Genomic DNA, 41899 nt, shown 5'->3' with positions numbered 1-41899 from the left:
ATACATCTGGCCGGCGTCGTCAGAGGATACATAGCTTTCAATGCCATTACTTTTTAAAAAGCTTTTAGCTACCTCAGCCTCTATGCGGGAACTGAAAATTTTAATGGTTTCTTTCATATTAACTACTTTATAATACAAAACTGGCCTTGCTGGCAACCTGGCTGAAATTAGAAACAATAAACCTGGCCGAAAATTAGTATGAATAATTTATATTTGCTAAAATACCTAACCAGTATCCTATATTCTTAATTAATTATAACTAAAAAAAATTATATTTTATATTTTAAAAAAATATCATAATATTATTATAAGTTATTTCAGTTATGCAGGAAGGAAAAAATGCAGGATTTTTCAAGTGATGGATATTTAAGTGATTCTCAAGACAGGACTCTATTAATTATTCAAGGAGATACAGCCAAAATAGACGGCAAACTTAAAATATCACAATCAATAGAAATTGATTGCGAGGTTTTAGGGGAGCTGGAAGTGGATGGCCAGCTGCTGATTTCGGAAAAAGGCTTCGTAAGCGCTGATGTAAAGACAGCGGACGCTGTAATTTTGGGCAGATATGAGGGAAGCATGGAAGCTACCGGAACGGTAGAGATAAAGGAAACCGGTGTTGTAAATGGCAATATCAAAACTGATTCCCTTATCATTAACCGGGGCGGTAAATTTGACGGGAACGTCTGTAGAATTACTGATTCTAAATAGACCTCATATTTATCAATAAACACCACTATGGTAATATTAATTTAAAATATTTTCAGGAATTTTACTTTGGAAAAATTTGAGGGTTTTACCCCGCAGGATTTTATTTTCTTTTTGGAGTGGTCTTCTGATTACCGCAGAGTGGTAAAACAAAAGATGACCATGTTTGGCGGCCTGGTATACAATCAGCTTCCCGAACAGATTAGGCTCTCCTTTAAACGCAATGAAGCCCTTAGCATAAAAGAAGAAGTTCCCCGCTCCTTTTACAGCATGGGAAAGGCCTATGAGGATAGAACCAATTTTCAGCTCTGCGGCCTGGGAATCAGCCTGGACCTGACACATCTTTCTTTTAACGCTATCATCAGGGGCGGCTCTTATATGGACAGCAAACCGGTAGGTAGGCTATATCAGAAAATTTCTAATGAAACAGACCAGTTTTTAGACCTGCTGTCTTCGTATGGGGGCAGCTATGAACTGCATATATTTAAAAGGCTGCCTTCCCGCGGCACCCAGATTAAGCCTGACCATGAAATCTGGGAAGACATATGCAGCTTTAATTTAGGCCTGGTTAACATGGAGATGGCAGAGTACATATTAGCGGTACTGGAACAGGACAAACTTCCGGGTATAAGGCTTACCCTAAATATAGATGCCGGCCATAGCATATTGGAAGATGTAGAAAAACTGACCCTTAAAGCAGTCAGCTCTATCCAGCAGGAATACAGGCTGCTGCAGTATTTGGAAAACTAGGGGGTTAGCTTTTGTAAGGCATTATGGTAATCCTGGCAGTCAGGATCCATTACAGCTGCTATCCTTATTTGTCCCCGGGCTGCCTCTATTTTACCTAATTTAGCCAGGGATAACCCCAATCCGTAGTAGGCAAAATGATTGGCAGCATCTATTTCTAAGGCTTTCCGGAAATGGTCCCTGGCCATTGGATAAAAACCCAGATTGTAACTAGCTATAGCCAAAGCTTCCCTGATGGAAGCTTTTTCCGGTTCAGCTTTCATGGCTTTTTCCAGATATATTATTGCCCTAACCAGGTCTTTTTGCTGGAGGCAGTTTTTCCCTTTTTGGTAATAATAATATGTTTTACTCATAATTCTGGTGGTGTTGACACCTTTATTTAATTCTAATAGTTTAAAACCTAGTAGTAAAGATATGTAAACTCCCTGAATGCACCTAGGGGGTTTGGTAAAAAAGGATAATTTGTTATGTATGATTTAACAGTAATCGGAGCAGGACCGGCAGGAATAACCGCAGCCATATATGCGGCCAGGAAGAACGTCAAACTGCTTGTTCTTTCAGAATACCTGGGAGGCCAGGTTATTTATAATCTTTCTGTGGAAAATTATACTGGTTTCCAGGAAATATCAGGGGCAGAACTGGTACAGAAATTTAACCAGCATCTAAACCATTTTAATTTTGACTTCCTGGAAGAAAAAGCAATGTCTTTGACGGTTAACCGCAAAGGGGTTAAGGTAAAAACCAGCAAGGAGGAATATTCTTCCCGGGCCGTGGTTATAAGCACGGGGGCCAGTCCCAAACAGCTGGGGGCAAAAGGGGAGCAGGAATATAAAAACAGGGGCATAAGCTATTGCGCTACTTGCGACGCTCCTTTGTTCTCAGGCAAAAAGGTAGCGGTAATCGGGGGAGGAAACCATGCTTTGTATGCTGCTATCCAGCTGGAAGGCATATGCTCCCAAGTATATGTATTAACCGGGGAAGAAAAATTGACAGGAAGCCAAAAATTAATAGATAAAATAAAAAAAAGTCCCAAGGTTGATATTGTAACTAAGGCCCAAATATTGGAAATAAAGGGGAAGGAGCTGGTAAACGGATTGGTATATAAACAAGCAGATAAAGTCCAAAATATAGAAGTGGAAGGAGTATTTATCAATATAGGCTACCAGCCCCAAACCGGATTTGTCCAAAATATGGTGGAGCTTAACGCCAAAGGGGAAATAATAGTGGACATCAAAAACAGGACCAGCAGGGAAGGCATCTTTGCTGCTGGCGACTGTACCAATTACCCCTACAAACAAATTATAACCGCTGCTGGGCAGGGAGCCAGCGCAGTACTCAGTGCTTATGAGTACTTGAATAATCTTTAAATATGTATGATGTTATAACCATAGGTTCCAACACCCTGGATGTATTTGCCTACACCGACCGTTCTGAATCCATATGCATAAAAACCCTGGAGGGAGAAGAGTGCTATATTTCTTACCCTTCTGGTTCCAAGCTGCTTATAAATGAGCTGGATTTTGATACAGGGGGAGGAGGCATTAACACCGCCGTAGCTCTGGCCAGGATGGGATTGTCGGTAGGTTATGTAGGTAAGCTGGGAGCCGATGATAATGCCCATAAGATAATAGAGGAGCTTAACCGGGAGGGAGTGGATTTTTTGGGTTCAAGATCTGAGCTGGAGCATGAAAAAACCGGCTACTCCATAATATTGGACAGTATTGAACGCAAAAGAACGGTACTGGCTTATAAAGGGGTTAATGATAACCTGGACTTTGACCAGCTGGATATCGGCTGCCTAAAAGCCAAATGGTTTTACATATGCACTATGATGGGCAAGTCATTTGAAGCCTTAAAGCGCTTGGCCCTTTATGCCCGTGATAACCAAATCAAGGTGGTGTTTAACCCCAGCAGCTACCTGGCCGAAAAAGGCATTGAATACCTGGCACCTGTTATGGATAATACCCATATACTGGTGCTTAACCAGGAAGAAGCAACTTATCTGGTAGGCCAGGGCAAACCACTGGATAAGCTAAAAAAATTAAGAAAAACCGGACCCCGGACAGTAATAATTACTGATGGCCCAAAACCGGCCCATTGCTTGGATGAACACAATATCTATTATGTAATCTACCCCCAGGATATAAGGATAGTGGAAGTAACTGGAGCCGGGGACAGTTTTGCCAGCTCCTTTTTGGCCGGTATTATCCATGGATGCAACGTGGAAAAAAGCCTAAAGATTGCACTGGCTAATTCTCAATCGGTATTAAAGTATAAGGGAGCTAAAAGGAAGCTGTTAAGTTTTAAGGAAGCGGAGCAGGAAATATTAAAAAACCCTCCCCAGGTAGACATAACAGGGCCCCTGCATTAATTTATCCATAGGTTAGAACCCCCTTATTTTTTACCCTTATTAGTAATATAATTAAATCATTATATAAATATAATACTTCAAGAAATAGATGAGCATACTAAAATCTGGCCATAAATATGAAATAGATTACCAAACCCTGTTTAAAAAAAGCTTAACTCCGGCTGCAATAATTGACAGTAAAGGAAATATTATTGAAGGCAATAAAGAATTTGCCAGGCAGTGCGGTTATACACTGTCTGGGGTAAAGGGCAAATCTATAGCCCAATTGAACCTGTTTTCTAAAAGCCAATTGAGGCAGCTGGAAAAATTAATAACCAAAGCCTTAGAAAGCCAGAAGGCAGTGGCTTTAACTCTTAATAGGGGTTCAGGTAAAGAAAACCAGCAGCTGTATTTGAAGGTAAACCCCATTATCCAAAAATTAAGCCAAGATGTGTTACTATTGGCTATAACCGATATTACAGACCGCCGGCAATTAAATCAGTTAAAAAAAAGATATACTGCCCTATTGGACCAAATACCTGTTTATGTTTGGGTATTAGGTCTTCTAGAAACGGGAAATACAAAAATAATAGAAGCCAATCAGGCTGCCTGTGATGCTTACGGGTACACCAAATACCAAATGAAAGGCCTTGATTTCAGCAGGATTCTTTTCCCACATATGCCCCAGTCCTGTGCAGACCTGGTTCGGTGGCTGCCAAGGGGGAAAACCGTCAGTTTGGGCCTGCTCACTACAGCCAGGGATGGGCACCTTATAAATATTGAAGCCAAATGCAGGCTGCATATTTCCGATAACCAGAAACATATAATAATCACCGCAGTAGAGGTAAACCACAAACACCTGGAAGAAAGCAGTTATGGATTTAAGGATATGCTTACCGGGCTCTATAACCGCCAATATTTTGAAGAAGAGCTAAAAAGGCTGAACACATCAAGGCAGCTCCCCCTTACCATAATCATAGCAGACTTAAATGGCTTAAAGCTAACCAATGATGCTTTTGGCCATAAGGCAGGGGACCGGCTATTGCAGCAGGCGGCAGAAGTCCTATTAACCAGCTGCCGCAAAGAGGACATAATTGCCAGGTGGGGCGGAGACGAATTTGCTATACTGCTTCCCCGCTTTAGCCCGGCAGCAGCAGAGCGGCTGATGAATAGGGTCCAGAAGGCATGCAAAAACATGGAAAGCGGAGAGATAAGCTTAAGCATATCTATAGGCGCTGCTACTAAATCAATCCCCAAGGAAAGCATCGCTGCCACATTAAAAAAAGCTGAAAGCAATATGTATGCCCAAAAAGTGATGGAAAGAAAAAGTGTCTATGGCGGCATACTGGATTCTTTACTGGATAAATTGAGGCAGAAGAGTAGGCAATCGGTACAGCATATTAGGTTTTTAGAAAACCTGGCTGCAGAATTCGGGCGGAGCATGGATTTACCGGAACACAAGGTCAAAGACCTAAAAATGCTGGCGGGCATCTATGATATAGGCAAGATAACTGTACCGGTAAGCATATTAAATAAAAGGGATAAACTAAGCAGTTCAGAATGGGAGGTAATAAAAAAACATCCCGAAACAGGATACCGAATTTCCGAACCCACCCCGCAGCTGTTAAATCTAGCTGATGCCATATTGTCCCATCATGAATGGTGGGATGGAAGCGGTTCCCCTCAAAGGTTAAAGGGGGAAGAAATACCCCTTATGGCCAGGGCCATAGCAATAATTGATGCCTATGATGCCATGGTAAAAGGACGGCCCTACCGCAAAGCACTCAGCCATAAACAGGCCTTGGGGCAGTTACGAAAATATTCAGGAATACAGTTTGATCCTAATTTGGTAGAAAAGTTTATAAATATAATATCCAGTAATTAAGGAGGATAGAAATGGACGAGGAAAAATATAAGCAAGCTAAGAAAAGAGTGGAAGAAATAAAGGGGTTCTACGGGCACCTGTTTGCTTATTTGGGGGTTAACCTTACTTTGCTAATAATAAATCTAGTAACCAGCCCCCGTGACTTATGGTTTTACTGGGTAACCCTGTTCTGGGGAATAGGAATATTCTGGCATGCCATGGGAGTGTTTGTTTTTTCCCGATTTCCCGGCCAGGAATGGGAGCAGAAAAAGATTAAGGAACTCATGGAGCTTCAGGATAAGGACCAGTAAGGCTTAAGTACCAGCTGACTGTATCTTTTAAGGAATCAGCCAAGGGCCGGGGATAATAATTCAACTCTTTCCTGGCTTTCTGGTTGGAAATCTGAAAATTGCTGTTTATGGTACACCATGAATATCGGGTAAATTGGGGTTTGGAGCGGGATAAAAAATGATATAAAGTGCTCAGGTAGGAAATAATGCCAGCCAGCCCCTTGCCCAGCCAAAACCGGGGAGGCTTTATTCCGGTAATTGTTTCCAACATCTGGGTCATCTGCTTCATATCTACCCAGTGCCCTGACAACAGGTATACCTGTCCCGGCCTGCCAAGGGCAGCCGCTGAAATGTGGCCCCTGGCCACATCCCTTACGTCGACACAATCATAAGCTCCATTAAGCATAAACCTATAGTTTCCTTTAGCATAATCTAAAAAGAATTGGCCCAAAAAAGAGATCTTGTAATCATAAGGTCCAATAAATGCAGTGGGGCATAGCACCATGGCCTCAAGGCCATTGCCGGAAGCCTTTAAAACTTCCAGGCTGGCAGCTGCTTTAGTCCGGTCATAAGCACCTCTGGGATTATGGGGGTCAAAACAAGTATTTTCATCAATAACTATACCTGCAGTTGTTTCTGCCAGGGCATGGATGGAGCTGGTATAAAGAAGCCTCTTTACCTGGTTAATACGGCAAGCTTCAATAATGTTTTTAGTTCCCTGCAAGTTTACCATAGAAAGGCGTTGGCTGCGGCCAGGCATAATGGATATCTCCGCTGCAGTATGGTATACATTTTCCACATTACGGCAGGCAGATATGACTGAATCCAGGCTGGTTATGTCTCCGTAGAATTTTTCCAGTTCCAGGTTATCCAGGCACTGATGTTTTGATTCTGGCCTCAACAGCACCCTCACTTTTTTCCCAGCAGCCAGGAGTTCCCTTACTAGGACGTTTCCCAAGTGGCCGGTGGCACCGGTTACCAAATCCATATTGATTGGTTTACCTTCCTGTCTAGAAATTATTTAATTCTATAGCGGGCTTCACCGTTAACCAAACTGATACCGCAAGGTCTAGCGGCCTTGCCCCCATAGCATGCCTTAACTTACTGAAAATGATTTTAATGGCTTTTAGCCAATTAGACAAATTTAATATTAATGTAAATAGACTTTTATGCTTGTAAAGGCAGTATAGACAGCATTATAATTTTAGTAATTTTTTAAAGGAAAGGAAGAAAAATGGATTGGTTTGACCTTGCTTCCATAGTGGCAATATTAATAGAGATTGGCCTCCCTATAGCATTAGCAATATGGATCTGGAAAAAATACAGGGTATCCTGGGCCATATTCTTTTTAGGAATTGGCTTATTTTTATTATCCCTGATACGCATACCACTGAATAGCTGGGTATCTCTATGGCTTAATCAAAGATTCACCATGGAAACCTTTATAGTTCTTTCCGGCCTGTTTGCCTCTTTTACGGCGGCCTTATTTGAGGAAGGGGTAAGGGTTATAGGACTGGGTTTAATCATAAAGAATAGGACTTACCATAAAGGCTTGATGTATGGGATTGGCCATGGCGGAGGAGGAGAAGCCATGATCCTGGTGGGGTTTAGCAGCCTGGCTAATTATGTGGTATATAGGTTTTTGCCCCAGCTGGTGCCGGGTATAGAGCAAATGTATGCAGGCATTGCCTGGTATATGCCCCTGGTGGGAGCCTTGGAAAGGATTTTTGCAATAACGGTTCAAATTTTTCTTTCCATTCTAATCGTGCAGGCCTTTATTCAAAAAAGATATTATTATATAGCTGTGGCTTTTGTAGTTCACCTGCTGTTAGATTTTTTGGCAGTTTATGCCAATTATAAGTTTTCTACATTAATAGCTGAAGCAGTAGTATTTGTGTTTGCTTTGGCCAGTATCATATTTATAATAATGATGAGGCCTAAAAAAGCTGAGGATGCTGATACCAGGCCCTGGTAATAGAGAAATAGCCAATAAAAGATAAAAATTAAATGGGTTCGGAAAGATACAAGAATATAAAACAGAGGCTATATCAAATTCTGGAAAAAGCCGAGCCTACAGATAAGCTGGGAATGGCATTTGATATATTTCTGATAGCCATTATAACTTTAAACCTTATCGCTATTGTGCTTAATTCGGTAATCAGCATAGCCAGCAGTTATTATCAGGTTTTTAGGTATTTTGAGATTTTTTCGGTAACAATATTTACCATGGAATACCTGCTAAGGTTATGGGTATCTAATATTAACCCCGCTTTTAAGGGTAAGGTAAGAGGCAGAATAAAATTTATATTTACTCCCCTGGCGGTGATAGACCTGTTAGCAGTCTTGCCTTTCTACCTGCCCTTCGTGATCCATGTAGACCTTAGGTTCTTGAGGATAATGAGGCTTATAAGGCTGTTTAGGATTTTTAAATTCAGCCGTTACTTTGAATCTATCAATATCTTGGGGAAGGTATTTAAAAGGAAAAGAGCGGAGCTAGCCATGGCCATGTTCATTATATTCCTATTATTAATAATAGTCTCCAGCTTGATGTACCAGATAGAGAGCAGGGCCCAGCCGGATAATTTTGGCAGTATACCCCAGGCCATGTGGTGGGGCATCTCGGCAGTAACGCCTATTGATTTTGGATTAAAACCGGTTACAATCTGGGGTAAGCTGCTTAGTGCCACAGTAGCATTTTTAGGGGTAGGGCTTTTTGCAATTCCTGCAGGCATATTAAGCTCAGGTTTGGTAGAGATTGTTAATGAAAAGAAAAAGGGGCCCATAAAGTGCCCCCATTGCGGCCAGCAATTTAAACAGGAAGATTGATGGATTATCAACAAAACATAAAAAATATACCCCGTGTCCCCCTGGGCAGCTATCCTACTTTGCTGCAAGAGTTATCCCGGCTGGGCCCTGGCCCCCAAAACTATAAACTATGGATAAAAAGGGATGATATGCTGGGTGGCAACAAGGTCAGGAAATTGGAGTTTTTTATGGCTGAAGCTATGGCTAATTCTGCCCAGAGGGTGATAACCTTTGGGGCTGAGCAGTCTAATCATAGCCGGGAAACAGCCATAGCCTGCCGGAGCCTGGGGTTGGAGCCGGTAATAATTGTTTCTTCCTCCCAAAAGGGACAAATCCAGGGTAATTCACTGCTTAACCATATATTGGGAGCAAGGATGATATATGTAGATCCAGTAAAACCAGCCCCCTTTACTCCCGGCGGACCCCAGAATATTAAACAGTTGTCGGATGTATTGATAGCCAGCATTCCAGCCGGGCTGTTAGGGGAGAAAACCTATATTATACCTGTCGGGGGCTACACCCCCCTGGGCTCACTGGGTTATGTGCTGGGGTTTCTGGAATTATTTGAACAATGCCAAAATAGGAGCATTCGGCTTGATTATGTGGTTACTGCGGTGGGTACCACCGGTACTTACTGCGGCTTATTGGCAGGGGCTGCATTGATTAACAGGGACATGAAAACTAAAATTAGGGTAATAGGTATAAGTGTTACCGGCAATCAATCCCAGGCATCATCTGAAATAGCGGATAGGGCCAGGCAGACTGCTGCCTTGATAGGCCAGGACATAGACATAGCAAGCAGCGATGTAAATATTATAGATGATTACTGGCAGCCGGGTTACGGCAAGCCTAACCAGGCGGCCTTGAAAGCTATTAAGCTACTGGCCCAAAAGCAGGGGATTTTTTTAGATCCGGTATATACATCCAAGGCTATGGCGGGGCTGCTGGACCTGGCTGAAAAAAAGAAATTTAGGGCTAAAAGCAATATAGTATTTTTACATAGCGGGGGCTTTCCTGCCTTGTTTGCTTATCATGATTATTTTACAAAATGACCACCTTAAAAGTTTTAATTATAATAGCTGCTTTGGCCGCCATAGCTTATGCAGCTTATGCTATTTCTAAATTCCTAACCCAGGCCAGCCACATCTATCATCCTTCTGCTGATATCATAGGTACCCCGGCCAGCGCCGGGCTCAAATATGAAGATATATATTTCTATTCTGAGCCTAAAATAAGGCTTAATGGGTGGTGGATACCAGGACCGGGAGATAAGACTATATTAGTTTTCCATGGGAATGGGGGAAATATATCCCACAGGCTGGAGCTTATTAAAATTTTTAACCAGGTAGGGCTTAATGTATTTATAATTGATTACCGGGGGTATGGCAGAAGCCAGGGCCTGCCCAGTGAAAAAGGCACTTACAGAGACGGCATGGCCGCCTTAAGCTATTTGACTGGGGACCGGGGTTTAGGTCTGGATAAAATCATTATATTCGGCCGGTCATTGGGAGGTCCCATAGCAGCGGAATTGGCTGCTGTATTTACGCCTGGCGGCTTGGTGCTGGATTCCACCTTTACCTCTATGAAAGATATGGGAAAACATCTTTATCCCAGCCTACCGGTTAGAAGGTTTTTACAATTTGACTATAACACCTTAAAATCTGTGGCCAAAGTGAAATGTCCGGTGTTATTGATGCATAGCAAACAGGACGGTTATATACCCTACCATCATGCCCTAAAGCTTTACCAGGCCATAGAATCAGAAAAAGAGCTGGTTACCATAGCCGGAACCCATAGCAATGGGTATCTAATCTCAGCAGAACGTTACCGCAAAAGTATAGAAAAATTTATAGGCCTAATTGAAAATTGTAAAGCTAATAAATTAGGAAAATAGGCCAAAGACGGCCAGGAACAAGCTGGGGTTTAATTAATGGCTTTGTAGAAAGTTAACCGGTATCAGCGCCTTATTTTTCTCCCTGTTCTTCCTGCTTTTTATTTATCTCTTCGGTTAGTCTTACCTTTAGCTTACAATTGGAACAGGTCATAAACCCTTTTTTTATAGCAGCGCCACATTCAGGGCAAAACATTTCATCACTTTTTACTTCTTTAGCCATAGCTTATCACCTTTCAAATTGCTTATAGTAATAATTATAACATTTAAGCTTAAAATATATATATTTTTAACCATTTTATCCTATAATAATAAATCATGCTCAATCAAAAACAAGTGAAAGCTAAAATAAAGGAACTGCTCAGGGGACAGGGCCTGGCAGTATTGGCCACCCATACCAGGGACTATCCCTATACCAGCCTGGTGGCTTTTGCTGCTGCTCCAGATTTAAGCTACCTGGTATTTGCGGTGGGTTCAGATTCCCGGAAATATGAGTATCTTTCTGAGAATAAAATAGTATCCCTGCTTATAGATGACCGGCAAAACTATGCAGATGATTTTTATTTGGCTTCAGCAGTTACCGCTATGGGCGAGGCTGGAACCCTGGATAAAAAGGATAGTTTTAATTACCGGCTGCTGGAAGCCAGGCATCCCCAGTTAAGGGACTTTATGGCCCAGGCTTCTACAGTATTAATAAAGGTAACCGTAGTTACCTATTACCTGGTCACCCATTTCCAGGAAGTTTACCAGCTGAAATTTTAAGTATGCCAGTGGCCAAATGCTTATAGCTTGCAAATAAAAAAAAACAATATTAATATTTAATTAGCAGCTATTAAAAAATCATTTAACCGTAAGCCTGTTTATTGATAGCTGTCTATTTATAGGTATAAGTAAAAAATTATAATCTAAATAAAGGGGTACAAAGTGAGACCAGTAACAATTTTTACCGGACAATGGGCAGACTTGCCCTTTGAAGAAATGTGTAAAACTGCAGCGGAGATGGGATATGAAGGATTGGAGCTGGCTACTTGGGGCAACCATGTAGATCCCCGAAAAGCAGCTGAAGACCAGGATTATGTAAATATGATAAAAGATACCCTGAAAAAATATAATCTGGGTGCCTGGGCTATAAGCGCCCACCTTTGCGGCCAGCTGGTAGGGGATGTATTTGATAAAAGGCATAACGGTTTTGCCCCCGCTTCTGTAGCTGATAATCCAGAAGCTATGAGAAAATGGGCCATAGAAGAAGTTGGTTACGTAATACAGGCAGCAGAAAATCTTGGCATTAAAATCATATCTGGATTTACAGGTTCCCCCATCTGGAATTACTGGTATTCCTTTCCTCAGACCAGCCAGGAGATGGTAGATGAAGGCTATAGGACCATAGTAGAAAGATGGACACCCTTATTTGATAAGATGGACCAAAAAGGAATAGTATTTGCCCTGGAAGTCCATCCTACTGAGATAGCCTATGATTACTACAGCTTTGTTAAGCTTCTGGAAGCCTTTGATTACAGAAAAACATTAGGGATGAACTTTGACCCCAGCCATCTATTGTGGCAGGGTATCACTCCCCACCTCATGATCAGGGAACTTCCGGACAGGGTATACCATGTCCATATCAAGGATGCTTCGGTAACCCTGGATGGTCTTACCGGCATACTGGGTTCCCACATTGAGTTTGGCAAGCCTACCAGGGGCTGGAACTTCCGTTCACCCGGCAGGGGGGATGTGGACTTTGGATCTATCATCAGGGAATTAAATGACATAGGTTATGACGGCCCTCTGTCTGTGGAATGGGAAGACTCAGGCATGGACAGGATAAGGGGAGCTTCAGAAGCTTACCAGTTTGTCAAAGATATAGATATAAATCCTGCTTCTGGCGCATTTGATGATGCTTTGAAAAAATAAGGGTATAAAAACTGGCTGTTACATAAATTATAAAGTTTCTGCCAGGTCTTATCTTATTTTGCCATTTAAGACATTAAGCTTTACAATAGCTTATTATTCTGCTATTGCGTTGTTGGGCATGGCTGCTGAAACTTATTAGGATGTTTTGCAGTCTTAGAAAACAAGCATATGTTTGGATTTAGACAGGCAGATGCCAATCCATTAAAGAAGGTATAAAGCATTGACTATTAAAAGCGGCAACGGTAGTGCTCCTACCATGAAAGAAATAGCTCGTATTGCGGGAGTATCGCAGGCTACCGTTTCCTATGTCATAAACAATACCGAGGGTATTTCTGAAGCAGTTAGGAAGAAAGTCCTGGAAGCCGCGGATGACTTGGGATACATTCCTAATATGGTAGCCCGTAATCTCAAGAAAAGGAAAACCAATATAATAGGCATATTGGTTCCTGACGTTATGAATAATTATTACAATGAGATTATTAAATATGCTGAAAAATTAACCAGGGAACGGGGCTACTTTATTTTTATCGGCTATACCATGCATGATCCCAACATCGAGGATTGGTATACAATTTCCCTTATACAGCAGAAAGTAGCAGGGGTAATAGTGTGCTACGGCCTTACCAACCGGGACTGCTATAAGAAACTTCAAAATTACAATATCCAATTTGTAGCTATAGACGATGAGGTAACTGAGGTCGACCGGGGTGCTCCCAGCATACTGGTAAATAATATAAAGGGGAGCTTTTTAGCCATAAAGCATTTTGTTTCCCTGGGTATTAAAGATATTGCCTATTGCAGTGAACCGCTATACTGCTATTCCCTAAGGGAAAGGTATCAGGGGTTTCTCACCGCCATGATGGGGTTCGGGCTTAATGTCAATCCAGATATGGTTTATATAGCTGATGAGAAAAATGCTTATGAAAAAATTGAATTGGGCTATAGGGCCACCAAACAGATATTATCCAAAGCCAAACCAAAAGGTATTTTTGCTTCCAATGACCAAATAGCCTTTGGAATCATTAAAAGGTTGAATGAAATGGGAATTAGGATACCCCAGGATATAGCAGTTATAGGTTATGATAATATTACTTTCTCCAGTGTATTAAGCCCTAGCTTGACCACCATCAATCAACCCATTAGGACCATGAGTATTCAGGGGGTTAAAACCCTGCTGAAAACCATAAAGCAGGAAACAGATATTGAGAAAAAATTGCTGCTGGAACCCGATCTGGTAATCAGGGATTCTGCTCCTGCCAGTATAGACAATATGTAGGCAAGTCATACTTACCGACCGGTCCAGGTTATCGGTATCCCCTATAATAATATTAGGCTCTATTAGGAAATAGCCCTGGTATCTCTAATATTGGTCTGTCAGGCCAGCAGGGTAAATACTTTGCTGGTTTAATAGCCGGTAATTTTGGTCTTGATAATGAAGTAATTTTTTAGGCCTCACGCTCAAAGCAAGGTATATTTATCATAGGGATAATCATATCTTTGCATTTATCAGATTTAAATTAAACTCCCAAGTTCTATTCTCTACTTGCAAGACATTCATCATATGATTATTAAATGAACCGACCCCCTTATATTCAAATAGATTATTTGAACTATGTGCTTGTTCTTTAAGATTTACCTTTGCAATCATTATTTACACCACCTCGAATTCAAATTTATCTCTTACCACAATCCTTTATCGACATTTTCTGCAATGGGGATTTTAGTACAAACCGAGCTGCCACAATCCAAGCAAAAAGCCCATATCAGCCTTTCTTCGTTATCAATATCACTGTCTCAACATTTGATATTTAGGCTAAATACAGATACCAGAATTGATGTCAAAATTTAGTTTTACAAACTCTCTTAAAGCCTCAAAAACACACACTTTTTAGCCTTTCCCACAAAGGCAGTGTTTTGTTCTCAGCATGGATTTTAGCCATACAGTTGAGCGGTTAATATTGATGTCGTTTCCAATTCAAACCTTCATTCTTAATCAGTTTCAGCAACTTGTCTTCATTTTGTTTTTCATATACTGTCTTATTTCCATGGAATAGCTCACCCATCATTCGTTTAAAATTGAAAGGATATTTTTTGCAAATTCAATTGTCTTACTTTCAATTTTTTGCATCAAATCTTCTACCCGGTCGAAATTAGGCTGTTCAATAATCTGCAATTCAATAATCGAATCAACACCCGGGTTAATTCGTGATAGTTTATAGTCTCCGGTATCTATATGTCTCAGTTTCTCAATATACTCAGCCTGAACCTTTCTGTTGCTGCCTCCCAGCCAGACTTCAAACCTGTTCTGTTCATGTAAATAAACGACAGCAATTTTTAGATTTTTCTTCTTTAATTCTAAAGGGGTAAATGCAAAATAGGTCATATCCATATATCCATAATAAAGTGCGCTTGAAGCATATTCCGAGTACTTCTTTTCCATGTAGTTTTTTAGTCCTGACATGAATGCCATAATGCCCTTATAAGCTTTCTGGATGTTCCCTTTTTTAGCTGTATCCTATATTCCTTTATATAAGTGTTTAGTGATTCCAAGAGTCTAACCCTCATTCCATCGGTACTTCTTATTCTGAAGCAATTTATCCAGGTCACAATTTAAACACAATCCGTTATGGCAGCATATTACTCCCCCGCACTCCGGGCACTGCCATTTTTTTGCTTCCTTTTTTAAAAAACTTTGCAGGCCGTGTTCATTAATTGATTGAAGATTTTCGATCATGCTCATGTGGTATTTGGTACGGTAGCGCTTATCTAATGCTTTTAAGCTCTTGCAGGGAAAATCTTCACATTCAAAGCAAAACCTGATACTTCCTTTTTTTAGTGATTCACATTTATGTCCCATATAGGTACAGTTCTTTTTACGGGGAATGCAGCCGGGACAATATTGCCGATGAAATCCATGTTGGTTTAGGTCCTTTTGCATAAAAATATAAGCAATGCACAAGCTGCAGTTCATACCGCAGGGTGCAATGAGGTTTTCTTTCATAATAAGCCATTCCCCCCGATACTCAAATATGCTTAATATATCCAATGATTAGCAAACCCTATGTCAATAGTGAAGTACAGCCGATAAAAGATTTAATAGTATTGTAATTCCAACTTGCATGCTTTGTCTATATAGAATAACTATTTTCCATAATTTTAGCTGTGGTTTCATGTAAATATTACCCATAACCGGTTTAAGCTATTTCAGCTTGGCAAATTGATGCTAAATCTATTTGGTATTGTAATCTGATTATAATATGCCATAATCCTTATTAAGTGGTTTAAGCGTATAAGCAAAATTATATGAAGCCTTAAAAACCAATGAAAAGCGTAACAGCATCAGTAAAAATTCAAAAAGACAAAACCTGGTTACCCGCTTTATCTATCTTTCATGAAAGTGAGGCAAGCACCTTTTAAAAAATTAAACCACCAATCATTGCTAAACTATTATCTATAAGGAAGAGAGGTATTATGAATATCGGACTATTTTTGTTAATCAAACCCTTTGCCAGTGTGGAAGACCAACTAAAGGCAGCCAAAGAGATGGGCTTTACTTGCGCTGATATTACTGATACTAATGCAGGGGGAAGCATGCTGGGAACAGCAGGCTTTAGCCCCACGGTAAGCCTGGATGACAATCCTTTCGATATAAAAAGGATGTTTGATAAATATGGAATAAAAATATCTACGGTTTGTGCCCATGCTAATCTCCTTGATCCTTCCAAGCCCAGCCGTTATAGTACGGCAGAAATTATGAAAGCCATAAAAATTGCGGCTGCTCTGGGAGTCAAAGATGTAATCACTACCGAAAATGAGCCCCATACCCAATGGGCTGAAAAATTAAGTTTTGAGCAGAGGACTTTCATAATAGCAGAAAAACTCTATGAGCCGGTAAGGATGGCTGAAGATTATGGAGTAAGGATATTGGTGGAAAACCATGGTCCGGTAACCGATACTATTGAGGGCCTGGCCAAGATTTTTGAGCTGCTAGACGATGCTCCCGCCCTGGGCCTTAACCTGGATACCGGCAATACCTGGCTGGGTGGAACTAACCCGGTTGATGTGGCTAAAAAATTTAAGGATAAAATTCACCATATACATTGGAAGGATTTGGGAGAAGATTGGATACCCAGAAGGGGTAAGCAGTTTGGTGCCGGTTTTTCCACTATAGCCATGGGGGATGGAGTAATAGACATAAAAGGGGTTTGCCAGGAACTAAAGGACCAGGATATCGAAAACTCAACCCTGGAAATAGTAGGAGATGAAGTCATGCTTAAGAAAAGTGTGGAATTCCTAAGGTCCTGCGGAATATAGAAAACGCCTGGAAATTGCAGTCAAAAAAATATTACGGGTAAATTAATTGCGGTTAATTTATTCAAATATCACTTTTCTTTACCTGTAGTGTTTTTATTATTATAATTAATTTATATATTTGGTATTATTTAATTAGTTTTAAATCTTTTTGCTAAAAAAGATATATCAAAAAAAGAGGCAAATACAAGTTTTTAAAGCATTTTGTCTTATAGTAATATGACTTAAACGATTAAATTAAATTATTTAAAAGGGGTGCTTTATGGCTGAAGAAAAAAAAGTAGGTTTTGTTTCAATGTCTTCCGAGAAAGGTATGGATGATATTCCAGAGGTAGGTATAGGGGTGATAGGCCACGCTTTTATGGGCAAAGCCCATACCAATGGCTGGAAACAGATGCCTTATATTTTTTGGCCTCCTGATGCCATACCTAAACTGGTAAAGATTTGTGGCCGAAATGAGGAAAGCTTAAAAGAATCTGCCAGAAGATACGGTTATGCTGATTACAGTACTGACTGGAGGGATGTAATTAATGATGACAGAATCCAGATAGTAGAAAACCTAACCCCCAACTATATGCACCCAGAGCCTTGTATTGAAGCGGCTAAAGCAGGCAAGCATGTTATTTGCGAGAAACCTTTGGCTGTAAATGCCCAGGAAGCCAAAAGAATGCTGGATGCGGTTAACCAGTATAAGGTGGAGAACATCTGCTGCTATAATTACAGGATGGTGCCGGCCATACTTCTGGCCAAGAAACTAATAGAAGATGGAAAACTGGGAAAGATCTATCATTTCAGGGCTAAATACCTGCAGGAGTGGATTGCCGATACTGAATTTCCCATGGTTTGGCGCCTGAGCAAGGATGTTTGCGGCAGCGGGGCTTTAGGCGACCTTGGTTCCCATATTATAGACTTGGGCCGTTTCCTTTGCGGTGAGTTTGCTTCCGTAATGGCTTCCAGCAAAACCTTTATTTCCGAAAGAAAAGATGAGGCTACCTGCAAGATGACCAAAGTGGATGTGGATGATGCTATTGCTTCAGTGGTAGAGTTTGAAAACGGAGCTATCGGGACCATAGAAGCTTCCAGGTTCTGCCATGGAAGAAAAAATTATAATGTTATTGAAGTAAATGGTGAAAACGGGAGCATTTGGTGGGATCTGGAGAATATGAACAATCTTTGGGTTTACTGGAAAGACGAGCAGCCGGAGGATACCAGGGGCTTCCACTGCATTAATGTGACTGAATCCTATCATCCTTATTATGATAAATGGTGGCCGCACGGTCATATCATTGGCTGGGAGAACACCTTTGTGCATATTGCCTATAATATGGTTAAGGCCGTAATGGGCAAAGGCGGCATGGATCCCCATGTTGCTAATTTTGAGGATGGTTACAGGAATGCCGTTATTTGCGATGCCATGCTAAAGTCAGCCAAGACTGGCAAGAAAGAGAAAATAAACTATTAAAGGTCCAATACAAATGGGGAGGTATAAATGAAATTTGGAATTAATACCCTGCTCTACACGGGAACAGTTGAAGATGAGCACATAAAAAAACTCGCGCCTACATTCAAGGAAATAGGATTTGACGGGGTGGAGATCGCCCTGGAAAAGAAAGGCGATTTGGATTATGCCAAAACCAGAAAAGTGCTTGAAGATAATGGCCTGGTTTGTTCTTCTATCTGTGGATTGTTTGGGGAAGACAGGGACATAAGAGGCCCTAATAAGGAACATATTGAGAACGGCTTAAGCTATATAAGGGATTGCCTGGAAGCTTGTGCTGAATTAGGTGGGGAAACCTTGGTGGGGCCGGTTTATTCAGCTGTAGGAAGAGCGTCAATGGTGCCGGAAGAAGAAAGGAAAGTCCAGTGGGCGACAGTTGTGGAAAACTTAGGCAAAGCATGCCAGTGGGCAGAAGAATATGGAGTGTATATAGCTATTGAACCCTTGAACCGGTTTGAGACCGACTTTATAAATATCTGCAAAGATGCAGTTAGGATGTGTAAGGATGTTGGCAGCGACCGGTTAAAGATACACCTGGATTCTTTCCATATGTCTGTAGAAGAAAAGAATTCGGCTATGGCAGTATTGGATGCCGGCAAAGATTTGCTGTACATGTTCCATGCCAGTGAAAATGACCGGGGTGCTCCAGGGACAGGGCAGGTCCACTGGAAATCTATTGCTGATGCTTTAAGAAGGATAAGCTATGACAAATGGGTAGTTATAGAATCATTTACCCCGGAGAACAAGGTAATAGCTAAGGCTGCTTCCATTTGGAGGCAGACTGAGGAAAGCGATATTGTGCTGGCTCAAAAAGGTCTTAGATTTTTGAAAGGCTTACTTGGTTAGCATTCACCAAATGTTGAATAATTAGTTTATTGGAGGTATAGGTGACGGATATAAGGAATATAGTAGAAAAGGAACTTGAAAAAAATTCAGGAGTGTTAAAACTAAACCCGGCATGGGTAGCCAGGGATTTTTTGCCTCCTGGGAAGAGGCTTGGTTTAAAGGAAGAAGAGTATGATGTAGGAGAAAGAGGCTTTATCTGTGAAAGGTGGCTGGCTTCAGTTACCCATGCTGATAATGCAGTAGGCCCCGAGGATGAGGGGTTAAGCTATTTAAAGATTGAAGGCCTGGATATCACCCTTAAAGATGCGGTTGACCAGGCAGGTGACCTTATCATGGGAAAGGATTACGCTAAAACCCATAAAGGTTTGGACAGGTTGGCCAAAATTTATGATTTTGGGACCAGGATTCATTATCACATACACCCCATGACTCAACATGCCAGCCTGGTGGGCAGAAATTCCAAGGATGAAGCCTATTATTTTCTAGAAGATGTAGACATGGGACCCCATCCGGAGACTTTCTTTGGGGTGCACCCTTATATTCATGAACAGAAGAAATACGACATCCTGCTTCCTTACCTGGAAGAATGGAAAGATGATCTTATCCTGCAGCATTCCAGGGCTTATCTTAATGTTGCGGGGGAAGGCTTTTTCCTCCCTTCTGGAATACTTCATGCCCCTGGAACTGCATTAACCCTCGAACTGCAGGAGGACTCTGATGTAATGGCCATGCTGCAGGCTTTAAATGCAGGTAAAATTATATCCAAGGACCTTCTTTACAAAGACATTAGCGAAAAGAATAAAAGGGAAAAGGAAGAAAGGGCAGCCCTGGAACTGATTGACTGGCCTGCCAATGGGGACCCCTATTTCTATGAAAACCATCACTTGGCCAATATAGAGGTAGAACAGTCCAAGCAGCCAGGCGGCAGGGAATACTGGATTTATTATGGCACCAGCAAGTTTTCAGGAAAGAAAATGGTGATTGAACCGGGCCAGAGCTTTACCTTTACGGAAAAAGGAGTGTTCAGCATACTGGTATGGAGGGGCGAAGGCACCTTTGATGGCCATAAAGTGGAAGGTGAAAATTTTGAGTATGATGAACTGCTGATATCCGGCGATAGGGCGGTTAAGCCCATTACGGTTAAAAATACGGGAAAAACGGATCTAAAAATTATCAAGTTCTTTGGGCCGGACATCAATACAGATGCGCCCCAGCTCAAGAAATATAAAAGCTAGTTAATTTTCAGGTTCAAGAAAGTAAATATTTAGAAAGGAGCATAGACATGGCAAAAAAAACATCAATAGGGGGATGGGCATATATATGGGGAGGCTATAAAGAAGATCCTGTACCCTTTGAAGAGGTTTTAAAAAGATTAAAGGAACTAAATTTTGACGGTATCGAGATGGCTGCTTTCCCGCCTCATTTGGAGTCCAATACCAAGGAGAAAAGAGCAGAGGTAAAAGCATTGCTGGATAAATATGGTTTAGGAGTTTCCGGGCTGGCAGCTCCCTATCCTTCACCAGCCACTTCTACCAAGGAGGAATACCTGGAGGCAGTTAAGTCCAATCTGGAGATATGTAAAGACCTGGATATACCTAAACTGAGAGTGGATACTGTAGATCCTCCTACTGAGATTCCGGGAGGCATGGATTACGAGGCCTGTTTTGCGAAAGTAGCGGATGTATGGAGAGATTCAGCTCAAATTTGCCAGGACCAGGGCGTTAAGCTGGTTTGGGAATTTGAGCCAGGCTTTCTGTTTAACAAGCCCAGCGAGGTGGTCAGGATGGTATACAAGGTGGACCACCCTAATTTCAGCATAATGTTTGATTCCTGCCATGCCCATATGTGCGCGGTAGTTGGGGCCAGGCAGCTGGGCCCAAAAGAAACACTTCCCGGTGGAGTGGTTCAGTTTGCCCATATGCTTACTGGAAAAATAGGGCATATACATTTAATAGATTCTGACGAAACTTTGCATGATGATGATACTTCCACCCACGCTCCTTTAGGAACAGGGGTACTGGACTTTGATAAAATCATACCAGCCATACTGGAAGCCGGTTATGATGATGAGTGGTGGGCTATTGACTTATGTTTCTGGCCAAATGCTATGGACGTAACCAAGGAAAACAAAGAATATCTGGATATGTTAATTAAGAAATACGGATAAGGGAGGTAAAATTGGCTAATACGATGAAAGCTCAGGTCTTTTATGATGCTGAGAATATGAAACTTGAAGATGTGCCTATACCAGAAGTAGGGGATACCGATGTACTGGTAAAGGTTAAATCTGTAGGCATATGCGGTTCAGATATATCCTATTATTATGGCTTAAGCCCGGTAGATACACCTACTGGCAAAGGGCCCATAGTGCTAGGGCATGAATTTACAGGCGTGGTAGATAAGGTAGGGAAAGTCCCCCAAGCCCTGGGCCTGTTTAAAGAAGGGGACAGGGTAGTGGTTAATCCGGTACAATTCTGTAATGCCTGTTATTCCTGCGCTGAAGGTAAAACCCATTTCTGTGAAAATATGAATGTATCCGGGGTAAGCTATGACGGGGCGTTTGCGGAGTATGCCCTGGCTAACTATACCGGCCTGTTTAAGCTGCCTGATGATGTAAGTTTTTCAGAAGGCGCTTTTACTGAACCCCTGGCCTGTGTGGTCAATGCTTTCAAAAAAGCAGATATGGAGCCAGGCTCATTTGTAATAGTGGCCGGCCCCGGGCCCATGGGGCAGATGATGGTGCAGCTGGCAAAATCCATGGGAGCTGGCAAAGTAGTACTTACTGGTACTAGGGATTACATGCTGGAACTGGGAAAAGCACATGGTGCCGATTATGTGTTTAATGTAAGGGATAAGAATTCCAAGTATTATGCTGCAGACCTTAAAAAGGAAATAGCTGATTTGACTGAAGGTAAGCTGGCAGACAGGGCATTTGTCCCTACCAGCTCCAATGCTGCTTTTGAAGAGGCTATAGATTTGGTGGGCAATTGTGGAATACTCATCCATTTTGGACTTCCCAATGCAGACGATGTAATCCACGTACCAGCATTAAGTTTCCATACCATGGATAAGGAGATCCGTTCTGCCTGGCTGTCACCAATGGTGTGGCCTACCACCTTAAGAATTCTAAAGAACGGCCTGGTAGATGTAAAACCCCTGGTTTCACATACTTATTCCCTGGAGGATACAGAGAAAGCTATAATTAACCTGAAGAACAGGGTGGATAATCCTATGAAAGTGCAGATAAAGGTTAGCTAAAACTAACTACAGGATTAGATAATGGAAAACAAGGCCCTAAAGAGAATTGGCTGGCAGTAAGGTTAGGCAAAAGTCCGGGGCCTTGTTTTCAAAAGAAGAGGTTTATGCTGTAAGTTGAAAAATAATGTAAAAGGTTATCAAAGACAGGAGTTACAAAATGTGTAGCGATTACAAAGTGGTAGATGTAAGCTACCAGAAGAAAAGAAGGAACAGCCAAGAGTTATTGGATCATTTGAACTCTTTTCAGCTGGACTTAAAACTTTCTGTGGGCATATGGTACTTTACCCCAGTAGGAGGCAGATTCCACGATTCCTATATAGAAAATAAGGATATACCCAGCAGGATAGAAATGGCTGCTGAGATGGCTAAATATGGGGTTAAAGCCATAGAGGCCCATTACCCTACGGAAGTCAATGAAGGGAACTGGCACCTTTACCAGCAGCTGGAAGAGGAAACCGGTATCGTGCTCCAATCTGCATATCCTGCTATTTTCTTCCCCAAACAATATGAATTTGGTTCATTGTCCAATCCCATAGACAAGTATCGTGACCAGGCCATACAAACCCTGGTGGACTGTTTTAAGTTTGTAAAGGATAAGAACCTTCACCACGCAGGTATATGGCCAGGCATAGACGGATATACCTATTCGCTGGGGACCGATTATTTTGATATGTGGGACCGTTTTGAAGGTGCGGTAGCAGAAGCCATGGATGAAGTGCCCGGTATTATTTGTGCCATAGAGCCCAAGCCTTATGAGCCTATACCCAACAATATTTACCGTACTACCGCTGACGGCCTAATTGCCTGCAAGGATATTGAAGGCAGAATGAAGAATAAAATTAACCGCGACCTGCTTTCCCAGGGGATCGCCCTGATGGGGATGCAGCCGGAAATAGGCCATATCAGGATGGGCGGCGAGGACACCCCTTATGCCATTGCCAGGTGCTTAAGGGAAGGCAGGCTGTTTAATACTCACTGGAACAGCCAGCCTATGGGAAACTATGACCAGGACCTAAATGTAGGCGTAGTGGAATGGCAGCAGGCTGAAGCCATGATGCTGGTATTGAAGATGGCTGGTTTTAAAGAATACTTCGGTATTGATATTAATCCGGAAAGGATGCCGGTACATAAAGCCATAGAAATTAATTCACTGGCACTTAATGCCATGAATGACAGGATTAATGCCCTGCCTTACGAAAGGCTGATTGGTGCTTATTATGATCCTGAAAATAACCGGGGCGAAATTGAAATGATAATGGCCCAGAGCATGGTTAAGTAAGACTTAATAAGGAATAAAATAAGAAGAATCCTAGTGGATAATACTAACCCCTGGCCTGCCCGGCAAATTAGGGACAGGACAGGGGTTCTTTTTGTTTTGTGGGGTACAAACAGGCTGGTTGACAATATATTATTTTTAAAATAATATCACTACTAATATTATAGAATATGTAGTAATTATGGGCGACCAAAAATTAAGTTTGGAACAAAAAAGGGAATTAATAGAAAAAAAGAAACAGAAAGCCCTGTTAATTAAACTGCTGGTGGGTGCAGCCCTTTCTGTTTTAATTTTCCTGGGCTCCATGAACTGGATTCCAGGTCTGGACAGGCTGCCGGACCAGATTAGGCATATAGTGGTATTTTTCCTTACCGTTCCGGTGCAGTTCTGGGTAGGCTCCGGCTTTTACCGGGGCCTGGTCATAGTTTTTAAGTACCGGACTGCTGATATGAATACCTTGGTTTCAGTGGCCACCCTTTCCGCTTTTATTTACAGCAGCGTAGCTGCTTTTTTCCCTTTCCTTTTTACCAATGCCGGCATAGAGCCCCATATTTACTTTGATACGGCAGCTATGATCATAACCCTTATACTTCTGGGCCGCTATTTTGAAGCCCGGGCTAAAAGAAGGGCATCTTCTGCTATTAAGAAGCTGATGCAGCTGGGGGCCAAGACGGCCAGGGTAGTAAAAGACGGACAGGAAATTGAGGTGGAGATAGAGTCGGTTAAGGTAAATGATATTATAATAGTCAGGCCGGGCGAAAAGATACCGGTAGACGGTATTATAGTGTCAGGTGGCAGCGCCATAGATGAGTCTATGGTTACCGGGGAATCAATACCGGTTGAAAAAAAGGAAGAAGATCAGGTTATAGGGGGCACTATTAATGCTTCCGGCTCCTTTAAATTCAAGGCTACCAAAGTAGGGACTGATACCCTGCTTAACCAGATCATACAGATGGTGGAGCAGGCGCAGGCTTCCAAGGCTCCTATCCAGAGAATGGCGGATACGGTAGCCAGTTATTTCGTGCCCACAGTAATGGGTATAGCAGTCATAACCTTTGCTGCCTGGCTTATTTTTGGCCCTGCCCCTTCCATAACCTATGCCCTGGTGAGCTTTGTATCGGTTTTAATTATTGCCTGCCCCTGCGCCCTGGGATTGGCTACCCCTACTGCTATTATGGTGGGGACCGGCCTGGGAGCAGAGAAGGGAATCCTGATAAAAGATGCCCATAGCTTGGAGGTTGCCCACAAACTGGATACGGTAGTATTTGATAAAACCGGTACCCTGACCTATGGCCAGCTTCAGGTTACAGACATAGTGCCGGCTGACCACTGTGTTGCTGGCGATATACTGGCTATAGCGGCCAGTTCAGAAATTTTTTCAGAACATCCCCTGGGAAGGGCGCTGGTAAAAAAAGCCCAGCAAAAAAATATGGAGCTGGTTGAGCCTACAGGTTTCGAAGCGGTAGCGGGCAAGGGAATAAGGGCCAAAGTAGGCGCATATGAAGTTCTTAAGGGAAGCTATAAATTCTTGGAGGAAAATGGCGTGGATTTGGGTCTGCTTAAAGGAAAAGGGGAAGAATTGGCCTATGAAGGTAAAACTCCCGTTTATATGGCAGTTGACGGCAAAGCCTGTGCCGTATTTGCTTTTGCGGATACCTTAAAGGAGGATGCTGTCCAGGTCATAGGGGAGCTGGCCGACATGGGAATTAATACGGTTATGATTACCGGGGATAATAAAAAGACGGCAGAAGCAATAGGCAGGCAGCTTAATATAGGGACCGTCCTATCCGAGGTTCTGCCCCAGGATAAAGCCCAGCAGGTAGAAAAGCTGCAGCAAGGGAAGCATACTGTGGCTATGGTAGGAGACGGAATCAATGATGCTCCTGCCCTTGCCCAGGCAGATATAGGTATTGCTATAGGCGGGGGCACCGATATAGCCATGGAATCAGCTTCCATCACTTTAATTAAAGGCAGGTTAACTGGTGTGATAAAAGCCATAAGGCTTTCCCAGAATACCATCAGGGTAATCAAGCAGAACCTGTTTTGGGCTTTCTTTTACAATTCAGTGCTAATTCCGGTAGCAGCAGGTGCCCTGTACCCTTTGCTGGGCATACTTATCAGCCCTATTTTTGCTGCTGCTGCCATGGCTTTCAGCAGCATTTCCGTAGTCAGCAATTCACTAAGGCTGAGGCGAATCGGCCTACATTAGGATATCCTTATTTATCCCCTTTATTAATTAAGAAAATAAATAAAGTATTTAATATTTATAGTTGCAATCTTGTATTGATAGTATTATAAGTATAATAATATCTTTTTTAAACAGGGCAGCAGATACTTCTTTATGCTGCCGCCAAAGCGGGGTTACTGTCATTATAGTTTGGCCAGGATTGTTTGCTTTGGCTTTTAGGGTTAAATTTATTTAAATTATCCAACATATATATTGGGGCTATGTCTAAATACGGATGGTACAACAAAATATTACTTATTTCTATCGGCGGAGCCTTATTCTACTGGCTGGCTGAATCCCTGGCCAGCTACTTTTTATTTGATAACGGAAGCCTGACAGAAAATTTGTGGCCTATAGGCGACATCCATGAATTTTATATGCGGGCTATAGTGGCGATAGTTATTGTGATTATAGGGCTGGTAATAAGAAACAGGGCTAAAGAATCCCTAACTGATGCCCAAAGAATAGAGCACTTAAACCGCATACTTAGTGCTATTGGAGATGTTAATCAACTGATATTAAGGGAGCATAATCCCCATCAGCTGTTAGAACAGGTCTGCCATATTATGGTCAGGGACAGGGGGTATTTAAATTGCTGGATAGTCTTGGTAGACAGTAAGGGAAAAGTAGAAAAGCTATATAGCTCGGGCCTGGAAGGGGAGGAAGAAAACCTGGGCAGGCATCTTAAGCAGGGTGGTTATCTTAATTGCTTGAATAATTTAAAACAAGATGAGTTCTGGTCTACTGATAATACCGGACATGATTGTCAAGACTGTATCCTGTGCCGTAATTACAATAACAGGGGAGCTTTAAGCGCACCCCTGAAAAGGAAAAAAACCTATGGGTATATGGTAGTATCCATATCCCAGGAATTTGTAAATGATGCTGAGGAAAAGGCATTGTTTGCAGAGGTGGCAGCAGATATAGCCCTAGCTTTAGAAAATATTGAGCTGGAAGCTTTAGAGCGCAATACCGAAAAAAGATTGATGCAAACAGCACAGAAATTCTTGGATCTATTTAATTTAATCGACGATGCTATATTCATCCATGATTTAGAAGGCCATTTTTTGGAAGTAAATGACCAGGCTTGCCGCCGGTTAGGATACAGCAAGGAAGAATTGCTTAAATTATCAGTTGCAGATATTGATTCACCAGAATTTAGCGCTAAAGTTACCGGGCGGGTGGAAAAGATTATGGAAGAAGGACAGGCGTTCATGGAGAGTGCCCACATTACTAAAAAAGGAGACATAATTCCGGTGGAGTTAAACAGCCAGGTTATTAATTACCAGGGCCGAAAAGCTATCCTAACCGTTGCCCGGGATATAACTGAAAGAAAAAAGAACCAGGAGCAGATTAACCGCCTGGTCTATTACGATCCTCTTACCGGTTTGCCTAACCGTAGGATGTTTGGTGACCGCATAGAAATGGCCCTGGCTAATGCCCAGAGAAATAAAAACCAGGTAGCGGTAGCTATGCTGGATTTAGATGATTTTAAAGACATAAATGACACTCTGGGCCATACAGCAGGTGATGAATTCTTGATTAAGGTAGCAAAAAGGATAGAAAGTGCAGTAAGAAAATCAGATACAGTAGCCAGGCTGGGAGGGGATGAATTTATATGTTTGTTTACCAACCTGGTCAACAGGGATAATGTAGCCAGGGTGGCAGATAAAATCATAAGGGTGCTGGACCAGCCTATAAATATAGATAGCCGTATGGTTTCAGCCAGCATAAGCATGGGTATAGCCTTATACCCTGAGGACGGAAATACGGCGGAAGAACTTATAAAAAAAGCCGATATTGCCCTTTACCGGGTAAAAAACTCCGGCAAAAAAGATTTTGCCTTCTATATGTCTTCTTAATTTTTTAGCCAATACTAATCAGAATGCCTGGATATTGAGAAAAACCAATGAGTGTGATATAAGTATTTATACCAAACCAAAGTTGTTATTTTGATAAATGAAAAGATGGTGCAGTATTCTAGTCAGTACTCCCAATCATGAAGGCGGGGCTAAAAATCCGTTAAGGGCGTACAGGTGAAGTCCGTGGGTCTGGCTGCTGACGCCCAGTTGGGGGCTGGACCTGGGGGTTAAGGAAGTTGGGCGATCCACAACGGCATGTGGGCGTAGACCCAGCTTCCGTGGAGACTTTAGATGTATAAGGCAACCAATGCATCTAGAGGTAACCTGCAGTGGCTTAATAGGCCCTGCAGTGTAGCCTGCCTTGCGTGGAGTAGGGGGATGCCGCTGTTGAGTGGTAAAGCTGCTAGGAGCTCAGCAGCTTTAAGTGCTACCCGGCTGAAACCTTCTTTGCTAAAGAGGCTAGTGGTTGGTGAAACTGTCGAGGAAAGCTCCTAGACTGTTCTCGAAAGAGAAGTACGGCGGGGATTACAGTGTGGTTTTAGTGGTAATCCAGTCCTATAGTTAGGTGACGCTATAGAGATGGATTTAAAGGGAAACCGCTTATGTGGCAACGCATAAGTATCCATCTGGGAAATCCTACTGGACCTAAACCGCAAAGTTTACTCGCTGTACTACCATCTTTTTACTGGAGGAAAATTTTTGGTTAAATATAAAAAGTCCAGCAAGCATATAAGAAGCTGGATTATAGCCATAACTGCCTGGACCTTTCTGTTAGCTATTCTACTCAGTTTAATATCTGAGACCCTTATTACTAATGTAGCCCTGATCCCGGCATTAATCATTTTGGTAATCATTATCGCCATAGGGGTATTGTTTGATATTGTAGGGGTGGCAGTAACTGCAGCCACTGAAGTTCCCCTTAATTCCATGTCTGCCAAGAAAATAAAGGGGGCCAGGGAAGCGGTAGAGCTGATAAAGAATGCAGACCGGGTAGCTAATTTTTGCAATGACGTAATCGGGGATATTACCGGTATTGTGAGCGGCTCGGTGGGAGCGGTTATAGTGTTCAGGTTAATGATTGATAACCCTACTTTGGAAAAAACGCTATTAAGTGTAGTGATAACCGGCTTTATTGCTTCCTTAACAGTGGGGGGCAAGGCTTTGGGCAAAAATATTGCTATCAGGAACTGTAAGTTTATTGTATTAAAAACCGGTTATGTGGTTTATTTAGCCACTTATATTTTCAGAAGAAATAAACGGTAAGCCTTTTGGCCATAATTTAAGAAATAGGCTCTTTTAAGCTGCATAAATACATAAATTCTATTGACACCTCCCCCTGGATTATGTTATCTTATTGTTGCTTAGTAACTGTAAGTAACTAACTATTTAGTTATGTATAAGTCATTAAAGTTTTCAAAAACAGCCAGCGCTAAATTACAATACCGTATAAACACGTCCATAATTTTTAACTATATTCGCCAGCACGGCCCTATTTCCAGGGCAAGCCTGTCCCGTAACCTTAACATCAGCGCTCCTGCCGTGTCCAGGGTGGTAGAGAGACTGCTGGAGGAAGAGTATGTGGTAGAAACGGAAAAAGTAAAAACCAGGACCGGCAAAAGGCCTATTCTGGTTAAGATAAACGATCAGAAGGGCTTTGCTTTGGGCATAGATTTGGGAAGGGGAAAAATTAGGAGCCTGTTGTCCAATTTCAGCGGGGAAGCCATAAAAAAACAATGGGGCTCAGCCATTACGGACAGTCCAGATATTATTGATAAATTATATGAAGATATCAACACTATCTTAAAAAACAACAATTACAGGTCTTTAATTAAAACCATATGCATCGGCATCCCGGCTGTAGTGGATGCCAGAAGCGGAAGGATAGTAAGCGCTCCCCTGTATGGGAGTTGGAAAAACCTGGATATAGGTAAACACATAAGCAAGAAATTTGGGGTGCCGGTATTTATAGAAAACAATGTTAACCTGGCCGCACTGGCGGAAAAGAATTATGGCCATGGCCAGCCGTTTAGCAATATCTTTTTTATGGAAATAGGCAATGGTATTGGCGGCGGAATCATAATAGACAACCACCTGTTCAGGGGTGCAGACGGATCTTCCGGAGAGGTGGGGTTCAGTATAGTGGGCGAAAAAAATTTAAAGTTTAAGATCATAAACAAGGGGTTCTTGGAAAAAAATGCTTCGGTTACCAGCCTTACTAAAAAATCGGTAGAGGCCATAAAGGCTGGAGCCAGCAGTATAATGGGGGATTTAGTAAAAAAAGATATAAACGGCATTACCCCTTCCATGGTCTGCAATGCTGCCCTTAAGGGGGATAAGCTGGCCGCTAAAATCATACAGGAGACAGTAGAGCTGATATCAGTAGTACTGGTAAACACCATTATACTGCTTAATCCCCAAATTGTAGTGGTCGGCGGCGATATATGCGGCCTGCCCGGGGTAAAAAGCTGGTTCTTAAAGCCAGTTATAAATTTTGTTAAGGGGTCACTGCCCTTTAAAACGCCTTTCCTGAAGCTATCTTCTTTGGGAGAAGATGCAGGAGTTACCGGTTCGGCTTTTATGGCGGTGGAGTCCCTGCTGGTGGGAGAATTCCCTTATAAGATTGCCCAGGAAGTTTTATCTTAATTCCCTTAATTGGGGATGTGGATATAATTATAAACAGGATGAGAGGAGGAATAAGGGAAAAAAATTGGAAAAAAAGCATAAGGAGGTGCTAGATATAACAAAAAGTGAGTGTATATAAGATGAAAAGAGTTTAAGCTTATTAAGGAGATGATTGAACATGAAGGTACTTGCCATTGGAGCGCATCCGGATGATGTAGAGCTTCTTTGTGCCGGAACATTAGCCCGGTTTGCCAAAGAAGGGCATGAGGTTTTTATTTGTCACTTATGTGACGGAAATAAGGGTAGTTCTACCCATACCTCTGAACAGATTGCCAAGCTGAGGCGCCAGGAAGCTATTAATTCAGCAAAGGTTATAGGTGCAACTTCCATATGGGGCGGATTATCAGACGGGGAAGTAGTGCTGGACCTGGATGGTAGGGCAAAAGTTATTGATGTCATCAGGAAGGCTGATCCAGATCTGGTTATTACCCACTCGCCCGGCGATTACCATTCAGACCATGTAAATACCAGCAAGCTTGTATTTGAGGCAACTTATCTGGCCAACCTGGTTTTGTGGAAGTCTGATTATGATGCCTCAACCAAGCTTCCCTACCTATATTACATGGACACCTTGGCTGGAATTAATTTTGAGCCACAGGAATATGTGGATATAACCGATACCATAGAAACTAAAATAGAAATGATGCTAAAGATGGAGACCCAGCTGGGATGGCTAAAAGATATGCATGATAGTGATGCCCCTGAATTTATAAGGTCGGTAGCCAAATTCAGGGGATTCCAAGCTGCTGTTCCCTATGCTGAGGCTTTTATGCAGCAAAAAATGTATCCACAAGGATTAACTAAAAGGGTACTTCCCTAAACCATAGCTGAGAGGAGCAAACAAATGAATAATAAAATAGCAGTAGTTACTTCCACCTATCCTAATTTCGGGCCGGATGAAGCCCTGGCCGGCATTTCTGCTGCCGGGTTTAAATATGTAGATATGGCTACTTGCCCCGGTTATTTTGAGCATATCCTGCCCAAGCCTGAAGATATGGGTCCGGATGACTATAAGAAAGTGCTGGATAAGGTAGCCAGCTATAACCTGGAAATGATTGCCGTATCAGGACATACCCGTATGGGAACCGAAAACGGGGTACAGAGGTTAAAGAAAGTAATGGACTTTACCCATAAAGCTGGAGTTTCTTATCTGGTAACTGATGCCGGAGAGGATGAAAAGAAGTTTTATGAGGATATCAGCCAGTTAGCTGACTATGCTAAAGACAAAGGTATTACCATCTGCCTGGAGATGCATGGACCCTGGCTTAACAATGGCACCAAGGGGGCAGAAGTAATACAGAAGGTAAATCACCCCAATGTCAGGCTCAACTACGATACTTCCAATGTTATAATGTATGGCGGAGTAAGGCCTGAAACTGATATAGATGCGGCTCTGCCCTATATGGCTTATTTGCACTTAAAAGATGACGGAAGCGGCAAGAAAGGCGACTGGAACTTTCCTCCTTTGGGCCAGGGATTAGTGGATTTTGAAATTATTTTTGAAAAAATAGCTGATTACCAGGGGCCTATAGATGTAGAGATAGAATTTGACGGCAAGGAGCGAACCTTAGATGAGATTAATGAGGCTGTTGCCCAGTCATACCAGTTTTTAAAAAGTTATGGGTATGTGTAGGAAAGGATGAACTAGATTATGGTTAACATTGCAATAGTAGGCGCAGGGTTTATAGGTAAGGTTCATGCTGATGCCTACCGGCAGTTACAGAATGCCAAGTTAGTGGCGGTGGTGGATAATGTAAGAGAAAAAGGGCTACAGATGGCTAGGGAGCATGGCGCAGAATATTATGAAAACCTGGATCAGTGCCTGCAGGAGGTTAAAGAAATTGATAATGTTGATATCTGTGCACCAACTTTCTTGCACCAGCCGCTAACTGCTTTGGCAGCTGAAAATGGTAAGAATGTTTTTTGTGAAAAACCCATGGCTCTTTCCCTGGATGAAGCTGACCAGATGATAGAGGTAATAGAAAAAAACAAGGTGCAGGGAATGATCGGGCATGTACTTAGGTTTTGGCCTGAATATATAAAAGCCAGGCAACTGGTGCAAAGCGGAAACCTGGGACAGCCCCTGCATGCTTATTGCGAAAGGCTGGCCGTACTTCCGGACTGGCACCAAGGCGATTGGGGCCTTAACGAAAAGTACAGCGGAGGAGCAGCAGTGGACCTGCATATCCATGACCTTGATTTTTTAATCTGGCTGTTGGGAAAACCGGAAGTGGTTATGGCCCAGGGAGTCTATAACCCGGACAATATCAAGCAGGGGGGCATGGTGCATATAGCTACCAATATCCAGTTTGCCAATGGGGTAGCTGCTTTGGCTGAAGGGGGCTGGGCTTTTAAGGGCGCTTTCCCTTTCACCATGATATTCAGGATATTATGCACCGAGGGCACAATTGAATGGATACTTAGAGCCGGCAAGAACATAGAAAAAAGGGACCAGGCATCTAAAGTAACCGTATATAGACCGGATGGGTCCATAGAAGAGCTGGATGTAGACAGTACTGATGCCTACCTGCTGGAATGCCAATATTTTGTAGACCGCACTCATAAGGGCAAACCTATAGAAGAAGCTACCTTCCAGGACGGTAAAGCGGCATTGCAGCTGGCCCTGGCAGCAGTAGATTCTGTTAAGCAAAAGCAGGCAATAAAATTATAAGGTGATGCAAGGAGGGATAATTATGGGTGAGTTCCAGGGAATAGTAACCCATCAAACGGTCGGGGATGCTGATTTTGAAAAGATGATGGCTATGCCCCCCCAGGATATAGCGGAATGGGCTAGAGTGGGGGTAAATATAGTAAAGGACCAGCATTCAATTTATAAGAATATGGCCCGTTCCATGGCCGATAATATTATTAACAATAACCAAAAGGGCAGCCCTACCAAAATGATTCTTCCCGTAGGGCCTACCCCACAGTATCCTATGCTGGCCGATATACTAAATGCAGAGCAGGTGGATTTGAGCCAGTGGTGGATATTCTTTATGGATGAGTATATGGATTGGGAAGGAAGGCTGATTGCACCCGATCATCCTATGAGCTTCAGGGGCTATATGAAAGGAGCTTTATTCAACAGGCTGGATAAAAAGCTGGGATTAAATGAAGGGCAAATTGTATGGCCGGATCCAGTAAACCTTGATTATAATTTAGATATGATTGAGAAGCTGGGCGGTATCGATGTCTGTTATGGAGGCCTTGGCTATCATGGGCATATAGCTTTCAATGAGCCTTATGATACCTATTACCGCAGAATGACCATAGAGCAGTTTCTTAATTCCAAAACCAGGGTTATAGAACTTAATTCTGATACTTTTGTGATAAATTCCATATGCGGGCTGGGGGGAAATTCTTACGGTCTTCCTCCTAAAGCGGTAACCATAGGGATGAAGCCTATTATAGAGGCTAAGAGGATTGAAATTTATTGTGACGGCGGGGATTTGAACTGGCAGCTGGCTTCTTTTAGGATAGCCTGCATGCATCCGCCTACACTGGAAAGGCCGGCTACTTTGCTTCAGCTGCATCCCAATCCTAGGGAAAGTGTTTTGTTTACTGCAGACGAAGTGACAGCCAGCCCTATAAAGGTAGCGCCTAAATAATGAAAGCAATGAAAAAACTTTTGCTGGATGCTATTGGCCATAAAGCCTGCCGGGTGCCCACTATGTACCGGGGAGAGCCGGAGGTAAACGACAGGCTTATGGACTATTTCGGCTTGGGCGGTATTGAAAAAAACTGGCCTGACCTTATAAAGTGCCTGGGAGCTGATAATTATTCGGACGGTGAGACCCTGGGTGGGTTTACCACTTATTTTCCTAAATATGCAGGCCCTGATTTTGATACTATTTTTGAGATTAACCGGTTTAACATTTGGGGCATTAAACCGGTGGATATCCAGGCTGGGGGGAGCAGGGATATAGTCTTTTCCAAAAACCCTCCCTTGGCAGGAAAAGACGAGTTGGACGATGTAAGGAATTATCCTTATCCCCAGCTGGATTGGTTTGACTTTGAGGTTTACAGGAATAATTCAGAACAGGTTTATTACCATAGTGAACAGCAGCAGCCGGAATTGAAATTATCCCAATTGAAGCCTTCTGATGAGTATTTCTTAAATACCAGCTGCCTAAACAGTATATTTATGACCTCTATCTTTATGAGGGGCATGGACCATATGCTTATGGATCTGGTAGCCAACCAGAGGTATGCTGAAATACTTATTGGAAACATTGGCCAGTTTATGTGGGAATTTTGCCAGAAGAACCTGGCCAGCATAGGCTCCAAGATTGACCTTTACGGCATATGGGATGACTTTGCTTCCCAGGAGGGCCTGATGCTTTCACCCCAGCTGTGGCGTAAATTCTATAAGCCATGGGATAAAAAAATAATAGAGACAGCTAAAAGCCATGGGCTTTTAGTATGTTTCCATATCTGTGGAAATTGTACTGAAGTGCTGCCGGACCTGGTGGAGATGGGAGTAGATATCCTGGATCCGGTACAAACTTCTGCTAGAAATATGGACCTGGCGGAATTAAGGAAAAATTTCGGAAAGGACTTATGTTTTCATGGCGGGCTGGACATACAGGGTTTTCTTCCCAGCGCTAAACCCCGGCAGGTAACCGAAAGGGTAAAAAGGATAAAAGAGCTGTTTGAGGGTCAGGGGGGACTTATATTAGGGCCTTCCCATTATATAACCCCTGATACTCCTACTGAAAATATATTGGCTATGTATAAGTAAAAAGGCATGGAAGAATTTATTTTAGGAGTGGATGGAGGAGGCACCAAAACTGCAGTTATGGTGGCTGATAGTTTAGGGCATGTTTTGGCTGAATCTTGGTGCGGCTCCGGAAACTATAAAAGCGTAGGTATAGATAAGGCAGCTAAAAATATATATGAGGCTGTAGATAAAGCAGCTGGCTTGGCTGGGCTAGAAAAAGGCTCACGGTTCAGCCGGGCTTGTTTTGGATTGTCTGGCCTGGATACCCCTAAAGACCAAACGGTTTATGAACAGATAATTTTTAAATCCCCTTTGCAGGAATATCTTAACAAGGATAAAACCATAATATGTAATGATTCCAAGATCGGACTGTATGCAGGAACAGACCGTCCGGATGCCATAATGATTATATGCGGTACGGGATCCAATTGCTATGGCCTGAACAGACAAGGGCAGGAAGCCAGGGCTAATGGCTGGGATTTTATTTTGGGAGACCAGGGTAGCGGATTTTCCATAGCATCCAAGGCCCTGCAGGCAATAATGAAGTTTTATGATGGCAGGGGTCCTTCTACCATATTGCTGGATATGGTACTAAAACAACTAAAGTTAGAAGATATTTTTGGTTTAATTGAATGGGTTTATGCCCAGCCCCTAGATACAGGCAGGATAGCTTCCCTGGCTAAAGTGGTATGCTCTGCTGCAGAAAAAGATGATTATGTATGCAGGGATATTTTAGTCCAAGAAGCCGGGGAAGCTGAACTCTCTATAGCCACAGTGGCCAAAAAACTAGGTTTTGATGATAATGTTTTTGACCTGGTTTTTGTGGGCAGTGTGTTTAACTGCAAGCAGTATTTTACCTCAGTGTTACAGGAAAATTTAAAAAAAAAGTTTAGGAATATTAAATTTATGCCGCTAACCCAAAAGCCGGTCTGGGGAGCTATTAAGCTGGCAATGAACCTTAGATAAAAATACTATTAATTAATAATCTTTAGAATTAATTTTTTCCTATCACTATAATTATCAAATGATGTATTGGGTTAATGATATAATAATACATGGGGAGAATTTCTTCTGGAAAATTACTAAATTTACAGAATTGATGTTTTGCCAGATATAAAATATAGGCAATATAGCAATATGATTATTAAAATATTTAAAAAATTATTAATTATAATGGCGATCTGTTTAATGATATTAACTGCTGCCTGCAGTAAGCCATCAAGCACAGAAATACAAAGTCAGGGATTAGAGGAAGCTAAGCTTAGCCGTAAAGCTGAACCGGGGCAGTTTGAAAATAACATTAGTTTTTCCCTGGTTAGCAAGGTAAATTTACCCGGCCAAGCTATAGATGTGGATGTTAAAGACTGTTATGCATATCTTACCGATGACTTAGGACAACTGTATGTTATTGATTTTGCAGATTTAGCTAACCCAGAGACCATAGGCAAGGTGAGAGGTATAGACTCTGCCAACATAGTGATAATAGAAGGTAATTATGCCTATATTTCCTATACCAGCTGGCAGGGAGACCAGCAAAATTATTATACTCAATGCGGGCTAAAAATTGTGGACATAAGCAATCCTGAAAACCCGGAACTCATTGGAGACTATATTAGCGGAAGTGAAACCGAGAAGTCTGTACAGGGGATATTTATCGATAATGATTTTGCCTATTTAAACAGCACTCAACTGGTAGGAGACGATCAGCAGAGCCAGTTAGAAATTATTGATATTTCAGATAAAGGGAACCCTGCAAAAATATCAGAGCTAAAGGTAGAAGGTATGCCCTGGGGTATACATGTAAGTGGAGGTTATGCTTACCTTAACACCACTTTATATGGACAGGAGTATCCTTTGGGACAACAGAGCCAGTTATTGATAATAGATGTACAAAATCCCCAAATGCCACAACAAGTTTCCAGCTTTAAAGTAATGGAGGGCACTGCTGGAATTTATGTTCAAAAAGATTTTGTTTTCCTTTCCAACAACACGCTGGATTTTGAGGATACAGAAGTTAAAAGCAATCTTCAAATTGTAGATGTGTCTGATAAAGAAAATCCTAAAGCCAGGGGCAAATGCATCATCGCAGGCCAGGGTTGGGAATTGGATATGGTAGCCAACTATATTTTGGTATCGGACCTGGAAGGTGGGGTACATGCTATAAATATTGAAGATAAAGATCATCCAACGGTGGCAGACATTTATTATACCCCCGGAACTTCTTATGATATTACGGTGGAAGGAAATTATGGCTATATTGCGGACGGTTTCTCGGGAATATCAGTAATTTCCCTATCAGGTGAAGGTCCAACTGAAGAAAGTATATTTACAGGGGAAAATACAGCTCCTGTAGCACAGTTTGAAATAGGGGGGGACAGCATAAAAAAAGACGTATTTCCGGTGGGTGTACCGGTATATTTTTCAGCAGCATCTTCTTATGATATTAATGCTGATGATCTAAATTTTAGCTGGGAAATTAATGGAAATAGGTATGAACAGGAAAAAGTTTCCCAAATATTTGATGCTGAAGGCAGCTATGATATTGTCTTGAAAGTAAGCGATGGAGTTTTGGATTCAGAAACTGTAAAAAGTATAGAAATTGAGGAAGCACCTATTTGTATAGCTCCGGCAAAAGAAAGAAATATAGAGGTTGAAATAGAATATCAGCTAAAGAACTTAAGTTCTACTACTATAAAGGATATTCATTGTTATGCATCAGTTCCCCAGACCTATTTGCCTTTCCAAAGGGTGAATGAAATTTCAGTAAGCTCTGATGACTTCCAGGAAGTTTATGACCATAGTTTCAATCAGATACTGCATATTGATTACCAGAATCTGGAAGTTGGGCCCGGAGAAGAATTAAAAGCCACGGTGACTGCTAATTTAGATATGATAAACTTTAAATTTTTAGACCTAGACTATAAAAATCTGAGTTACGGCCAGGATGATCCCGACCTTTCTTTTTATACTATGGCAGACTTGTATATAGATTCTGATCATAAAATCATAAAGGAAGCAGCCCAAAAGGTTATAGGCAGTGAGCAGAGGCCGGTGGTGATAATGGAGAAGCTTTATTATTATGTAACAGACTTAATGGATTATGATTTTAAAAGAGCTGATGACCCTCAGTATCCGCTTATGTATGCCTCCGAGATTCTGCAAACAGGTAAAGGAGTTTGCGCTGATTATGCAGTTCTATATGCAGCCCTGCTTAGGGCTTCCGGTATACCGTGCAGGGTAGCCAGCGGTATACCGTTATATACCGCAATACTGGAAGGAGGCTATCTGGAAGTAGGACATGCCTGGGTGGAGGTAAAATTTCCCCAATACGGTTGGGTTCCTATAGATATAACTATTGAGGATTTCTTTATGTCTACTGATTATAATATGAACCTGGCTACCGAAAGAGGTTCAGGCTTTTTACACCGCAGCACTACTATGGACTGGACCAGCTATTATTTTGATGGCTTTATATATTCTTGGGAAGGAGATGATATTCCGGAGGTTGAACAGGCATTAATTTACAGAATTTCGGAATAAGAGCAATTTTCTTAGTCTTTTAGGAATTCATATATGTCTTTTTGTATCTGGACAGAATTAGCCATAGGCAAACCGTGCCCATGTCCTTTATAGATGATCAGCTTGGAATTAGCAATGTTTTCAGCAGTGGTTTTAATATCCGGCAGGGAATAGGCAATATCTTTATCACCGCCCAGAACCAGGGTGGGGGCCTTAATATCCTTTAGGCCTTGGCTAAAATCCATTTCCCTATCTGCCCTAACCTCCAACAGAAAATCCTGGGGGAAGGGTAGATTCTTACAGGCAATGTTTCCCATAATTTGGACCATGGGCTGGATTAATTTGGTTTTCAACCCTGGTGTAAGTACCAGCTCCATTAATGCAGACATAGCTTTACCATATTTTTCCTGCTTAAAATAGGAGGCTGCCCTGCCCTCAATTTCTTTTCCTTTCTGGCTTAATCTGAATGCAGAAGATATTATAACCAGTTTATGGACCAGTTGCGGATAGCCTGCCGCTAAATATTGGCCTATTTGGCCCCCGGTGGATATGCCCATAACATGAACAGGTTTTGACCATTGCCTGTGAATGGCCAGGGCATAATCCTTAGCCATGTCTGCCATATAATAATGGTCGGGCATATTAGGTTTTCTTCCTACAAGATAAACCGAATAGTACTTGGCCAGCAATTGATGCTGGTTAACAAATTGTCTTAAACTTATACCTGAAGGGGGCTTATGGTTCATAGACAAGGCTTCAATATTTAAAATAATGCCAGGCTGGTTTCCAAGCTTGGCATAAGGTAGGCCAGTTTTTAGGTATCCGGTTTCCAGTGTATTTTTTAGGTTCATGGCAATAGAATCACTCTCCTGCAGCCTGGTAGCCAGAGGCAAAGACCAAAAATAGAAAAGCTGTTTTTGGTGGGCGGTATTGGATTTGAACCAATGACCTCTGCGATGTCGACGCAGCACTCTAACCAGCTGAGCTAACCGCCCTTATCAAAAACCAGGTTTAAAATACCATAAAATGGCATTTTTATAAATAAACTAACTGGCTATTTGATCCTCTTCCTTGATGATCACCCTGCAGGGTAGGCCAGTAGTATTTAACGCTTTAAGGGGGCAAACATAGAGCTTGACTTTGGATTTTTCAATATTTTCAATGTTTACCAGGGGTGCTAACAGGTAAATATTATTATTGAAGATAAGGGGCCATAAACCTTGCTTGTGTTTAACATTATCAATAGAAGGAGTATCAATGCCCAGCATGAAAGGCTTCTTGCTTACTATGTATTCCATAGCATCTTTTTTGAAAAACCAGCAGCTGGTAAGAAAATCAGGCTTATCCCAGTGTTGTCCCCAGCCAGTTGCAAAAATTATATTTGAATTTTCTGCAATGTCTTCTTTTTCTGTCTGCTTTATATCGTCAAGAGAAATATAGGGTTTGCCATCTTGTTTATCCAGCCGGTCAAGGTCAAATTTTAGGACATATGCATCTACATCAAATAGTTTGTCTAATGGTATTTTATGCATTGGATCAGCGTTTTTTAGGCCCAGGGCATGGCTAGGACCATCAATATAGGTTCCAGTAGCTGTAGAAAGGCCTATAAATTCCTGGGAACTGGCCTTAAAATCCACCCAGCCCGGGTTTTCCAATTGTTTTAATCTGTAGTCAGGGTAAGGGGTTCCATAAGACCACATTCCTTCATAAAGTGGTCCTGAAGCGTCAATAAGTTTCATTTTTCCTCCTGTATAGTATCTAGGCAGTCCAATTGCAGGCCAAATTGGCAAAGATGCCGGTCAGGGAAATTATATCTTCTACCAATACCCACTCATCAGGCGCATGAAGATTGTCCCCTCGGGGGCCCAGGATAACGGTAGGCATATTTCCTACCTCTCCATATATAGCCATATCACAGGAAAATGCAGCTCCTCCTATGGAAGCCGCTTTGCCTGAATACTGCTGATAGGAATTAAGCACTTCTTTTACGGCATCATGGTCAGCACTTATTTCCCAGGGCCTTACATAATGGTAGGTAAATTTATGTTCCAGCTTGAAGGGCTTGAGGTCAGGATTTTGCTCTGCCTGTTTTTGCCAGAAAGCAATAAAATCTTGCTTAAACTTTTGTTCATCAGTTCCAGGATAACACCAGACAATCCAGGAGAGGTTGGCCACCAGGGGAGTGCCCATCTGGGTAAATTCATCTTCACTTTTGGAGTTTATGTCCCATAATAGTATTTTCAGCTCTTTACCCTTCTCCCCAAACAAAGGATGTTGATGCCGGGCAATCCATTGATCTCCCCATTGCCTGAAAGTATCTATTAGTGATGAGGCTCCGTAAATGGGATTAGCTATCTCCAATCCCATATAGGGCATTCCAGCCCTCCCTTTAAGTGTTATATCGCCTAAAAATGCACCTTGGCAGGCGGTACAAACCTCCATCCTGGTAGGTTCTACCAGGATTGCCAGATCAGTATTATAGCCTTTAATCCTGGAAGCTAAAGTGCCATTACCCCCAGCAAACTCTTCATCTACTACACTCTCAAAAATAATGTCGCCGCCAGGTTTAAAACCCATTTCCTTAAGTATTTTAATGGCCCAAAAGGCAGCAGCCATTCCTCCTTTAAGATCAGCTGAACCCCGGCCATAAAGTTTCCCCTCTATTATTTTTGGGGTAAAGGGTTCTGTAATTTTCCACTCCCCGGGCTCAAAAGGGGCTACGTCTGCATGTCCGCTAAACAGCAAAGACTTCTTTTGGTTTGTCCCTTTCCACACCGCTGCTACATTATTCCTGCCCTGGCTGTATTCTCTTCCCTTTAGCCACCAGGGATGTTTTTGGGCTCCCTTTACGCTGGTAGGGGAAAAAGAGTCTACCTTCATTCCCAGATCACGGCATTGGTTTAAAATAAATGCCTGCATGTCTGCTTCATAACCGATAGGAGGCCTATTTTCACTGGGGAAAGCTATAACCTTCTTAGTCCATTCAATAATCTCATTTTTCCGGTCCTCCACCATCCCCCTTATATCTTCTACAGCTATATCTCTCACAGCTCTATTACCTCCCTCTTTAGGGTGGTAAGCTCCTTTACTCCGGTAGCAGTAACCAGTATCCCGTCTTCGAACCTCAGCCCGTA

At 42.1% G+C, this 41899-nt stretch carries 39 protein-coding genes and 1 tRNA gene; 31 read left to right on the top strand and 9 right to left on the bottom strand.

What is annotated here, in order from left to right:
• Window positions 1-339: 339 nt before the first annotated feature.
• Both PHN32_05510 and PHN32_05505 read left to right on the top strand, forming a co-directional pair.
• On the top strand, window positions 340-711 hold the full coding sequence (locus PHN32_05510) for a polymer-forming cytoskeletal protein (GenBank protein MDD3777044.1): 372 nt from the start codon (window positions 340-342) through the stop codon (window positions 709-711).
• A 66-nt stretch (window positions 712-777) separates the two neighbouring features.
• Window positions 778-1458: a hypothetical protein gene (locus PHN32_05505; protein MDD3777043.1), complete on the top strand. Its 681-nt coding sequence runs from the start codon at window positions 778-780 to the stop codon at window positions 1456-1458.
• Here the strand turns inward: PHN32_05505 and PHN32_05500 are convergent.
• Window positions 1455-1808 carry a hypothetical protein gene (locus PHN32_05500; protein MDD3777042.1) on the bottom strand — a complete coding sequence of 118 codons (354 nt, stop codon included), beginning with the start codon at window positions 1806-1808 and terminating at the stop codon, window positions 1455-1457. The genes PHN32_05505 and PHN32_05500 overlap by 4 nt on opposite strands.
• Before the next feature lie 114 nt (window positions 1809-1922).
• On the opposite strand from PHN32_05500, the gene PHN32_05495 reads away from it, so the two are divergent.
• The 4 genes from PHN32_05495 (at window position 1923) to PHN32_05480 (ending at window position 5980) form a co-directional block, all read left to right on the top strand.
• Complete coding sequence (locus PHN32_05495; protein ID MDD3777041.1) at window positions 1923-2822, top strand: FAD-dependent oxidoreductase; 900 nt, start codon at window positions 1923-1925, stop codon at window positions 2820-2822.
• 2 nt (window positions 2823-2824) lie between these two features.
• Window positions 2825-3826, top strand: coding sequence for a carbohydrate kinase family protein (locus PHN32_05490; GenBank protein MDD3777040.1), 1002 nt, complete (start codon window positions 2825-2827; stop codon window positions 3824-3826).
• An 88-nt stretch (window positions 3827-3914) separates the two neighbouring features.
• A complete protein-coding gene (locus tag PHN32_05485; GenBank protein MDD3777039.1) occupies window positions 3915-5690 on the top strand; it encodes a diguanylate cyclase in 1776 nt (591 codons plus the stop codon).
• An 11-nt stretch (window positions 5691-5701) separates the two neighbouring features.
• The gene (locus PHN32_05480; GenBank protein MDD3777038.1) at window positions 5702-5980 is read left to right on the top strand and encodes a 2TM domain-containing protein; all 279 of its coding nucleotides are present in this window, start codon (window positions 5702-5704) and stop codon (window positions 5978-5980) included.
• Here PHN32_05480 and PHN32_05475 read toward each other — a convergent pair.
• On the bottom strand, window positions 5952-6947 hold the full coding sequence (locus PHN32_05475; GenBank protein ID MDD3777037.1) for an SDR family oxidoreductase: 996 nt from the start codon (window positions 6945-6947) through the stop codon (window positions 5952-5954). The two genes, PHN32_05480 and PHN32_05475, sit on opposite strands and share 29 nt — an antisense overlap.
• Window positions 6948-7193: 246 nt before the next feature.
• Between PHN32_05475 and PHN32_05470 the strand changes: the two genes are divergently transcribed.
• The 4 genes from PHN32_05470 to PHN32_05455 are packed head-to-tail and all read left to right on the top strand — an operon-like array spanning window position 7194 to window position 10658.
• Window positions 7194-7934, top strand: a complete 741-nt coding sequence (locus PHN32_05470) for a YhfC family glutamic-type intramembrane protease (GenBank protein ID MDD3777036.1) — start codon at window positions 7194-7196, stop codon at window positions 7932-7934.
• Window positions 7935-7966: 32 nt separating this feature from the next.
• Entirely contained in the window at window positions 7967-8785 is an 819-nt protein-coding gene (locus tag PHN32_05465; GenBank protein MDD3777035.1) for an ion transporter, read from the top strand.
• Window positions 8785-9816, top strand: coding sequence for a D-cysteine desulfhydrase family protein (locus tag PHN32_05460; protein ID MDD3777034.1), 1032 nt, complete (start codon window positions 8785-8787; stop codon window positions 9814-9816). The genes PHN32_05465 and PHN32_05460 overlap by 1 nt, the downstream gene beginning before the upstream one ends.
• A complete protein-coding gene (locus tag PHN32_05455; GenBank protein ID MDD3777033.1) occupies window positions 9813-10658 on the top strand; it encodes an alpha/beta hydrolase in 846 nt (281 codons plus the stop codon). The genes PHN32_05460 and PHN32_05455 overlap by 4 nt, the downstream gene beginning before the upstream one ends.
• A 70-nt stretch (window positions 10659-10728) precedes the next feature.
• Here PHN32_05455 and PHN32_05450 read toward each other — a convergent pair whose 3' ends face one another.
• Window positions 10729-10878 carry a hypothetical protein gene (locus tag PHN32_05450; protein MDD3777032.1) on the bottom strand — a complete coding sequence of 50 codons (150 nt, stop codon included), beginning with the start codon at window positions 10876-10878 and terminating at the stop codon, window positions 10729-10731.
• A gap of 113 nt (window positions 10879-10991) precedes the next feature.
• Between PHN32_05450 and PHN32_05445 the strand changes: the two genes are divergently transcribed.
• The 3 genes from PHN32_05445 (at window position 10992) to PHN32_05435 (ending at window position 13842) form a co-directional block, all read left to right on the top strand.
• Entirely contained in the window at window positions 10992-11417 is a 426-nt protein-coding gene (locus PHN32_05445; protein MDD3777031.1) for a pyridoxamine 5'-phosphate oxidase family protein, read from the top strand.
• Window positions 11418-11633: 216 nt separating this feature from the next.
• Entirely contained in the window at window positions 11634-12566 is a 933-nt protein-coding gene (locus PHN32_05440) for a sugar phosphate isomerase/epimerase (GenBank protein ID MDD3777030.1), read from the top strand.
• A gap of 220 nt (window positions 12567-12786) precedes the next feature.
• On the top strand, window positions 12787-13842 hold the full coding sequence (locus PHN32_05435) for a LacI family DNA-binding transcriptional regulator (protein MDD3777029.1): 1056 nt from the start codon (window positions 12787-12789) through the stop codon (window positions 13840-13842).
• A 786-nt stretch (window positions 13843-14628) separates the two neighbouring features.
• On the opposite strand, the gene PHN32_05430 is transcribed toward PHN32_05435, so the two are convergent.
• Together PHN32_05430 and PHN32_05425 are read right to left on the bottom strand one after the other, a co-directional pair.
• A complete protein-coding gene (locus tag PHN32_05430; protein MDD3777028.1) occupies window positions 14629-15036 on the bottom strand; it encodes a hypothetical protein in 408 nt (135 codons plus the stop codon).
• A gap of 84 nt (window positions 15037-15120) precedes the next feature.
• On the bottom strand, window positions 15121-15567 hold the full coding sequence (locus PHN32_05425; GenBank protein MDD3777027.1) for a DUF3795 domain-containing protein: 447 nt from the start codon (window positions 15565-15567) through the stop codon (window positions 15121-15123).
• Between the two features lie 470 nt (window positions 15568-16037).
• On the opposite strand from PHN32_05425, the gene PHN32_05420 reads away from it, so the two are divergent.
• The 18 genes from PHN32_05420 (at window position 16038) to PHN32_05335 (ending at window position 38786) form a co-directional block, all read left to right on the top strand.
• On the top strand, window positions 16038-16880 hold the full coding sequence (locus tag PHN32_05420; protein ID MDD3777026.1) for a sugar phosphate isomerase/epimerase: 843 nt from the start codon (window positions 16038-16040) through the stop codon (window positions 16878-16880).
• 259 nt (window positions 16881-17139) lie between these two features.
• The gene (locus PHN32_05415) at window positions 17140-18339 is read left to right on the top strand and encodes a Gfo/Idh/MocA family oxidoreductase (GenBank protein ID MDD3777025.1); all 1200 of its coding nucleotides are present in this window, start codon (window positions 17140-17142) and stop codon (window positions 18337-18339) included.
• Between the two features lie 27 nt (window positions 18340-18366).
• On the top strand, window positions 18367-19221 hold the full coding sequence (locus PHN32_05410) for a sugar phosphate isomerase/epimerase (protein MDD3777024.1): 855 nt from the start codon (window positions 18367-18369) through the stop codon (window positions 19219-19221).
• A 41-nt stretch (window positions 19222-19262) separates the two neighbouring features.
• The gene (locus PHN32_05405; GenBank protein MDD3777023.1) at window positions 19263-20456 is read left to right on the top strand and encodes a hypothetical protein; all 1194 of its coding nucleotides are present in this window, start codon (window positions 19263-19265) and stop codon (window positions 20454-20456) included.
• A 47-nt stretch (window positions 20457-20503) separates the two neighbouring features.
• Entirely contained in the window at window positions 20504-21388 is an 885-nt protein-coding gene (locus PHN32_05400) for a sugar phosphate isomerase/epimerase (protein ID MDD3777022.1), read from the top strand.
• A gap of 11 nt (window positions 21389-21399) precedes the next feature.
• Window positions 21400-22479 carry an alcohol dehydrogenase catalytic domain-containing protein gene (locus PHN32_05395; GenBank protein MDD3777021.1) on the top strand — a complete coding sequence of 360 codons (1080 nt, stop codon included), beginning with the start codon at window positions 21400-21402 and terminating at the stop codon, window positions 22477-22479.
• 157 nt (window positions 22480-22636) lie between these two features.
• Window positions 22637-23758, top strand: a complete 1122-nt coding sequence (locus PHN32_05390) for a xylose isomerase (GenBank protein MDD3777020.1) — start codon at window positions 22637-22639, stop codon at window positions 23756-23758.
• Between the two features lie 178 nt (window positions 23759-23936).
• Window positions 23937-25964, top strand: a complete 2028-nt coding sequence (locus tag PHN32_05385) for a copper-translocating P-type ATPase (GenBank protein ID MDD3777019.1) — start codon at window positions 23937-23939, stop codon at window positions 25962-25964.
• 239 nt (window positions 25965-26203) lie between these two features.
• Window positions 26204-27844 carry a sensor domain-containing diguanylate cyclase gene (locus PHN32_05380; GenBank protein ID MDD3777018.1) on the top strand — a complete coding sequence of 547 codons (1641 nt, stop codon included), beginning with the start codon at window positions 26204-26206 and terminating at the stop codon, window positions 27842-27844.
• A 699-nt stretch (window positions 27845-28543) separates the two neighbouring features.
• Window positions 28544-29107: a hypothetical protein gene (locus PHN32_05375; GenBank protein MDD3777017.1), complete on the top strand. Its 564-nt coding sequence runs from the start codon at window positions 28544-28546 to the stop codon at window positions 29105-29107.
• A 129-nt stretch (window positions 29108-29236) separates the two neighbouring features.
• A complete protein-coding gene (locus PHN32_05370; GenBank protein MDD3777016.1) occupies window positions 29237-30487 on the top strand; it encodes an ROK family transcriptional regulator in 1251 nt (416 codons plus the stop codon).
• Between the two features lie 157 nt (window positions 30488-30644).
• Window positions 30645-31346 (top strand): PIG-L family deacetylase, encoded by a 702-nt coding sequence (locus PHN32_05365; GenBank protein MDD3777015.1) that lies wholly within the window; start codon window positions 30645-30647, stop codon window positions 31344-31346.
• 24 nt (window positions 31347-31370) lie between these two features.
• A complete protein-coding gene (locus PHN32_05360) occupies window positions 31371-32159 on the top strand; it encodes a sugar phosphate isomerase/epimerase (GenBank protein ID MDD3777014.1) in 789 nt (262 codons plus the stop codon).
• Window positions 32160-32177: 18 nt separating this feature from the next.
• The gene (locus PHN32_05355; GenBank protein MDD3777013.1) at window positions 32178-33197 is read left to right on the top strand and encodes a Gfo/Idh/MocA family oxidoreductase; all 1020 of its coding nucleotides are present in this window, start codon (window positions 32178-32180) and stop codon (window positions 33195-33197) included.
• 22 nt (window positions 33198-33219) lie between these two features.
• Window positions 33220-34134, top strand: coding sequence for a hypothetical protein (locus PHN32_05350; GenBank protein MDD3777012.1), 915 nt, complete (start codon window positions 33220-33222; stop codon window positions 34132-34134).
• The gene (locus PHN32_05345) at window positions 34134-35267 is read left to right on the top strand and encodes a uroporphyrinogen decarboxylase family protein (GenBank protein MDD3777011.1); all 1134 of its coding nucleotides are present in this window, start codon (window positions 34134-34136) and stop codon (window positions 35265-35267) included. The genes PHN32_05350 and PHN32_05345 overlap by 1 nt, the downstream gene beginning before the upstream one ends.
• 6 nt (window positions 35268-35273) lie before the next feature.
• Window positions 35274-36212 (top strand): BadF/BadG/BcrA/BcrD ATPase family protein, encoded by a 939-nt coding sequence (locus tag PHN32_05340; protein MDD3777010.1) that lies wholly within the window; start codon window positions 35274-35276, stop codon window positions 36210-36212.
• Between the two features lie 222 nt (window positions 36213-36434).
• Complete coding sequence (locus PHN32_05335; GenBank protein ID MDD3777009.1) at window positions 36435-38786, top strand: transglutaminase domain-containing protein; 2352 nt, start codon at window positions 36435-36437, stop codon at window positions 38784-38786.
• Between the two features lie 11 nt (window positions 38787-38797).
• On the opposite strand, the gene PHN32_05330 is transcribed toward PHN32_05335, so the two are convergent.
• The 4 genes from PHN32_05330 to PHN32_05315 form a co-directional block, all read right to left on the bottom strand.
• A complete protein-coding gene (locus PHN32_05330) occupies window positions 38798-39658 on the bottom strand; it encodes an alpha/beta hydrolase (GenBank protein MDD3777008.1) in 861 nt (286 codons plus the stop codon).
• A gap of 25 nt (window positions 39659-39683) precedes the next feature.
• A tRNA-Val gene (locus tag PHN32_05325) sits at window positions 39684-39760 on the bottom strand.
• A gap of 51 nt (window positions 39761-39811) precedes the next feature.
• On the bottom strand, window positions 39812-40504 hold the full coding sequence (locus PHN32_05320) for a cyclase family protein (GenBank protein MDD3777007.1): 693 nt from the start codon (window positions 40502-40504) through the stop codon (window positions 39812-39814).
• Between the two features lie 19 nt (window positions 40505-40523).
• The gene (locus tag PHN32_05315; protein ID MDD3777006.1) at window positions 40524-41813 is read right to left on the bottom strand and encodes a M20/M25/M40 family metallo-hydrolase; all 1290 of its coding nucleotides are present in this window, start codon (window positions 41811-41813) and stop codon (window positions 40524-40526) included.
• Window positions 41814-41899: the final 86 nt, after the last annotated feature.

It is taken from the genome of Actinomycetota bacterium (assembly GCA_028698215.1).
Lineage (GTDB): Bacteria > Actinomycetota > Humimicrobiia > Humimicrobiales > Humimicrobiaceae > Halolacustris.
Note: the sequence above shows the minus strand (reverse complement) of the source record. Positions and strands in the feature narration are given on the sequence as shown.

What these genes read in the sequence shown, in the direction of transcription:
- PHN32_05510 (MDD3777044.1), top strand. Translation starts at nt 340, where the DNA reads ATGCAGGATTTTTCAAGTGATGGATATTTAAGTGATTCTCAAGACAGG.
- PHN32_05500 (MDD3777042.1), bottom strand. Translation starts at nt 1,808, where the DNA reads ATGAGTAAAACATATTATTATTACCAAAAAGGGAAAAACTGCCTCCAG.
- PHN32_05495 (MDD3777041.1), top strand. Translation starts at nt 1,923, where the DNA reads ATGTATGATTTAACAGTAATCGGAGCAGGACCGGCAGGAATAACCGCA.
- PHN32_05490 (MDD3777040.1), top strand. Translation starts at nt 2,825, where the DNA reads ATGTATGATGTTATAACCATAGGTTCCAACACCCTGGATGTATTTGCC.
- PHN32_05485 (MDD3777039.1), top strand. Translation starts at nt 3,915, where the DNA reads ATGAGCATACTAAAATCTGGCCATAAATATGAAATAGATTACCAAACC.
- PHN32_05480 (MDD3777038.1), top strand. Translation starts at nt 5,702, where the DNA reads ATGGACGAGGAAAAATATAAGCAAGCTAAGAAAAGAGTGGAAGAAATA.
- PHN32_05475 (MDD3777037.1), bottom strand. Translation starts at nt 6,947, where the DNA reads ATGGATTTGGTAACCGGTGCCACCGGCCACTTGGGAAACGTCCTAGTA.
- PHN32_05470 (MDD3777036.1), top strand. Translation starts at nt 7,194, where the DNA reads ATGGATTGGTTTGACCTTGCTTCCATAGTGGCAATATTAATAGAGATT.
- PHN32_05465 (MDD3777035.1), top strand. Translation starts at nt 7,967, where the DNA reads ATGGGTTCGGAAAGATACAAGAATATAAAACAGAGGCTATATCAAATT.
- PHN32_05460 (MDD3777034.1), top strand. Translation starts at nt 8,785, where the DNA reads ATGGATTATCAACAAAACATAAAAAATATACCCCGTGTCCCCCTGGGC.
- PHN32_05455 (MDD3777033.1), top strand. Translation starts at nt 9,813, where the DNA reads ATGACCACCTTAAAAGTTTTAATTATAATAGCTGCTTTGGCCGCCATA.
- PHN32_05450 (MDD3777032.1), bottom strand. Translation starts at nt 10,878, where the DNA reads ATGGCTAAAGAAGTAAAAAGTGATGAAATGTTTTGCCCTGAATGTGGC.
- PHN32_05440 (MDD3777030.1), top strand. Translation starts at nt 11,634, where the DNA reads ATGTGTAAAACTGCAGCGGAGATGGGATATGAAGGATTGGAGCTGGCT.
- PHN32_05430 (MDD3777028.1), bottom strand. Translation starts at nt 15,036, where the DNA reads ATGGCATTCATGTCAGGACTAAAAAACTACATGGAAAAGAAGTACTCG.
- PHN32_05425 (MDD3777027.1), bottom strand. Translation starts at nt 15,567, where the DNA reads ATGAAAGAAAACCTCATTGCACCCTGCGGTATGAACTGCAGCTTGTGC.
- PHN32_05420 (MDD3777026.1), top strand. Translation starts at nt 16,038, where the DNA reads ATGAATATCGGACTATTTTTGTTAATCAAACCCTTTGCCAGTGTGGAA.
- PHN32_05415 (MDD3777025.1), top strand. Translation starts at nt 17,140, where the DNA reads ATGGCTGAAGAAAAAAAAGTAGGTTTTGTTTCAATGTCTTCCGAGAAA.
- PHN32_05410 (MDD3777024.1), top strand. Translation starts at nt 18,367, where the DNA reads ATGAAATTTGGAATTAATACCCTGCTCTACACGGGAACAGTTGAAGAT.
- PHN32_05400 (MDD3777022.1), top strand. Translation starts at nt 20,504, where the DNA reads ATGGCAAAAAAAACATCAATAGGGGGATGGGCATATATATGGGGAGGC.
- PHN32_05390 (MDD3777020.1), top strand. Translation starts at nt 22,637, where the DNA reads ATGTGTAGCGATTACAAAGTGGTAGATGTAAGCTACCAGAAGAAAAGA.
- PHN32_05385 (MDD3777019.1), top strand. Translation starts at nt 23,937, where the DNA reads ATGGGCGACCAAAAATTAAGTTTGGAACAAAAAAGGGAATTAATAGAA.
- PHN32_05380 (MDD3777018.1), top strand. Translation starts at nt 26,204, where the DNA reads ATGTCTAAATACGGATGGTACAACAAAATATTACTTATTTCTATCGGC.
- PHN32_05370 (MDD3777016.1), top strand. Translation starts at nt 29,237, where the DNA reads ATGTATAAGTCATTAAAGTTTTCAAAAACAGCCAGCGCTAAATTACAA.
- PHN32_05365 (MDD3777015.1), top strand. Translation starts at nt 30,645, where the DNA reads ATGAAGGTACTTGCCATTGGAGCGCATCCGGATGATGTAGAGCTTCTT.
- PHN32_05360 (MDD3777014.1), top strand. Translation starts at nt 31,371, where the DNA reads ATGAATAATAAAATAGCAGTAGTTACTTCCACCTATCCTAATTTCGGG.
- PHN32_05355 (MDD3777013.1), top strand. Translation starts at nt 32,178, where the DNA reads ATGGTTAACATTGCAATAGTAGGCGCAGGGTTTATAGGTAAGGTTCAT.
- PHN32_05350 (MDD3777012.1), top strand. Translation starts at nt 33,220, where the DNA reads ATGGGTGAGTTCCAGGGAATAGTAACCCATCAAACGGTCGGGGATGCT.
- PHN32_05345 (MDD3777011.1), top strand. Translation starts at nt 34,134, where the DNA reads ATGAAAGCAATGAAAAAACTTTTGCTGGATGCTATTGGCCATAAAGCC.
- PHN32_05340 (MDD3777010.1), top strand. Translation starts at nt 35,274, where the DNA reads ATGGAAGAATTTATTTTAGGAGTGGATGGAGGAGGCACCAAAACTGCA.
- PHN32_05335 (MDD3777009.1), top strand. Translation starts at nt 36,435, where the DNA reads ATGATATTAACTGCTGCCTGCAGTAAGCCATCAAGCACAGAAATACAA.
- PHN32_05320 (MDD3777007.1), bottom strand. Translation starts at nt 40,504, where the DNA reads ATGAAACTTATTGACGCTTCAGGACCACTTTATGAAGGAATGTGGTCT.